Source organism: Shewanella sp. KT0246 (assembly GCF_019654955.1).
Taxonomy (GTDB): Bacteria; Pseudomonadota; Gammaproteobacteria; order Enterobacterales; family Shewanellaceae; genus Shewanella; species Shewanella goraebulensis.
In genome coordinates this window covers 1-57,671 of sequence record NZ_BPEV01000007.1, presented here as the reverse complement: position 1 = coordinate 57,671, position 57,671 = coordinate 1, and the positions used below count along the sequence as shown (strand labels likewise).

The window sequence follows — 57,671 nt, the reverse complement described above, 5'->3', positions numbered from 1 at the left end:
AGCAAAGTTGAGTTTAACGGTATCACAACTCGATCATCTCGGTGCTGGTATTGCACAACATAACGGGAAAGTCGTGTTTGTACCGGGTGCGCTACCTGGTGAAACCGTTACAGCTCAGTTAACCGAGCAAAAGAAAAAATATGCTAAAGCTAAGTTGATAAAAGTTGAGAAACCGACCCCCAAGCGTGTCGATGCACAGTGTCCGCATTATCAGCAGTGTGGCGGCTGCGATTTACAACATATGAGCATTGAAGCTCAGCGTGAACACAAGCAATCTGCATTAACTAATTTAATCAGCAAGCTGGCTATCAAAGTTGATTCATCTATGGTGACTGAAGCTGTTATTGGTGAAGCTTGGCATTACCGTCGCCGCGCGCGCTTAGCCACCTTATTTGATAAAAAATCTAAAACCTTACAACTAGGCTTTCGTGCTGCTAATAGCAGCGATATCGTGCAAATCAAGCAATGTGATGTGTTAGCTAAACCCTTATCGGTATTAATAGCGCCATTTACTGAGTTACTCAACCAACTGCAGGCTAAAACTACTTTAGGGCATTTAGAGCTTACTGAAGCAGATAATGGCTTGTTTGCTGTATTGCGACTTACTAAAGATTTAAAAGATGCTGATAAACAACTGTTAGTGAGCTTTGCTCAAACTCATCAGATTAATTTGTTAGTTCAAGACAATGAAAGTGCGATTCATTCACTATATTCTGAGGTTGTCTCTAGTCATCAAGCTGAGCTAGAGTTGCCTCAATACAGTTTAGCTGATGGTAAAGTTGATTGCCGATTTAGCCCTGGTAACTTTGTGCAGGTTAATGCAGATATCAATCAACGTATGGTTGCCCAGGCAATTGAATGGCTTGAGCCACAAGCGAACGAGCGTATTTTAGATTTATTTTGTGGAGTCGGTAACTTTAGTTTGCCACTCGCAACACAAGCCGCAGATGTTATTGGGGTTGAGGGAGTGCCTGAAATGGTGGCTCAGGCTAAGCAAAACGCCCAAGACAATAACTTAACTAACTTAAGTTTCTTTCACGCCGATCTCAGTGCTGATTTATCTGAAGCATCATGGCTTGGTCGCATCGATAAATTATTACTTGACCCTGCCAGAGCGGGCGCTTTTGAAAGTTTGCAATGGCTTTCTAAAATGAAACCCAAAAAAGTGGTTTACGTATCTTGTAACCCAGCGAGTTTAGCGCGAGACAGCCAAGTTTTGATTGAGCAAGGCTATAAATTGAAAAAAATTACCATGCTAGATATGTTTCCTCAAACTCACCATATTGAAGCAATGGCGTTATTTGAGACAAAATGAAGCAGGCTAAGATAGCTTGAGTGTTGCCAGGGGAACATTCGTTAGCAATCTGATGCTTTATTATTGAAAGCAGATGAATATAAATCTTATTTAAGCTAGAAATTGATGGAAAATTAAACCTTTTTCGTTTTTTTAAGTAAGAATTTGTAAAGTGATTAATATTAATTTGACATAGATTACTGAACATTCAAGATGATTCTTTTGTCATACTGCAGAGCGCGTCTGCAATAGACGGTTTATTGAAAATAAACAGGTTTGTTTTACTGGTAGTTAATAAGTACCAATAAGGAAGTTAATTATGGTCTCAGTCCGAGAAGCACATTTTAATTCAGCCGATTTTAATATCGACGAATGGGTGATGCGTTATTTAGATAATGCCGAAGAAGCCCAAATGTTGCTGGATCTTATTAAACAGTTAGATGCGCTGCCGACTCCATCCCCAGATATTCATCGCGAACTATTAGACCGTGCTCGTGAAATGGTTGAAATCCTTGCTCCACTGAATATGGACATTGAAACCCTGCAAGCATCCCTATTATTTATCATTCATGATGCAGGCATTCTTTCGATTGAAGACATCGAAGAAAAGTTTGGTAAAAGTTTAAGTCAGTTGGTGGCAAGTGTTGTCACGATGGAAGCCATTGGCGCTTTAAAAGTTAGTCAAGATTCACGCACCGCAGAACCGCAAATTGATAATATTCGTAAAATGTTATTGGCGATGGTGGAAGATGTCCGCGCTGTCGTGATCAAGCTTGCTGAGCGATTACGCCTACTACGTGAAATTAAAAACGTCGATGAAGAGACTCGCGTGTTAGTTGCGCGTGAAGTTGCCGATATTTATGCGCCATTAGCCAATAGATTAGGTATCGGTCAGCTTAAATGGGAATTAGAAGATATTTCATTCAGATACCTTCATCCAGTTGTCTATAAAGACATTGCTAAACAATTAGACGGCAAGCGTGTCGATAGAGAAGTGTTTGTCGAAAAGTTTGTAACCCAGCTGCAAGAACGTTTAGATGCCGATCAAATACGTGCAAAAGTCTATGGTCGCCCAAAACACATCTATAGCATCTGGCGCAAAATGAAGGGCAAAGATCTTAAGTTCGATGAACTGTTTGATGTCCGCGCAGTGCGTATTGTCACTGACCGCCTTCAAGATTGTTATGGTGCATTAGGTGTCGTCCATACCCTTTGGCATCATATTCCACGTGAATTTGATGACTATGTGGCAAATCCTAAACCTAACGGCTACCAATCAATCCATACCGTCGTTGTAGGGCCCGAAGGTAAAACTGTTGAGATCCAAATTCGTACCGAAGCGATGCATCAAGATGCAGAGCTAGGTGTGGCTGCGCACTGGAAGTACAAAGAAGGTACGGCTGGTGGAAAACAAAGTGGTTATGAAGAAAAGATTAACTGGCTACGTAAGATCTTACTTTGGCAAGAAGATGTGGCCGAAACAGGCAACCTAGTTGAAGAAGTGCGCAGTCAGGTTTTCGAAGACCGAGCATATGTATTTACCCCTAACGGCGAAGTGGTTGATTTGCCACTGGGTTCAACTGTACTGGACTTTGCTTACTACATTCACTCGCATGTGGGTCATAAATGTATTGGTGCAAAAGTGGATGGACGTATTGTGCCATTTACTTATCAAGTTGAAACCGGTGAGCGGATTGAGATTATTACCTCAAAGCATCCAAATCCAAAAAGAGACTGGTTGAACCCGAATTTAGGCTATATCAAGTCGTCTCGCTCACGCTCTAAAATTCAACATTGGTTTAAGCAACAAGACCGCGATAAAAACATGGTTGCCGGTAAAGAGTTACTGGAAGCTGAACTCACACGGATATCATTAAAAATTAAAGACGCGCAAGTGGCTGTTGAGCGATTTAACATGAACTCAATGGATGACATGTTAGCTGCTATTGGCGGCGGCGATCTTCGCCTTAACCAAGTGGTTAATTATATCGAAACCAGCCTGCGTAAAGAGCCGAGTTCAGAGCAAGAAATTGTTGAAGAGATCATAAAGCGTTCGCACACTAAACCAGCCCGTAAAGGGAAAGGTCAAGTTGAAGTTAATGGCGTGGGTAACTTACTGAGCCATATTGCCAGTTGTTGTAAACCTGTTCCGGGTGATGAAATTTTTGGTTACATTACTATGGGGCGAGGGGTTTCAGTACATCGCAGTGACTGTGCTCAAGTTAAAGAATTAATGCGTGCTCATCCTGAGCGTAATGTAGAAGTCGTGTGGGGTGAAAATTACTCTGGTGGATATCGCATTAAAGTACAAGTAAATGCTCATGATAGAAGCGGGTTATTAAGAGACGTCACCACAGTACTTGCGGCAGAAAAGTCGAATGTGATGGCAATGAGCTCAACATCAGATGAAAAGAACCAAACTGCGGCGGTTGATCTTGAATTAGAGCTTTATAACCTTGATGGCTTATCGCGTATCTTAGCGAAATTGGGCCAAATTGAAGGCGTCATTGAAGCAAGGCGCTTATAATACGCAAATACGTAAGTTAATGTGAATTAATAGAGGTGGTAAATCGTTAGGTTTACCACTTTTTTGTTTAGTCCTAATTATTTGGATATTTTCCATGTCTAAAGAGTCATCTCAAACTCATAATATTATTCAACCATTATTAACGATTATGGAGAAGTTACGCGATCCTGAAACCGGTTGTCCTTGGGATAAACAACAAACATTTGCGACGATTGTGCCATTTACGCTCGAAGAAGCTTATGAAGTAGCGGATGCAATAGAACAAGCTGATTTTGAATCGCTGCCTGATGAACTAGGTGATCTACTGTTTCAGGTGGTGTTTTATTGTCAGTTGGCGAGTGAGCAGGGCATGTTTGACTTTGCTGTTGTGGTTGAGAAAATTTGTGACAAGCTGACGCGGCGTCATCCCCATGTGTTTACCGTTAAGGGGAGTGGCACCAGTTCGCCACGTGCCAATGCGGAAAAAGTTAAACAATCCTGGGATGCAATTAAACAAACGGAGCGCGAGCAAAAACAGCAGTTTTCATTACTCGATGATATTCCTGTGGCTCTGCCTGCATTAAATCGTTCGATAAAAATTCAAAAAAGAGTCGCTAAGGTAGGGTTTGATTGGCCTGATTTAGCGCCAGTTGTGGCTAAAGTCCATGAAGAAATCGATGAAGTGATGGAAGAGGCACAACACCTTAAAACTCAGCCAGAGATTTATCATGAACGTGTGGTTGATGAAATGGGCGATTTGTTATTTGCAGTTGCTAATATGGCAAGACATTTGGGCGTTGAACCTGAGCAAGCCTTAAGACAAGCAAACCAAAAGTTTGAACGACGTTTCCGTGGTGTAGAGCACTTTGCTAAGCAAAGCGGAAAGTCGATTAATGAACACTCTTTAGATGAGTTAGACGCATATTGGGATCAAGTTAAACAACAGGAAAGGCTTTAAAAATTTAGGCTTAAATCAGCGTGAGTCAATGTATAAGTGACGGCAACCTGCCTTAGTACTCATTGCTTTGATGGCCTAAAAAACACATAGAATGAGGCTGTTGGCTTATTAAACATTATTATCGCAATTTAATGAGTTTATTGTTTGTTGTTATCGAGCAATTTTGGTAGAATGTCGCCCCGTCCTAGTGCTTTCTTACAAGCACGTATTTTTCAAACTCACATTCTCAGGTTCAGCATGACTACAAGGTATATCTTCGTAACTGGTGGCGTTGTTTCTTCACTAGGTAAAGGCATTGCAGCAGCATCTCTAGCAGCAATTTTAGAGGCGCGTGGCCTCAATGTAACCATTATGAAACTGGACCCATACATTAACGTCGATCCAGGTACCATGAGCCCAACTCAGCATGGTGAAGTATTCGTTACTGAAGATGGTGCTGAAACTGATTTAGATTTAGGTCATTACGAACGTTTTATTCGTACCAAAATGAACCGTCGTAATAACTTCACTACTGGTCGTATTTACGAGCAAGTGCTACGTAAAGAACGTCGTGGTGACTATTTAGGCGCAACTATTCAGGTCATTCCGCATATTACTAATGCGATTAAAGAAAAAGTACTTGAAGGTGGCGAAGGCCATGATGTTGCTATCGTAGAAATCGGTGGCACAGTAGGTGATATCGAATCACTGCCATTCTTAGAATCAATTCGTCAATTAAGTGCTGAGCTAGGACGTGACCGCACTTTATTCATGCATTTGACGTTAGTGCCATTCTTAGGCGCTGCAGGCGAAATTAAAACTAAACCAACACAGCACTCTGTAAAAGAGCTTCGCTCAATTGGTATCGCGCCAGACGTATTAGTTTGTCGTGGTGACCGCGCAATTCCTGCAAACGAAAAAGCGAAAATCTCGCTGTTCTGTAATGTAGAAGAAAAAGCGGTTATCTCGTTAAAAGACGTAGATAGTATTTACAAAATCCCAGCTTTACTTCGTTCACAAGGCCTTGATGAGTTAGTTATCAAGCGTTTTGGTATTGATTGTAAAGAAGCTGATTTATCTGAATGGGAAAATGTTATTTATCAAGAAGCTAACCCAACTGGTGAAATCACTATTGGTATGGTGGGTAAATACATTGAATTACCAGATGCATATAAGTCAGTAAATGAAGCATTAAAACATGCAGGCCTTAAAAACCGCGTGACAGTGAACATTCAATATGTTGATTCACAAACTGTTGAAGCAAAAGGCGCTGAAGTATTAACTGGCTTAGACGGCATTTTAGTTCCTGGCGGTTTCGGTGAACGTGGTGTTGAAGGTAAGATTTTTGCGGCTCAATACGCACGTGAAAACAACATCCCTTATTTCGGTATCTGTTTAGGTATGCAAGTGGCTCTTATTGAGTTTGCTCGTAACGTAGCTAAGCTTGCTGATGCACATTCAACTGAGTTCAATTCTAAGACTGATCATCCTGTGATTGGTTTGATCACTGAGTGGATCAATGAAGAAGGTAATGTTGAAACTCGCCATGAAGAATCTGATTTAGGTGGCACAATGCGTTTAGGTGCTCAGCTATGTCATTTAGCTGATGGTACTAAAGCTGCTGCTGCTTACAATTCTAATACTTGTGTTGAGCGTCATCGCCATCGTTTTGAAGTGAACAACAACTATGTTGAGCGCTTAGAGAAAGCAGGCTTAGTATTCAGTGGTCTATCATCTGACCGCAAATTAGTTGAAATGATTGAGCTGCCAAATCACCCTTGGTTTGTTGCTGGTCAATTCCACCCTGAGTTCACCTCAACACCGCGTGATGGTCACCCTCTTTTTGAAGGGTTTGTAGCCGCTGCTGCTGCTCATCAAAAAGGTGAAGCTAGCTAGATAACGAAAGCCATTGATGAGTTCATCAATGGCTTTTTTTTCATGGTGTATTCCAAGTTGTCACTTTGATAGTTGAAGCGTCAGGATAATAGGTCTATGCTATGCTTCTAGTTGACAATTAATTACCAAACTGAAAGTGAAATACCAATAATCAATCTTCAATTATAGAAATGTTGCTGATTACTGGTATTGATTTTCTATTTTAATTTTATATTACATTTATCGAGGAAGTTATGGCTAACATTATTAATGTCATTGGTCGCGAAATCATGGATTCACGCGGTAACCCAACAGTTGAAGCTGAAGTCCATCTTGCTGATGGTTCTTTCGGTATGGCTGCTGCTCCTTCAGGTGCTTCTACTGGTTCACGTGAAGCATTAGAATTACGTGACGGCGACAAAGCTCGTTACTTAGGTAAAGGTGTATTAAAAGCGGTTGAAGCTGTTAATGGTCCAATCGCGCAGGCGTTAAAAGGTAAAGATGCATTGGCTCAAGCTGAACTTGACCAAATCATGATTGACCTAGATGGCACTGAAAACAAAGCTAAGTTTGGCGCAAACGCAATCTTGGCAGTTTCTTTAGCAGCAGCAAAAGCGGCAGCGGCTTCAAAGAAAGTACCTTTATATACGCACATCGCTGACTTAAACGGTACTCCTGGTGTTTACTCTATGCCTCTACCAATGATGAACATCATCAATGGTGGTGAGCATGCTGACAACAGTGTTGATATCCAAGAGTTTATGATCCAACCAGTTGGCGCTGCTAACTTCCGTGAAGGCCTAAGAATGGGCGCTGAAGTTTTCCATAGCCTAGCAAAAGTACTTAAAGCTGACGGCCATTCAACTGCAGTAGGTGATGAAGGTGGTTTCGCACCAAACCTTCCATCAAATGCTTCTGCTTTAGCTGCGATTAAAGTGGCTGTGGCGAATGCAGGTTACGAGTTAGGTAAAGACATCACTTTAGCGATGGATTGTGCTGCTTCTGAATTCTTTGATAAAGAAGCCAACATCTACGATCTTAAAGGTGAAGGTAAGAAATTCACTTCTGAAGAGTTTAACTACTTCTTACAAGATCTTACTAAAGAATATCCAATCGTTTCTATCGAAGATGGTCTTGATGAATCAGATTGGGAAGGTTTTGCACATCAAACTAAATTGATGGGTGACAAAATTCAATTGGTTGGTGATGACTTATTCGTAACTAACACTAAGATTTTGAAGCGTGGTATCGATAATGGTATTGCTAACTCTATCTTAATCAAGTTCAACCAAATTGGTTCATTAACTGAAACTTTAGCTGCGATAAAAATGGCTAAAGATGCTGGTTTTACCGTTGTAATTTCTCACCGTAGTGGTGAAACTGAAGATGCAACCATTGCTGATCTAGCCGTTGGTACTGCAGCAGGCCAAATTAAAACGGGTTCTTTAAGCCGTTCTGATCGTGTTGCTAAGTACAACCAACTGCTTCGTATCGAAGAAGCATTAGGTGAAAAAGCACCTTACAACGGTCTTAAAGAAGTGAAAGGCCAAGCTTAATCTTTACTAAATCTTAAAAAGGCCACCACTCGGTGGCCTTTTTTGTTGTACTATAACGTAACAATTACTAATAAATATCGCTGATAACCGATTTATGAAACGACTTTTACTATTACTGATTATCTTAGTAGGCTTGTTGCAGTATCGACTTTGGTTAGGCGAGAACAATCTTTCCCAGTATATGAATCTGCAAAAGCAGATTGCCAGCCAACAAGAAAGTAATAACAAACTGATCGCCCGTAACCAAGTGCTAATTGCTGAAATCGTAGATTTAAAAAGTGGCACAGAAGCCATCGAAGAGCGTGCGCGTAATGAGTTGGGTATGGTCAAAGAAGGTGAAACTTTCTATCGTGTTGTTGGTAATAATCCCCGAAATAATTCTACATTTGGTCAGTAAACATTATGAAGTCTGCAAAGCAATCTGTTGTCGCTATTGTGCCAGCTGCTGGCATTGGTGCCAGAATGGGCGCGTCTATTCCTAAGCAATACTTAATGCTTGGCGAACAAACCATATTAGCGCATACCTTGGATAGTTTAATTTCACATCCTGACATCAGCAAAGTGATTGTGGCATTGCACCCTGAAGATGACTTTTTTGCAAAACTAACACAAGCCAATCATGAAAAAGTTTTGACAGTAATAGGCGGCAACGAGCGTGCTGACTCAGTTCTTGCTGCATTGAATAGCTTAGATGATGAAACCAATGATGTAACTACTGATATTACGAGTGAGCACTCGACTTGGTCACTGGTCCATGATGCAGCTAGACCTTGTTTAACTCAAACTGATATCGATAAGTTACTCGAGTCTCGTGCTGTGCATAGCCAAGGGGCAATTTTAGCTATGCCAGTGAGAGACACAATGAAGAGAAGTATTGTTGCTAATGCTGCGGACAAAGCTGTAAGTAAAGTTGAAATAGCTGAAACAGTTTGCCGTGATAATTTGTGGCATGCGTTAACTCCACAATTGTTCCCTAGTCAGCAACTAAAACAAAATTTATCTGCAGCCCTTGAACAAGGCGTTAATATCACCGATGAAGCGAGCGCAATGGAATGGGCAGGCGTGAATCCTGGGTTAGTATCAGGTAGGGCTGATAATATTAAAGTCACTCATCCAGATGATTTACAATTAGCTAAGCTATTTTTAGCCAACATTGAGTCGCTTTAATGGTATAACTCAGGTTAAAAAGTGTTAATCATCAAAATATATAGCAATAACAGTCATATAATAAATGGTAATCGAAAATAATGAATATACGAATTGGGCATGGATTTGACGTACATAAATTCGGTGGTGACAAGCCGTTAATATTAGGTGGTGTTACCGTACCTTATGAAACAGGTCTGATTGCTCACTCTGATGGTGATGTGGTCTTACATGCTATTTCAGATGCGATTCTAGGTTCTATGGCTTTAGGTGATATAGGTAAGCATTTTCCAGATACTGATTCAGAGTTTGCAGGCGCTGACAGTAGAGTACTTTTAAGGCATTGTTATAAATTAGCCAAGCAAAAGCAGTTTGTTATCGGTAATCTTGATGTCACAATTATTGCTCAGGCACCTAAAATGCTCCCGCATATTCAAGCGATAAGAGAATGCTTAGCGCAAGATTTAGAAACAGCCATTGATAACATTAATGTGAAAGCGACCACGACTGAAAAATTAGGTTTTACCGGACGTAAAGAAGGCATTGCGGTTGAATCTGTTGTTTTGATGTCCAAAGCATTATAAAACTATAAAAGTTAGTTAGCCGTTAGCCACAATAAACCTAATATTTTGAGAACATGACATGAGCTCGTTACATTACCTTTTTGATAAACCTACCTGCACCGCTGATTTACGCACTTTCAATAGCGACTTTATCGTGAAGGAAATGCTGCCTTTTAGTCCTACAGGGGAAGGTGAGCATCATATGATCCATGTTCGTAAAGAGGGCTTGAACACCAATCAAGTGGCTGAGATGCTGGCTAAGTTTGCAAAGGTACATCAAAAAGAAGTGACTTACGCAGGTCAAAAAGACAAAAATGCGGTCACCGAACAATGGTTCGGTGTGCGAATTCCTGGTAAAGAAACCCCTGATTGGCAATCCTTAACAACGCCAAATACAGAAGCATCTGCAGATACTTCAAGTAGAGGTAATGACACTAACCAAGCTCGTTTGACTATTTTATCGAGCCAGCGTCATAGTAAAAAATTACGTATTGGCGCGTTATTAGGTAATCGCTTTGAGCTGACATTACGAAATGTGTCAGATAAAGATGCTGTTGAAAAACGTATCCAACAGGTCATTGAAACAGGTGTACCAAATTACTTTGGTGAACAACGTTTTGGTCATCAAGGCAAGAATTTAATTTACGGCCAACAAATGTTGGCTGGTAAAAAAGTAAAAGATCGCAAAAAACGTAGCATGTATCTGTCAGCTGTTCGTTCAAATGTATTTAATCAGGTTGTCTCATACCGATTACACCATCATAGTGTCGCACCATTAACGGGCGATTGCGTAATGCTTGCAGGTAGTAAGAGCTTTTTTGTCACTGAAAAATGGGATCCTGCTACGCTAAAACGTTTGTCTGATAACGACATTCAATTATCTGCGCCGTTATGGGGTCGAGGCGCAATGCTTCCTCAAGCTGATGCAGCGTCTGTAGAGCAAGCAGCTTTAGCCGAATTAACTCAAGATCTTGCAGGACTTGAACAAGCTGGGCTAGAACAAGAGCGTCGTCCTTTATTGCTTAAGCCACAAGCGATGAAATATCGACTTGAACAAAATAACTTAATTATTGAATTCATTTTACCGGCAGGCAGTTATGCAACGTCAGTTCTTAGAGAGTTACTGGATTATCAAGACGTGCAAGAGGTGAAACGCCAACAAATGGTGGCCGAGCAAAATGCTGCAGCTCAACAACAAGCGCTTGCCAAAGCTTCAGCCTCACTTTCTAAACAAGAGTCTGAACAAGAACTTAAACAAGAACTTAAACAAGAGCCAACAGCGTGATTAATATACTCGTTAGCAATGATGATGGCGTAACCGCTGCTGGCATAAAAGCGCTAGCTGAAGAATTAAGCCAAATTGCGAAAGTAAAAGTTGTTGCTCCAGATCGTAATTGCTCAGCAGCAAGTAACTCTTTGACCTTGACTAACCCATTAAGAATTAATAACTTAGATAATGGTTATACTTCGGTCAATGGCACGCCATCTGATTGCGTTCATTTAGCCATAAGAGAATTATGTGAAACTGAGCCCAATATTGTAGTTTCTGGTATTAATGCTGGAGCGAACATGGGCGATGATACCTTGTATTCTGGCACTGTTGCGGCTGCGACTGAAGGGCGATTCTTAGGGTTACCTGCTATTGCGGTTTCTCTAGTGGGTAAAGAGTTAATACACTATAAAACTGCGGCAGTTTACGCTGTCAAAATTGTGCAAGGTTTGCTTGAACATCCAATCAATAGCGATCAAATTTTAAATGTAAATGTTCCGGATTTGCCTTTAGAGCAAATTAAAGGAATGAAGGTGACTCGCTTAGGTTCAAGGCATAAAGCCGAGGGTATGATTAAGTCTCAAGACCCTGCTGGGCGCGATATATATTGGCTTGGCCCGCCAGGAAAAGAACAAGATGCCGGTGCGGATACTGACTTTGGTACAGTTGAACAAGGTTATGTTTCAATCACGCCGCTAACGGTCGATTTAACAGCATATAACCAGCTTGCTGGTTTAGAGAACTGGGTAAAAAAACTATGAGTCAGATAGCCTCAACTGTTGCTATCAATTTAGCGAGAAAACTACAGGAAGCTGGCATTTGTAATAGTGCGGTTTTAGAAGCCGTTTCTAATACACCTAGAGAGTTATTCTTAGACGGTGCACTTGCTCATAAAGCGTATGAAAATACTGCATTGCCTATCGGGCAAGGACAAACGATATCTCAGCCTTATATTGTAGCGCGTATGACTGAACTATTATTGCAACATAATCCCGCTAAAGTGTTAGAAATTGGTACGGGTTCGGGTTATCAAGCTGCAATCTTAGCTCAGTTGGTACCACAACTATGCACAATTGAACGAATCAAAGCTTTGCAAATCCAAGCAAGGCAAAGATTGAAACGTTTAGATCTACACAATGTGTCATTTAAATATGGCGACGGATGGAAAGGTTGGCAAAATAAAGCCCCCTTTGATGCGATTATGGTCACCGCTGCTGCATCTTCAGTACCAGAGGCATTATTAAGCCAACTCTCCGAAGGTGGAGTATTAGTCATTCCCGTAGGCGAAGACTCACAACAACTGTTAAAAATAACTCGAAATAATAATGAATTTAAATCGCAAATCATTGAAGCAGTTAAATTTGTACCGTTGGTTAATGGCGAACTTGCTTAACTAGGATGATATTTCCTGTTTTAGCTGGAGAGAATGCTTGAAGTATCACAATTGGCTTTGCATTATTTTTTTGATAATTTTTTTATCAGGCTGTAGCTTTCAAGCTCATAGCCCTGCACCTGTACAAAGCATTTCATCATCTGCTGGTCCTAAATATAATAAAGGGTCAATAACCGCCGGAAGCTACAAAGTTAAGCGCGGTGATACCTTGTATTCAATTTCATGGGGAGCAGGCAAGGACTTCAGTGATATTGCTGCTTACAATAAGCTAAAAGCGCCATATACAATTTATCCTGGTCAGACCTTAAAATTATATAAACCTGCAGCCACTAAAACTGTTTCTAAACCGGTTGCTATAGCGAACACCAAACCCACGCCCGTAAAGAAAACACAGCCAAAACAGACTACAGTGCCAAAACAAGCTAGTACGTCAGCTAGCAAAAATAGTACAAAAAAAGAGCTTGATCACAAAGCTAAGCCTGCGTATTCTGTAAAAACTACCCCAGAAAAAACGGTTCAAGTAGCTAAAAATCCTGTTCAGGGCTTACCGAAGAAAGTAAGTAAGTGGAACTGGCCAAATAAAGGCAGAATAATAGGATATTTCTCTACAACTCAGCAGGGCAATCAAGGAATTAAGGTTGCAGGTTCTCGTGGCGATATTATTAAAGCCGCTGCTGATGGAAGAGTTGTTTATGCAGGTAATGCACTTCGTGGTTATGGTAATTTGGTTATTATCAAACATAACGATGACTATTTAAGTGCATATGCCCATGCAGATTCAATATTGGTCAAAGAAAAGCAATATGTAAATGCTGGACAGACAGTAGCGAAAATGGGTAGCACAGGGGCAAACCAAGTGATGTTACATTTTGAAATACGTCTACATGGTAAGTCTGTTAACCCATTAAATTACTTACCTAAACGCTAATTGTTTAGTTCACATTAAAACGGAGGATAGGCAAGTGCACTAGTTTAATTAAATTTACCAGGTTTGGGAGAGCACCATATGAGCCAAAAACAAAACGCTGCAGTCGCAGTAGAGCTTATGGATTTAGCTACACAACCACAAGAGGTTGCGCCGAAGGCAGGAAAAGCCAAAGAAGGGCAGCAATCCGATATTGATCAACAAGTTCAAGATGATCTGCAAAAGAATCTTGACGCCACTCAGCTATATCTAGGTGAGATCGGTTTTTCCCCTTTGCTTAGTGCAGAAGAAGAAGTCTTCTTTTCACGTAAAGCACTCAAAGGCTGCGAGAAGTCTCGTAACCGCATGATAGAAAGTAATTTACGCTTGGTTGTTAAAATTGCCAGAAGGTATAACAACCGAGGTTTAGCGTTACTTGATCTTATTGAAGAAGGCAATCTAGGGCTTATTCGCGCGGTCGAAAAATTTGACCCAGAGCGAGGATTCCGTTTTTCAACTTATGCGACTTGGTGGATTAGACAAACCATCGAGAGAGCTATCATGAATCAAACCCGTACTATTCGTTTACCTATTCATGTCGTTAAAGAGCTTAATGTGTACTTACGTACAGCAAGACAGCTAGCTCAAAAACTAGATCATGAGCCAACGGCTGAAGAAATCGCTGACACTCTTGATGTCTCTACCAGCGATGTAAGCCGCATGTTAAAGCTAAACGAAAAAATCACCTCAGTTGATACCCCTTTAGGTGGTGATAACGATAAAGCCTTACTTGATGTGATTGCTGATGATGATTCTGTTGGGCCAGATTATAAAGTACAAGATGAAGACTTATCTAATTCAATAGTAGGATGGCTAAATGAGTTAAATACCAAACAACGTGAAGTGCTAGCAAGACGTTTTGGTTTACTCGGTTATGAACCATCTACATTAGAAAATGTTGGTGCTGAAATTGGATTAACACGTGAACGTGTTCGCCAAATTCAAGTAGAAGCATTGAAACGATTGAAAGATGTTTTAGGTGCTCAAGGCTTGTCTGTTGAAGCATTATTTAGAAGTTAACACTTTTAAAATTTCAAAGTAAACAGGGCATTTATGCCCTTTTTTATTATTTATTGATTCTGTCATATGAGGTTTTTTATGAATAAAAAAATCGTTTTAATCTTATTACCACTAAGCTTATTTATTATTTCTGCTTGTCAAAGTACTCGCGATAGTATGATTGAGCAAGGTTATCCTTTGGCCTATGCTGATGGTTTTCAAGATGGTTGTGATAGTGGTAATAAAGCGGGTGGCAGTTTGTTTGATGAATTCAAAAAAGACGTTAAACGTTTTAATGAAGAAGCTGATTATGCTCAAGGTTGGAGTGATGGTTTCAGGCAGTGCGAAACAGAGCAAGAGTCAATTCAACGACAAGTCAGAATGAGTATTGAGCAGCAAAAACTACAACAACAAAAGAAAAGTAATGACTTAGCTGCGCAACATGCATTAGAGCGTGAAGTGATGAAAGATGTTGATACTGATGCATTAAAATCCCTTGAAAAGTAGGTCTTTTAACTCCGAGTTAATGACAGCAAAAAGCCGCTAAAGTTTATCGTAGCGGCTTTTTTGTTTCACTTGGAAAGTAACCTTATTTACAAACTGGCTAGTCTTTTAAGCTCGTAAAGCATGTCTAGTGCTTGTTTAGGGCTGTAATCATCTGGATTAATTTGGCTGAGCTTTTCGGTGGCTGCTGATGATTGTGGCTCTGGCATTGTCAGATTAAGGGCTTCTTGAATGGGGACTTGGTGAGTGTTTGCCAAGTCTCTGCTTTCAAGCATATGCAGTTTTTGTTTAGCGGCTTTAATCACATGAGCTGGAACACCTGCTAAAGATGCGACTTGTAAGCCGTAGCTTTTACTCGCAGCACCTTCTTGAACAGCATGCATAAAGGCAATCGTGTCATCATGTTCAACAGCATCTAAATGTACGTTGGCAGCACCTATCATCTGTTCAGGTAATTGGGTTAATTCGAAGTAGTGGGTTGCGAACAACGTTAATGCTGCCACTTTTTCGGCTAAGTATTCCGCTGCTGACCAAGCAAGAGATAATCCATCATAGGTTGATGTTCCGCGGCCAATTTCATCCATTAACACTAAACTTTTTGACGTCGCATTATGAAGAATATTGGCTGTCTCAGTCATTTCTACCATGAAGGTTGAGCGACCAGAGGCAAGATCGTCAGATGCGCCAATACGGGTAAATATGCGATCAATAGGACCAATAACCGCTTTTTGTGCAGGAACAAAGCTGCCAATATGAGCCATTAAGGTGATTAGTGCAACTTGTCTCATGTAAGTCGATTTACCACCCATATTCGGACCAGTAACAATCAACATACGTCGCTCTGGTGCTAACACAACCGGGTTAGCAATGAACGGTGCTTGGCTGACTAATTCGACAACAGGGTGACGACCTGCTTCAATATTAATTCCGATGTCATTGCTGATTTGAGGGCAATGATAACCTAAGGTTTCAGCTCGTTCTGCAAAGTTGCTCAGTACATCTAATTCTGAAGCCGCTTGAGCAAATTGCTGTAATTCGTGTAATTTAGGTAAGAGTAGATCGAATAACTCTTCCCAAAGTTGTTTTTCAATTGCCAGAGCCTTACCTTGGCTTGAAAGGACTTTTTCTTCGTACTCTTTAAGCTCTGGAGTGATATAGCGTTCAGTATTTTTTAGGGTTTGGCGACGTTGATAACTCAGTGGCACTTGATCTGATTGTAACCGACTTACTTCAATGTAATAACCGTGGACGCGGTTATAGCCGACTTTTAAGGTGTTTATCCCGGTTTGCTCTTTTTCACGGGCTTCCATTTGCACTAAATAATCATTAGCACCTTCACTAAGACCACGCCATTCATCGAGCTGTGCATTATAGCCAGTGCGAATAACGCCGCCGTCACGAATAAGCATAGGTGGGCTATCTACAATGGCCGCTTCTAATAGCTGTTGTTGTTCAGGGAATTCACCAAGTAACCCAGCTAATCGCTTTACTTCATCTTGATTGCAATGGCTTAAGGTTTGTTGAATCTCAGGTAATAATGCTAATGCTTGGCGTAGTCGTGCAAAATCTCGAGGACGTGCACTGCGTATCGCCAAACGAGCCATGATACGTTCAATGTCGCCAAGGGCTTTTAATTGCTGGTGTAAATCGGCGTATAAACCTGTTTCAATCAATTCTGCAACGGCTTGTTGGCGTTGGCTGATATGCTGTTGATCTCGAAGGGGTTGATGGATCCAGCGTTGCAGCATTCGACTGCCCATCGGTGTAGCCGTTTTATCTAATACCCATGCAAGTGTGTTATCCCGAGATCCTGACAAGTTAACTGTTAACTCAAGATTACGTCTTGTGGCAGCATCTAGAATAATAGTATCAGCTTGATTAAACATGGTGATGCTATTGATATGTGGTAAAGCCGTTTTTTGGGTGTCTTTGACGTATTGCATCAAACAGCCAGCAGCTTGCAGCGACAGCCTTGCGTTTGTTATGCCAAAACCGTGTAGGTCTTTAGTACCAAACTGCTCTAGCAATAACTGAATACTAGTATCGTAATCAAATTCCCATTCAGGTCTGCGTCTTATTCCTTTAAGGTTTTCGATTAAGTGACGATCAGCCAAGTCTTCGCTGTAAAGTAGTTCTGCTGGACTTGTGCGCTGTAATTCAGCTTCCAACGTTTCTGCATTTTCAAGTTCAACAACCACAAAGCGACCTGATGACACATCTAAGGTCGCATAGCCGTAGCCAGTTTTACCTTGATAAACAGCAGCAAGTAAATTGTCTTGTCTTTCTTGTAGCAGAGCTTCATCGGTTAAGGTCCCCGGCGTTACGATTCGTACAACTTTACGTTCTACTGGGCCTTTACTCGTTGCAGGATCGCCAACCTGCTCACAAATGGCGACAGACTGTCCTATTTGAACCAGTTTTGCGAGGTAACCTTCAACTGCATGATAGGGTAAGCCTGCCATCGGAATCGCATTACCACCACTTTTACCTCGTGCTGTAAGTGAAATCCCAAGTAATTCAGAAGCCAGCTTGGCATCTTCATAAAATAATTCATAAAAGTCCCCCATACGATAAAACAACAACATCTCAGGATGCTGTGCTTTTAGCGTTAAATATTGACGCATCATTGGGGTATGCTTTTCTAAACTTGGGTCTTCATTTACGGTCATTAAGTCGTTGCTCTTAATCTGGCTTTAACACGGAATTGTTTACGGCGCTCATCTTAACAATAATTAGTTTGATTCCCAATAAGCTATCTTCATACCGTCGTGTTTAAAGGGTTAACTAGTGGAATTTTAAACAAGTTAAATAGTTTATATCTCAGATGTTTACAGTATCCTCTACCTGTATATACAGTGGTTTTTTGTGAGTGAGTTTTGATGGTAAAAATTTATATCTACATCTAACCATTGATTTTTAAGGTTTTATTTTATTGTGGCTCAATTAATGTCAAAAAAGTATACAGTAACTATTGATACTGTATGATTATACAGTATACTGAGCTCATATTGTTAGACAGACAAATTTATTCGTTACCAAGTTCGCATGCTGAACTGAGTCACCTTAAAGGGATAAAGAGAATGAAAGCAGATCCAAATAAAGAGAAAGCGCTAAACGCCGTACTAGGTCAAATTGAAAAGCAATTTGGTAAAGGTTCAATCATGAAATTGGGCGCTGATCGCACAATGGATGTTGAAACTATTTCTACTGGTTCGCTTTCATTGGATGTTGCATTAGGTGCTGGTGGTTTACCTATGGGTCGTATCGTAGAAATTTACGGTCCAGAATCTTCAGGTAAAACAACCTTAACACTTGAAGTGATTGCTGCAGCGCAACGCCAAGGTAAAACTTGCGCCTTTATCGATGCCGAACATGCTCTTGATCCTATCTATGCTAAGAATTTAGGTGTAGATATTGATAACCTTTTATGTTCTCAGCCAGATACTGGAGAGCAAGCGCTTGAGATTTGTGATGCATTAACTCGCTCTGGCGCGGTTGACGTTATCATTGTCGATTCAGTTGCTGCATTGACTCCTAAAGCTGAAATTGAAGGTGAAATTGGTGATTCACATATGGGCCTAGCGGCACGTATGATGAGCCAAGCAATGCGTAAGCTGGCAGGTAACCTTAAGCAATCAAATACTTTGCTTATCTTTATTAACCAAATCCGTATGAAAATCGGTGTAATGTTTGGTAACCCAGAAACCACAACAGGTGGTAACGCACTTAAGTTTTATGCTTCTGTTCGTTTAGACATCCGTCGTACTGGTGCAATTAAAGATGGCGATGCTGTAGTGGGTAACGAAACCCGCGTTAAAGTGGTTAAGAACAAAATTGCTGCGCCATTTAGACAAGCTGAATTCCAAATCCTTTACGGAAAAGGTATTAACCGTACAGGTGAATTAGTTGATTTAGGTGTAGCACATAAGCTTGTTGAAAAAGCAGGTGCATGGTACAGCTACCAAGGCAATAAAATTGGTCAGGGCCGTGCGAATGCAGGTAAGTATTTAGTTGAGAACCCAGCAATTGCTGAAGAGATTGAAGCTAACTTACGTCAAATGCTACTAAGCAAAGAAAAAGATGCAGCTCCTGCTGAGTCTGATGAAAACATTGACTTAGAAACTGGTGAAGTGTTTTAAGTTTAGTTTAACTTAAGTTTTCTAAACTTTGGTTAAAGGCGAATTGCTAGCCACTTGATGCAAATATCTTAATCGCGATAGGCACATGCCCATCGCGATTTTTTATGGTCTTTATTAAGCAAAACTGGATATGAAGTGTCGTCTAAATTGAATACCAGTATTTGGAAACACTAATATGGGCCCAGCTAATATGAGTCAGCCTAGTATAAATCAGACTCATACGATCCAAGCCAGTACGAGCTACGCTAGTACTAATCAGCCTAGTACTAATCTGCCTAGTACATAGTATTGTTATTTTTAGACTCACTCGGAATTTGCTGAATTGAATCCCAATGTTCAACAATTTTTCCGAGCTCATCAAACCGGAAGAAGTCCATAGTGATATATTGATCATTTCCAGGCCAAGTTTGGTGGGTATGTAATGCAACCAAATCACCTTCAGCGATGGCTCTAACAAAACGAATGCTCTTACCCTGATACTCTGCCATTTCAGTGAAATAATCGATAAAAGCTTGTTTGCCATCACCAACAGCCGGATTATGCTGGATGTAGTTATCTCCTACATATAAATCTACGGCTTTTGTTGGTTCACCTAAATACGCCATCTCATAGAATGCGATCGCATTTTGTTTATTGCGATGAGTATCATGTGGAGCTCTATATGAAGTGTCATTTGCCATCATTATTATCCTATTAAAGTCGTCATTGATTCGTTGTAGCTTTAAAATCGTCTTTGACTAATAATCCCAAAATAAAGCTTATCCAACTGTTTTGTACTTACTGAAATAAAGCTATTTCTGCACTTGCCAAAGAGAATCAATGAAGTAGTCCTTGCTATCACTAAAATGTCTAATGACTTCAAATCCGGTTTTTTGACTGATGAAGTCAATGTCAGTTTTTAAAAACTTAAATGAAAACTCTAAGTGAATAGGCTCGAATGCTTCAAAGTGGAAATGGCGCTTTAACTCGCCGATATAAACACTTTGCGCTTCAGTGGCGATGACATAGCTTTCCATAGCACCGAGTAACGGGCTGTAAACGCCGAAATGCTGAAATTTACTTACATCAAAGTCACCGCCAAGTTCATTATTGATTCGTGTTAGTAAATTTAAATTAAAGTCACTTGTCAGTCCGCTAGAGTCGTTATATGCCTTAGTTAACACATCGACATCCTTCTTTAAGTCAAATCCCACTAGTAAGTAATCATTGTTATCCATGTTCATCCATAGACGTCGCAGAAAACCTTGGTTTTGGACTCGGTCAAAATTACCGATATTTGACCCTAGAAATAATACTAACTGTCGATTCTTAGATGTTTCCCTAACCTGACGCAAACCTTCGAAATATTCAGCGACTATGCCATGACACTCAACAAATGGGTGAGGACTAATGGTTTCTTTTAGCATTAACATCGCTTCTTCTGAGATATCGATGGGGTAGTAATTCACTCTACAATTATTATCGGTAAAACCATTGATGATCAGCTGAGTTTTATGTCCATCTCCTGCACCTAGCTCAATGATGTCTATTTCTGATTCATTGATAAGATCTGCAAGTTGGTGTTTAACGCTGTCTAATATTTCGTACTCTGTTTTTGTCGGATAATAGTCAGGATGCTGAGTGATTTTTTGAAATATCTTACTGCCAGTATCGTCATAAAAATATTTGGCCTGCAGTGATTTTGGAGATGCGCCCAGACCAGTGAGCACATCGATAGCAAATTGCTCTTTATTCATTGCCTCAACAGCTTTTTTACTATTATCAATTTTAGATATTTTCACTTTTCCCCCTAATTCCTTTAATCTTTAGCAAGCCTGATGCCTGAAAACATCCATTGTTGGTGTGGTTGATAAAAGTTTCGATATGTATGGCGGTAATGACTAGATGGTGTCGTTATGCAACCTCCTCGAAGTACGAATTGATTACACATAAATTTACCATTGTATTCTTCAAGTTTTCCTTCAAATGGTTTGTAGCCGGGATAAGCTGAATAATGGCTTTGAGTCCAACACCAAACTTGATGGGTTTGAGCATCGGCTTTATTGGGGTGATAGACATTAGCCTGTAGAGCTGTGAGGGTATTTTGGTGATGGCGCAAATAGTGCTCAAATTCTTGCTCTGTCGGTAAACGGCATTGTCGCCATTGCGCAAATGCTGTTGCTTCAAAATAGCTGACATGAACCACCGGAGCATTGAAATCTAATGGGGCTAGTCCGTGGAGGGTATATTCATACCATTGCCCATTAACCTGTCGCCAATATAGTGGTGATATTATGTTATTTTCGCACACCCAATCCCAGCCCATACTCAGCCAATATTTCGCTTGCTGATAACCCTTATCTTCAATGAATTGTAGATACTCTCTATTGGTGGCAAGGGTTTCTGATATTGAAAACTTAGTTAAATAGCTTTTATGCTGAGGACACTCATTATCAAAAGCATACCCATCTCCTTGATGACCAATTTCTGTTAATTGGCTATCAAAGCTTTGCCATGATGGGGTTACTTCTTTAGATGCTGGCAGTGGCTGCTGAATATATGGAGGCGTTGATGGGTTGCAATGGAGGATATATTTGATATCCATATAAAGTAATTCTTGATGTTGCTGCTCATGATGAATTCCAATTTCAATTAGCTTTGCTACTTCACTACTCTGTTGGCTATCTAACAATTCACTATCTAACAAATCTATATGAATAAGTAGCTTTGCTATTAATTGATCTGTTCGCTCTCTGTATTGATAAATTTCAGTCACGGTCGGCCTAGAAAGATGGCCACGGTTTTGCTGAGTCCAATGCAATCCTGCAGCTTTATAGTAGGAATTAAATATTAGGCTGAATTGTTCACCAAATCTTTCATAGCCTGTTAAAAAGGGAACTAGAATAAGCTCTTCAAAAAACCAAGTAGTGTGGCCTAAATGCCATTTGGGTGGGCTGACTTCAGCGCAAGGCTGTATACAAAAATCTTCTATTTCTAAACGACGACAAATTTGACTCGTTTCAGCTCTGGTTGCTTTATAGCGCTCAAGTAACAATAGGAGTTTTGATAAATTAGGCGACGAGCTTATCTCCATATACACTTCCTTTTCTTTTCAATTCCAGTTTGATTTCGCACTTAATAAAGATTATTACCTATACATCATCCAGCTTAGTCTTTATTTACCATTCAAAGACTAAATAGTTACAGTTTCTTGCTATATAGTTAAATGCATAAAAGTATTTTTGCCATTGCATTTTATTCTTGGCATTTAAATAATCAGCATAACATTGCCAAATAGTCATGAATTATGACTCACTAATGATGACTGTTTTATGAAAGACTATGCAGGAAAACTTTGGTTAAATTGCGCATTAGCACTAAGGGTAAACTTAATCAGAGCTTGAATTAAGTATTCATTGGAGTCGCTATGACAGAAAAGTCTTTATTCAATCAATTTATTCGCCAAGTATTTAGTGGTGATACTCAAGCTGGTAACCCTGCCGCAGTAGAAATTTGTAGCTCAAGAGTGGTTTTTGAAAATGAATCATTGATGCAGAAACGGGCTGCAGAAAACCGATTGCCAATCAGTGCGTTTATTTTTAAAGAGAGCATTCATACTGAGCTCGGTTATCATATTCGTTGGTTTTCACCTGAAACTGAAGTGATCCTATGTGGTCATGGCACCTTAGCTGCTGCAGATGTCATTATCAGTGAGCTCAATACTGACATTAACCTTTCACAATGCTCATTTCTAAACAAGCATATTACAGTTAAATCTAGCCCAAATAGTTCATATACTCTTGAGCTGGCTCCCGTTGAACTTATAGCATCAAGATTATCATCGGATTTAGCCGAAGTTATCGCTAATCATATTTGTTTAGATGCAATGACAAAGTATGAAGTCGTTGTTGATAATCTGACGCTGCTTGATAAAGCGAAACAAACCACTAGTTTTAATGGTTATTTGATTGTTCCATTAGCTAGCAAAGAAGCAGTGGTGAATTTTGATTTTGATGAGAAAAAGTTTAGTGAGTTAACTCAACAAGCCCTGATTGTCACTTATCAAGCAGCCAATAAAAATGAGATGTTTTTTCGATACTTTTCGCCGCAATATGGAGCCAAAGAGGATAGTGCTACCGGCTCCGCTGCGCCCGTAATTGCCGAATTCTGGCAATTTGAATATGGCGTTAAGTATACTTGCGTGCAACTGTCTCTATTTGGTGGGATTTATCAGGTTATCCGCAATACTAACAAAATAAGTGTCATCGCTAAGGTTTGTTAAAGCTAGGCGGATAAATGACAAGTTTTAGCGCTTCAACTCAGTAAAATGAATTGTCGATTGGCGTAATCGCTATTCAATGCAAGAAAATCACTAATCTAAGCCGCTAGATTCTCGCACCTTCAGTTTGTTTAAGTATATAATGTTGCCAATATTCGAGCTGATATACAGCTTCATGATAAATAGAATTTATCCATTTAGGGCGATTTCATGTTTCAGACCACCACAGAATTAAGAAGCGCATTTTTAGCGTATTTTGGTAACAACGGACACCAAGTTGTCGATAGTAGCTCTTTAGTGCCTCATAACGACCCAACGTTATTATTCACTAATGCTGGTATGAACCAGTTTAAAGAAGCTTTTCTTGGCTTAGAAAACCGTGGTTACACACGTGCGACAACGTCACAACGCTGTGTTCGTGCTGGTGGTAAACATAATGATTTAGACAATGTGGGTTATACCGCTCGTCACCATACGTTCTTCGAAATGTTAGGTAACTTCAGCTTCGGTGATTACTTTAAAGAAGAAGCGATTTCTTACGCATGGAACTTCCTAACTGAAACATTGAAATTACCTACAGAGAAGTTATGCGTCACTATCTATGATACAGATGATGAAGCATTTGAAATCTGGAATAAAAAGATTGGTGTTGCTGCTGAAAATATTATCCGTATTGGCGACAATAAAGGTGCACCATATGCATCAGATAATTTCTGGCAGATGGGTGATACAGGCCCTTGTGGTCCATGTTCTGAAATCTTCTACGATCACGGCGAACACATTTGGGGCGGCCGTCCAGGCACGCCTGAAGAAGATGGCGATCGCTTTATTGAGATTTGGAACATCGTATTCATGCAGTATAACCGTCAAGCTGACGGTGAAATGAAGCCGCTACCAAAACCATCTGTTGATACTGGTATGGGTATCGAGCGTATTGCTGCAATTATGCAAGGCGTTCATTCAAACTACGAAATTGATATTTTCCAAGCGTTAATTAAAAAAGCGGCAGAGATCATTGGCGTTGAAGATTTAGAGAATAAATCATTACGTGTAATTGCTGATCACATTCGTTCTTGTTCTTTCCTTATCGCTGATGGTGTTATGCCATCGAATGAAGGCCGTGGTTATGTTCTGCGTCGTATCATTCGCCGTGCAGTACGTCACGGAAACAAGCTTGGTGCCAATGACACTTTCTTCTATAAGTTACTTCCAACACTGATTGAAGTGATGGGTGATGCAGGTAAGGGTCTTGTTGAAGCGCAAGCGATAATTGAAAAATCTTTAAAAGCAGAAGAAGAGCAATTTGCTAGAACGCTAGAACGTGGTTTAGGCATTTTAGATACCGCATTAAATCAGTTAAGCACCAAGGTGCTTGATGGCGAAACTGCGTTCAAACTATACGACACTTATGGTTTCCCTGTGGATTTAACTGCAGATGTTTGCCGTGAGCGTGATATTACCGTTGATGAAACAGGTTTCGAAGCAGCAATGGCTGAACAAAGAAGCCGTGCACAAGCAGCTGGTAACTTTGGTACTGATTATAATAGTGGCCTGAAAATCGAAGGTGAGACTGAATTCTGTGGTTATACCGAATTAAATGGTCAAGGTGCTGTAACTGCAATTTACGTTGAAGGTGTTGCTGTAGAGTCACTTAGCGCAGGACAAGAAGCTGTTATCGTACTAGATAATACGCCGTTCTACGCAGAATCAGGCGGCCAAGTTGGTGATAAAGGTCAACTGACTATTGATGAGAATGTTTTCAAAGTTGCTGATACTCAAATATTTGGTCAAGCCTTCGGTCATGAAGGTAAGTTAACCTCAGGTACTTTAACTGTTGGCCAAACTGTTACGGCAGAAGTGGATAAGAAATTACGTCACCGCACGCAATTAAATCACTCAGTAACCCACTTATTACATTCTGCTCTTCGCAATGTATTAGGTACTCATGTAAATCAAAAAGGTTCTTTGGTTAACCCTGAACGTTTACGTTTTGACTTTGCTCATTTTGAAGCTGTTACCGCTGCAGAGCTTAAGCAAGTTGAAGATATGGTAAATACTCAAATTCGTCGTAATCATCAGTTAAAAACTGCGGTTATGGGAATTGATGAAGCCAAAGAGCAGGGCGCAATGGCCTTGTTTGGTGAAAAGTATGACAGTGAAGTACGTGTGGTCACAATGGGAGATTTCTCTATTGAGCTATGTGGTGGTACTCACGTAGGCCGTACTGGTGATATTGGTTTATTCAAAATCACTTCTGAAGGTGGTATTGCTGCAGGTATTCGTCGTATTGAAGCAGTTACAGGTGCTGCTGCGATGGCGTATGTCGCTGAACAACAAGCGCAACTTGATAAAGCGGCCTCACTATTAAAGTCAGATTCGGCTTCAGTGGTTGTTAAACTAAAAGCTCAGCTTGATAAAGTGAAACAACTTGAAAAAGAAATGTCGCAGTTAAAAGATAAGCTGGCTGCTGCTGCAAGTGCTGATATTGCTGGCGAAGCGATTGAGCTTAACGGCGTTAAAGTATTAGTTAAAAAGCTTGAGGGTGTTGATCCTAAATCATTACGTGGGTTGCAAGATGAGCTGAAGCAAAAGCTTAACTCGGCAATTATCGTATTAGGTATAGCAAACGAAGGCAAAGTGAACTTAATTGCCGGTGTGAGTAAAGATTTAGTCGGTAAAGTTAAAGCTGGTGAGCTAGTTGCTATGGTTGCACAGCAGGTTGGCGGTAAGGGCGGTGGACGTCCAGATATGGCACAAGCTGGTGGTACTCAGCCAGAGAAGCTCGATGATGCTTTAGCATTGGTTCAACCTTGGTTAAGTGAACGCTTAAGCTAATTAAACATAGATAAAAACTCTAAAGCGATATTGCCAAGCAAAGATTGATGAAATAACTAAGTTAAGCGTTATTAATGAAATGAGATTATTAAAGTGATTTGAGTTACGTTATTTCATCAACAATTAAAGTCTGTTGCTTTATGGCTTGAGGGATTGTTGAAGGTTTGGCATAGTATAAATATCGATGTTGATTAACGAGTTATGAGACATCGTTTTTTATTAAAATCTGGTTCAAAGCACTGTAAATTAATTGAGTATAGTTTTTTATGCTTTTTTGTTTATGAAAGCATCAACTTGTTTTGAAGGTTCTGTTTTAGCTTTGTCTAAAGAATGGTCTGCAAATGTTAACAGCTTGATACAAGTAGACCTGTAAATTGCCAAATATCGTCGATTTTCGATTTTTTACGCTAAAAAGCTTAAAATTTTTATTGATTTAGTGTCGTCACTAATGATTTGTATTAAGCTAACACTATTAAAACGCGCATATTACGGATAGAAGCTGGTGTATGCTGATTGGACTAAAGGAGCAATCGAATGCTGATTTTGACTCGTCGTGTAGGCGAAACATTAATGATAGGTGATGAAGTTACTGTTACTGTGCTGGGTGTTAAAGGTAACCAAGTGCGTATCGGTGTGAATGCACCTAAAGAAGTATCAGTTCACCGTGAAGAAATTTACCAACGTATTCAGTCTGAAAAATCTGGAAACACTGCACCTGAGGGTGGCAATTTCTGATAAATCAGAATTGTGAAGCGTTATACTATTAAAGCCAGTGCAAGCTGGTTTTTTTGTACCTAAAATTTAATGCTTTATTTTAAACCTGCTTATTACTTTCATAGTGCAGTTTAGTTATCTAAATTCTTCAAGGTATCTTCTTCTGGAGACTTCCAATTCTTCTCTTTTAGTCTCAACATTCTCAACTTTAGGGCTTCACTCATTAATAATGATGCTAATTACGGCTGTTTTCTAAACTCATTGTATTGCTAGTCTTATTTGTAGTTGTGTATAAATCAAATAATCACTAGAAATGGATATAAAGATTTTAAACGAACCTTTTTCCTGCGAGCGTTAAAACTAGATTTAATTGTTTTAATCATAAAACACAAAAATCGGCACGGTGAATTGACAATATTTGTGGCTTAAGTCGGCAATATGATTAAAAACAGTTCAAATGAATATATGTTTCTGAAAAAGGGTTTGACTTATTTTCTTCAAACAGTAATATACCGCCCAAGAAACGGAGAGGTGGCCGAGTGGCCGAAGGCGCTCCCCTGCTAAGGGAGTATGGGCTTTAAATCCCATCGAGGGTTCGAATCCCTCCCTCTCCGCCATTTCTTAAAAAATAGTAAGCGATGCGGATGTAGCTCAGCTGGATAGAGTACCTGGCTACGAACCAGGCGGTCGGAGGTTCGAATCCTCCCATCCGCACCATTGCTATTTTTGTGTTTGAGTTATTTAATGAGCGGATGTAGCTCAGCTGGATAGAGTACCTGGCTACGAACCAGGCGGTCGGAGGTTCGAATCCTCCCATCCGCACCATTAAATTATTCAAAAGCTTTACCATTTTATATATGCGGATGTAGCTCAGCTGGATAGAGTACCTGGCTACGAACCAGGCGGTCGGAGGTTCGAATCCTCCCATCCGCACCATATAAAATTCATACCAAATTATGCGGATGTAGCTCAGCTGGATAGAGTACCTGGCTACGAACCAGGCGGTCGGAGGTTCGAATCCTCCCATCCGCACCATAATTCGGAGAGGTGGCCGAGTGGCCGAAGGCGCTCCCCTGCTAAGGGAGTATGGGCTTTAACTCCCATCGAGGGTTCGAATCCCTCCCTCTCCGCCATTATTTGCATATATTGAATATGCAACTAAGCTCAATTAGCACTGAGTATGAAGTGATAGTAAAAAATTTGCGGATGTAGCTCAGCTGGATAGAGTACCTGGCTACGAACCAGGCGGTCGGAGGTTCGAATCCTCCCATCCGCACCATGTTTAAGAAAATACCCTGTAGATCACTACAGGGTATTTTTTTACCTGAAATTCACGCCTTCCAGATCTTTTTATAATTCCCCTCAATGCTTATCTGTTACAAACACGTCTTATATATAAGTCGTTCCGACTGAATACGCTTTAGATTTCCTCTCTACTAAATTAAAGCCATAAAGAGAAAGTTAGTACCATTAGTCATAGTGGCCAGAATACTTCACTAGTTTGCATCCCATTCAAGCGTTCTTTTTCATATTTAGTCATCTTCGAGCGATAAAAATGACATATTTATGCTTTTTAGCATGGCTGCACAGGTTTGGGGCGATTGGTTGTTCTTATTCTTGATATCTCTTTTTATAGCTAACTCGTCATAATCTTGTCATTTTTTGAATAAAACCTACAAATTTGAATAATCCTCAGTGTAGTCGCAATATTTTTATTGAATTATCATATAGTGTGGTTGAATATTGTTATTTTTGGTCTGACCAATTTACAAGGTGTTGGAAAAATTGTTATAGATTGGTTATATTTTTCGTCGGTGAAAATTTTAATATAACCAAACCTAATAGTTTAAACAGTTTTATATAATCTGAAATTGGTTAATATGGACTGAATAATTATTCTAAGTGGCGTTAACCCAATACTTGATGCTTAAAAATGGTGCATCGTTTATTGACCTAAAAGACTTCATCGGCTTTACGCAGTATAAATGGATCCTATGTGCAATCGCTGATTGAACATTAAGACAAGAGAGGATGTATGACTTCAATATCTGAGCAATTATTTAACGCCCTAGGCGTGATGATAATGGGGATGAGCTTAGTATTCATATTTTTAAGTATGCTAATTGTCGGCATTAAAATTGTCGCCAGATTATGCAAGTCAGAGAATCAACCTGCCGTTGCTCATGTGCCAGCACCTGTCGCAGCATCAGCAACACTTGATCCTAAGTTAATAGCGGCAATTACTTCTGCTATTCATCAGTATCGTGCAAAAGATTAAAGTTTAGGAGTTTTTATGAGCAAGCCTTTAGCGTTAACCGACGTAGTACTACGAGACGCCCATCAGTCTATTTTGGCAACCCGCCTTCGTTTAGACGATATGTTACCTATCGCTCCTTTACTGGATAAAGTTGGTTTTTGGTCTTTAGAGTCATGGGGTGGTGCAACGTTTGATTCTTGTATTCGTTATTTAGGTGAAGATCCTTGGGATCGTATTCGCGAACTTAAAAAAGTTATGCCAAATACACCACAGCAAATGTTATTGCGTGGTCAGAATTTATTAGGTTACCGCCACTACGCTGATGACGTAGTGACTCGCTTTGTTGAACGCGCCCACACAAACGGTGTTGACGTGTTCCGTGTGTTTGACGCCATGAACGATGTACGTAATCTCGAAACCGCTGTTAAAGCTGTTAAACAGGTTGGTGGTCATGCACAAGGCACGATTTCATTTACCACTAGCCCAGTTCACACGGTTGATACTTGGGTTTCAATGGCTAAAAATCTTGAAGACTTAGGTTGTGATTCGCTTTGTATTAAAGATATGGCTGGTTTACTTAAGCCAATGGAAGCCTACGACCTTATTAGCCGTTTAAAGTCGCAAACTGATTTAACTGTGTCTATGCATTGTCATGCGACAACTGGCTTGAGCACTGCAACTTACCAAAAAGCCATTGAGGCGGGTATTGATGTGCTTGATACGGCCATTTCATCTATGAGCCAAACCTATGGTCACTCAGCCACTGAGACATTGGTAGCGATGGCGGAAGATAATGGCCGCTCTACTGGTTATGACATGGCAACGCTCGAAGAGATAGCCGCTTACTTCAGAGAAGTACGTAAAAAGTATGCGCGCTTTGAAGGTGCACTAAAAGGTATTGATTCACGCATTCTCCGCGCTCAAGTTCCAGGTGGCATGTTAACCAACATGGAAAACCAACTGAAAGAGCAAAGCGCGGCAGACAAAATGGATGCTGTGCTTGAAGAAATTCCACGTGTTCGTGAAGATTTAGGCTTTTTACCCCTAGTGACCCCAACATCTCAAATTGTGGGTACCCAATCAGTTATCAATGTATTAATGGGCGAACGTTATAAAACTCTGGCCAAAGAAACTGAAGGCGTACTAAAAGGCGAATACGGCGCTACACCAGCTCCAGTTAATGCAGAGCTACAAGCTCGTGTATTAGATGGCGCAGAAGCTATTACATGCCGCCCAGCAGACCTTATTGAGCCAGAGTTAGATAAACTTCGTGCAGAGCTAACTGACATCGCTAAGAAAGACAACTTTGCCTTAGCTGCTGAATCTGATGACGATGTAATGACTTACGCATTGTTTAATCAAATTGGTCTACAGTTCTTATCAAATCGTGGTAATCCTGATGCATTTGAGCCTGTACCAAGTGCTGATGACATGGCCGTACCAGCTGCAAAAGCTGAGAAAGGTCCAGAGACTTACACCGTAAATGTACAAGGTCAAAACTTTGTAGTTGAAGTTAGTGAAGGCGGTGATATTAGTCAAATTGTTCCGACCGCAGCAGAATCTGCCGGTTCACAAGCTCCAGCGCCACTTGCGCCACACGCACCTGTAAGTAATGAAATCAAAACCACGATGAATGCGCCACTTTCAGGCAATATCTTCAAAGTCTTGGTTAAGGATGGCGATCAAGTTAATGAAGGTGATGTGATCATCATTTTAGAAGCGATGAAAATGGAAACCGAAGTTCGTGCTGCAACTACTGGTGTTATTCGTAATGTATCAGTTAAACAAGGTGATGCTGTGACAGTTGGCTCGCCACTGTTGGCATTAGCGTAGGAGATAGCATGGAAGGATTAATGGCCTTTTGGTCTGAGACGGGTATTGCTAACTTCGCACCTGATCAATTATTCATGATGGCGATAGGGGGGGGATTACTTTATCTCGCTATCGCTAAAGGATTTGAACCGTTACTTTTAGTGCCTATTGGTTTTGGTGCAATTCTGGCGAACATTCCTAATGCAGGTTTTACCGACGAAGGTGGCTTACTTTGGTATGCCTACTACGTGGGCATTGAAACTGGGATTTTCCCATTGTTGATTTTCATGGGCGTTGGCGCACTAACTGACTTTGGTGCACTGATTGCAAACCCTAAAACATTGTTACTGGGTGCTGCTGCGCAGTTTGGTATTTTTGCCACTTTACTTGGTGCTATTGCCCTTAACTTAGTACCTGGTTTTGAATTTAGCATGCAAGATGCTGCTGCTATTGCGATTATTGGTGGTGCTGACGGACCTACGGCAATATTCTTAGCCTCTAAACTTGCCCCTGATTTATTGGGTGCGATTGCGGTCGCTGCCTATTCATATATGGCATTAGTACCGCTGATCCAGCCTCCGATTATGCGTCTTCTTACAAACGAGTCAGAGCGTAGCATCAAGATGGAACAGCTGCGTGAAGTCAGTAAGAAAGAGAAAATCATCTTCCCGTTGATGGTTGTTGGTATGACTATTTTGTTTTTACCAGCAGCCACACCGCTGGTAGGGATGTTTTGTTTAGGCAACTTAATGCGTGAGTCTGGCGTAGTTGATAGATTATCAAGTACTGCACAAAATGAGTTGATCAATATTGTGACTATCTTCTTAGGTTTGGCTGTAGGTTCTAAACTACAGGCTGAAGAGTTCTTACGTATTGAGACTTTAGGTATTCTGGTATTAGGTGCTGTTGCGTTTAGTATTGGTACCGCTGCTGGTGTGACGATGGCAAAAATTATGTCTAAGGTATCAGGCGGCAAGATTAACCCATTGATTGGTGCTGCAGGAGTCTCAGCAGTGCCTATGGCTGCACGAGTTGTAAATAAGGTTGGTTTAGAGTCCAATCAGCAAAACTTCTTATTGATGCATGCTATGGGACCTAACGTTGCTGGTGTACTTGGTAGTGCGGTTGCTGCGGGGGTATTACTGGCAGTGTTAGGCTAGTTATATCGGCAGAGCTATTGTTAACATTGATTTAAGTTTTAAAGCCACTCATTGAGTGGCTTTTTTATTGGCCGATTTACCGCCCTGTAACTATTGGTCTTCTAACTCAATAGTGTTTTATTTCAACAGCGTTCGATTTCAAGGATTGGCGAATTACCACAACATCAAACACTTCAGCTTGAATCTGCTCTTAAACAAAGTTCTTAAACATAGTTCTTAAACAAAGCTCTTAAATTAAGTTTGGGGTAAAGCTCTTGAGACAATAATCCAACTTAGTTTTATTAAATACTTTGATTGCACCTCTTTAGGGTAGGCTGTTGTATTAAGACTACCCATTTAGGTGCGGTAGGATCGGGTTCGCACTAAATTGGTACTACTCTTTATAGGTACTACCTTGCTGTAAAATTATATTTCTATTTAAAACAAAGGCTTGTTAAGTTGGCACGGTTGCTGAATAGTAAAGTACAGCTATTAAATAAATTAATGTCTCTTGTTAGTCACGATTAATGTCGATTATTTAGCCGTATTTCGTGATTTATGAGAACAAAAACCAGATAACACATTTAAGCAAAGGCGCTTAATTATTCCTAAAGGAGTAATTGAGCGCCTTTTTTGTTTTGCCTATTTAAAACTTAACTTTTTAAATTTAACAAGGATATAAAGATGAATTGGAAAAAAGCACTTAAACATACCTTATTGACGGTATCGTTTGCCACGGTGATGCCTGTGATGGCAGAAGTCGGCTTTCCTGAAAAAGAAGAGTTAACTTTCGGTTTTATCAAGCTTACTGATATGGCGCCGATTGCGATTGCTTATGAAAATGGTTACTTCGAGGAAGAAGGTTTGTACGTCACCATCGAAGCTCAAGCAAATTGGAAAGTGTTATTAGATGGGGTCATTGATGGACGTTTAGATGGCGCACATATGTTAGCGGGTCAACCTATTGCAGCTACCATTGGTTATGGCACTAAAGCACATATCATCACGCCGTTTTCTATGGACTTAAATGGTAATGCGATTACTGTATCGAACGATATCTGGAAGAAAATGAAGCCAAATATTGCTAAAGATAGCGAAGGTAAACCAGTTCATCCGATTAAAGCTGATGCATTAAAGCCTGTCGTTGAGCAGTTCACTGAAGCAGGTAAGCCTTTTAAAATGGGCATGGTATTCCCAGTATCAACTCATAACTATGAACTACGTTATTGGTTAGCGGCTGGTGGTATTCACCCTGGCTATTATGCGCCACATAAAGGTGATACTTCAGGCCAGCTAGATGCTGAAGCTTTCTTATCTGTAACACCTCCACCGCAAATGCCTTCAACACTTGAAGCTGGCACTATTTACGGTTACTGCGTGGGTGAACCTTGGAACCAACAAGCAGTATTTAAAGGGATTGGAGTACCGGTTGTAACTGATTATGAAATTTGGAAAGATAATCCAGAGAAAGTGTTCGGCATTACAGCAGAGTTTGCTGAAAAATACCCTAACACCACAATACGTTTAACCCGTGCGCTAATTAAAGCCGCTAAATGGTTAGATGATAATGACAATGCTAACCGTCCTGCAGCCGTAAAAATCCTATCTCAATCTAACTATGTTGGCGCTGATTACGATGTAATCGCAAACAGCATGACAGGTACCTTTGAATACGAAAAAGGTGATAAACGAGCAGTACCTGATTTTAATGTTTTCTTCCGCTACAACGCGACATATCCATATTACTCAGATGCTATTTGGTACTTAACTCAAATGCGTCGTTGGGGGCAAATTTCTGATGACAAGCCTGATGCTTGGTACAAAGAAATTGCTGCAAAAGTGTATCGTCCTGATATTTACGCTAAAGCAGCGCAATCATTGATTGATGATAAAACCATCGATGCTAAACACTTCCCTGACTTCGCGACAGAGACTGGTTTCAAAAAGCCACAACAGCACTTCATTGACGACATCGTTTATGACGGCAGTGCACCAAATGATTATTTAAGCAAGTTCGCTATTGGTTTAAAGCAAGGCGACAAACTATAAGCGTTTATTCGTAAGCAGCATGATTAACCATGTTGTTTACGATTAATGTTAAGTCGTTAAGGAAAACATTATGACAACCATTACACGGTTAACAGATCGATTAATGATAGATAAAAGTAAGGTGACTTCTTTTTTATCTTTAATGAGTCAAGCCAGCAAAGCGTTATTGCTGCCTGTTATTGGTATCACTGTCTTTTTAGTGATTTGGTCAATTGCAGCAAACAGTATTAATACTTCGCTAGGTAAATTCCCCGGACCTGTTGCCGTGGCGGGGCAGTTTGGCGCTTTATATCAAGAGCACAATGCAGAAAGAGTAAAAGCGGAAGCTTTTTATGAACGCCAAGACAAGCGAAATGCAGCAAGGCTCGAAACTGATCCGAGCTATGTAGTAAAAATTAGAGCTTACACAGGTAAAGAAACCTTTGTAGACCAGATTTTTACCAGTTTAGTGACTGTGATGTCAGGATTTATTTTGGCTGCAGCTATTGCGATACCAATGGGAATTTGGATGGGGTTGAGTCCAACGTTAAATGCTGCACTGAATCCCATAGTGCAGATTTTTAAACCTGTATCACCATTAGCTTGGTTACCTTTGGTGACAATGGTTGTCAGTGCGCTTTATGTATCGCCGGATCCTTTGGTGTCTAAGTCATTCATTAATTCGCTGCTGACCGTCACCTTATGTAGTTTATGGCCAATGATGATTAACACATCACTGGGTGTTGCTAACATTGATTCCGATTTAGTTAATGTGAGCAGAGTTCTGCGTCTATCCCCTTTGACACATGTGCAAAAAATCGTCTTACCTGCATCAATTCCACTGATATTTACTGGCATGCGTTTATCGCTTGGTGTGGCTTGGATGGTATTGATTGCCGCAGAAATGCTCGCCCAAAACCCAGGTTTAGGTAAGTTTGTTTGGGATGAATTCCAAAACGGTAGTTCTGAATCATTAGCACGCATTATGGCTGCTGTGGTGGTTATTGGTTTGATTGGTTTTTTACTCGACCGAGGCGTATTAGCTCTACAACGCTGGTTCTCGTGGGATAAAAGCAAATAGCCTTTGAAAGTCGTGGTTCAAATAAAGTAGTCATTGAAAGAGGACAGTCAAATGAGCACCTTTTTAGATATAAGTAACATTGATATGGATTTTCCCACTCCAAGTGGGCCATTTAAAGCGCTTAAGGAAGTGAATCTTAAAATCAATAAAGGTGAGTTTGTCTCACTAATTGGTCACTCCGGTTGTGGTAAATCAACCGTATTGAATATTGTCGCGGGTTTATATCAAGCGACCAAAGGCGGGGTGATTTTAAATAGTACTGAAGTCACCGAGCCAGGCCCTGAACGAGCGGTGGTATTTCAAAACCATTCGTTGCTGCCATGGTTAACTGCTTATCAAAATGTGGAGTTAGCGGTTAAGCAGGTGTTTCAGAAAAAAATGAACAAAGCTGAAATGAAGCAATGGATTGAGCATAACCTTAAGTTAGTGCACATGGATCATGCGATGCATAAACGTCCTAGTGAAATTTCTGGCGGCATGAAGCAGCGTGTAGGTATTGCACGTGCATTAGCGATGCAGCCTGATGTGTTATTGATGGATGAACCATTTGGTGCTCTCGATGCGTTAACACGAGCCCATATGCAGGACTCCTTGATGGAGATCCAGAATGAGTTGAACAACACCGTCATTATGATCACCCATGATGTTGATGAAGCGGTGTTGTTGTCAGATAAAATTGTGATGATGACAAATGGCCCAGCAGCAACAGTCGGTGAGATTTTAGAGGTTAACTTGCCACGTCCAAGAGCACGGTTAGCATTGGCTGAGGACAAAGAATATAACCGTCTAAGAGCTGAGGTATTGAAGTTCTTGTATGAGAAACAACGTAAAGTTGAGAATATTAATATTAGCAAATCATCAATTAGCAGTAGTGAAACTGCCAAAGTAAGCTAAGATTTTTGTGATGGACTTGTTTTAAAAACAAAGGGAAATATGATGAAGAAGACTCAACTTGCAGCCTTTATTAAGGAAATGTGTTTTACAAACAAGTGGGCTAAACCAGCATTAAGTGTGCTGGTACCAGTATCGATAGCACTGGTAACAACCACAAACGTACATGCTGCTGAAGCGAATAGTATTGCTGAAGCGGTAACCGAAGGTAAAGTTAACTTAGACATGAACCTTCGTTACGAAATGGTAGAGCAAGACAATGCGCTTAAGGACGCAGATGCATTTACATTACGAACTCGACTGACTTACGCCACAGCTGATTACTATGGCTTTTCATCACTAGTTGAATTTGAAGATTCACGTGTTGTTGCAGGCGTTGATGATTACAACGATACCTTAGGTAAAAACCCTGATTACTCTGTAATTGCGGATCCTGAAACCACTGAGCTTGACCAATTATTCCTTAAATACAATTTTAAGGGCTTTAGTGTTAAGGGCGGTCGTCAAGTGATTACCTTTGATAACCAGCGCTTCGTTGGTCATGTGGGTTGGCGTCAAGACAGACAAACCTTTGATGGCGTCATGCTTGAGTATCAGTTCAATGATGTTTTCAAAATTGATTACGGCTACATCACTCAACGTAATCGTATCTTTGCTGAAGAAAAAGATGTCGATTCAAAAGATAACTTGATTAATGCTTCACTTAAAACAGGTTTCGGTACCTTAAGTGGTTACGGTTATTTACTTGAAGTAGATAATGACATTGAAAACGGCTTGGACACATATGGTCTTCGTTTTGCTGGTAGTACTGATATAGCCGATATTAAGGTTTTGTACTCCGCAGAATATGCAACTCAGGACTCAGATAACGCTGATCAGTCTTATTCCGCTGATTACATGAGCCTTGAGGGGGGAATAGGGCTGTCAGCAGTTACCTTTAAAGTGGGATATGAATTGCTGGGTTCAGATGATGGCGACTATGGTTTCTCGACCCCGCTGGCTACATTACATGGTTTTAATGGTTGGACGGATCAGTTTTTAACCACGCCGAGTCAAGGTTTAGCTGATTTGTATGCCTCTATTGGCGGTAAAGTGTTAGGTGGTAAGTGGGCTGTGGCATATCATGAATTTGATGCTGATGAATCGAGCGACAATGTCGATGATTTAGGTTCAGAGGTTAATGCTGTATTTAGTGTACCTGTGTATGACCACTACACATTAGGTGTTAAGTATGCGTCTTACTCTGCTGGCGATGTTGCTGCGGGTAAAGTGGATACGGATAAAGTGTGGTTATGGGCCAATGCTAAGTTTTAGTTCTAGCTAATAAAAATGGCAGATGATTTCATCTGCCATTTTTAGTTAAATCTTAACTGCGCTTTATCGGTTAAGCGGCTTGCTCGATCACTTTATCATTTGAATTGAATTGCGCTTCATCAAACTGACCTTCGCTTTTACCAATTACAACAGCAGTCATCATATCACCCGTCACATTGGTTGCTGTGCGGATCATGTCAATCACGCGGTCAATAGCGGCAATGAAAGCAATACCTTCTAGTGGTAAGCCTACAACGCCTAATGTCACAGTTAACATCACCATTGCACTACCAGGAACGCCTGCTGTACCAACAGATGCCACCGTTGCAGTCACTGCAATTAACATGTAATCAGTCATATCTAACGGGATACCGTAGATTTGGGCAATAAAGATAGCGGCAATCGCTGGGTAAATACCACCACAACCGTCCATATTCATGGTTGCGCCGAGTGGCAAAACAAATGCGCTATAACGTTTCGATACGCCCATTGATTCAGTACATTTGCTGCTCGCTGGTAATGTGCCAAAGCTTGAAGCGGTACTGAAAGCCACTAACTGAGCAGGCATCGCTTTACGGAAAAACTGCACAGGACTTAATTTCGCCACAAACTTTATTAATCCGCCATAAACAAAAATAATATGGATTAAGGCTGCAACGTAAATCGCTAAAATGAACTTACCTAGTGGCAATAACGTCGATAAACCATATTCACCTACAACCCATGCCATTAAACCAAAGACACCGATTGGAGTGAGCTTTAATACCATGCGCGTTAATTCGAACATCACTTCAGCGCCGGCGCTAATGGTGTTTTTTAACGGTGCTGCTTTTTCACCAACAGCGTTAATTGCAATACCCACTAAAGCTGCAAATACGATGATCTGTAATACTTTGCCTTCAGCTAATGACGCAAATGGGTTTTCTGGGATCATGTTAAGTAGTACTTGGGCAAAGCCTGGGATATCACGGTCACGGACTTCAGATGTGGCCAGTTCGATACTGCCGCCCATATCAAATGAGCTACCAATAGCAAGCCCAATAAATGATGCTGCTGTGCCTGTTAGCATAAATAGCCCCAAGGTTTTTAAGCTGAGTCGTTTGAGGTTAGCTTGGGTACCTAAAGAAGTGATACTGACAACGATGGCACAAAATACCAAAGGCGCAACCAGCATTTTAATGGCACTAATGAACAAGTCGCCAAGAGGCTTAAGCATTACGGCACTATCGCCAAGGGCGATACCCGCTAATATACCGAGCCCAAAACCTGCCAGCACTTTTTGCCAAAAAGGAATACGTTTCAAGGTTTGAAAAATCATTTCAATTCCAACTATTTATTATACTTGCTCTTTAAAGTAAGCAAGGGGATTATTATTTCAATAACCTAACACAATCACACATAAAGGCCATTGATAGTCATTGTTGATTTGTTTGTAAGAAAGTAGCAATACGCCGATAAGCAACATGATGTTCAGCTTATTTTAATATTGCTTAACTACAGTCTTTAGCTGAACAATTTTCGAATTGTATTGAGTGTTCCAAGATGGAACAAACCGTTTTTGATATAACTTATATCATTTACATAATATGTTAAATGCACTTTAAAATTCAACAACTTGCTAACTTTGTCGAGTTGCTTGTTTAAAGTGTTTAAAACTCTATAGATATCATTGGGTAAAGTGAATGACTGCGTTATGGTTAATGTTTAGTGGGGCTTTTTTAGCGGCAACTTTGTTACCTGGAGGTTCAGAAGTTTTACTTGTGGCCTTATTAACAGATGCCCCCGAAACTTGGTTGTCTTTGTTAGTGGTGGCCAGCGTAGGTAACTCGTTAGGGGCTGTTACGAGTTACTATTTAGGCTATTTGGGCCGCTTTGCTAAGACACCTGACGACTTTGCCTCTAAAAAATACCAACATGGATTAAAATTAATCGAAAAATATGGTTACTGGGCATTATTACTTTCTTGGCTGCCATTAATAGGTGATATTTTGTGTTTAATTGCAGGTTGGTTAAAACTACCCATAGTGCCATCAACCATTATGATTCTGATTGGTAAAACAATTCGATACTCTTTAATAGTAGCGGCCTTTATATGGGCGTGGTAAAAATGAAATCATGATATTGAAAGGTGTCGTCAATAATAAAAAACGCAATGTTTAATGAGGTTTTTTTCAGCGGTTGAATCAATGGGGAATTTAAAATTGAACCCCTATTCAGGCTGTGTTGTCAGACATCAATCTAACAAACCTCATTGAGCTTTTATTCAAGGAGAATAAAGTGAAAAAATGGATCTTGGCAGCGGCAGTTTCTATCGCTATTAGTGGTTGTGCCCATGAAGTGACAACGACATCAGCATTACCTGAAGGCATCACATTACTTGAAACCGTTCAAGTATCAGATGCGATAGGCATCCCTTATAAAAAATACCAACTTGAGAATGGCCTAACGGTCATTTTGCATCAAGATAGCTCCGATCCATTAGTGCATGTCGATGTCACCTACCATGTGGGATCAGCCCGTGAAGTTGCTGGCCGCAGTGGTTTTGCTCATTTATTCGAACACATGATGTTCCAAGGCTCACAAAATGTCGGCGACGAACAGCATTTCAAAGTCATCACCGAAGCGGGTGGCACGCTCAACGGCACCACTAATACCGATCGTACGAACTACTTTGAAACCGTACCCAGCAACCAGTTAGAAAAAATGTTGTGGTTAGAGTCAGATCGTATGGGCTTCTTACTTCCTGCTCTGACGAGTGAAAAATTCGAAGTCCAACGTGAAACGGTTAAAAATGAACGAGCACAACGAATTGATAATCAACCTTATGGCCGCTTAAATGAGCGTTTTAATCAGGCTATGTTCCCAGCAGGGCACCCATATTCTTGGCCTGTAATTGGTTGGCCTGAAGATTTAGAACGTGCAACCGTTGATGATGTTAGAAACTTCTTTAAGCGTTGGTATGGTCCTAATAATGCGACGTTGACCATAGGTGGCGACTTTGATGAAGTACAAACCCTTGCGATGGTGAATAAGTATTTTGGTGAGTTAGCGCGCGGGCCTGAAGTGAAAGCTGATCCTAAAACGCCAGTAGTTTTAGATAAATCTCGTTATATCTCTATGGAAGATAAAGTGCATTTACCGCTTATCTATATGGGATTTCCAACAGTGTATGCACGTCACGAAGATGAAGCAGCGTTGGACTTGTTGGCCAACATTTTAGGTGGTGGCAAAACCTCACTGTTTTATAAAAACTTAGTCAAAGATGGCTTTGCTGTACAAGCGTCTGTTGGGCATCCGTGCCAAGAGTTGTCGTGCCGGTTAACTTTATATGCGTTAGCAAACCCAGCTAGCGGGGCAAACCTTGCCGATCTTGAGCAAAAAATGAATGATTCAATTGCTGAGTTTGAGCTGCGTGGGGTGACTGATGATGATTTACAAAAAGTAAAAGTACAATTTGAATCTGATACTATTTACGGTATGCAAAGCGTTAAGGGTAAGGTGTCGACACTGGCTTACAACCAAACCTTCTTTGATGACCCGAACATGATTGCACGTGACCTTGAGCGTTATGCTAATGTCACCAAAGAAGATGTAATGCGTGTATTTAACACTTACATCAAAAACAAGCCTATGGTGGTGATGAGCGTTGTACCAGAAGGTGCCCAGCAATTAATTGCCAAGCCAGATAACTTCACCCCGACCATGTTACCTATTGCTGAAACGGCTGTAACAGGTACTGAGAATGTTCGTCAAATCACCTCAAGTTTTGATCGCAGTGTGATGCCTAAAGTCGGTGAAGCGCCAGTACTTAAAGTACCAGAATTGTGGACTGCAAAATTAGATAACGGCATTGAGGTCATGGGCACTGAAAGTGATGAAACGCCTACCGTTGCGTTATTAATTTATCTTGAAGGCGGTAACCGATTACCTGAAATGGATAAAGCTGGCTTAGCGTCAATTACTGCGTCAATGTTAAATGAATCAAGTGAAAAACGTTCCACTGAAGAATTAGCGGGAGCACTTGAAATGCTAGGCAGTAGTATCTCATTTGGTGCTTCAGCGACCCAAAGCTTTATTCAAGTATCTAGCTTAACGGAAAACCTAACCCCTACTTTAGCTATTTTACAAGAAAAGCTATTTACCCCAGGGTTTGTTGAGGCTGACTTTGAGCGTTTAAAGCAGCAAGAAATTCAGGGCTTACAGCATCAAGAGTCAGATCCTAACTATTTAGCCAGCCGCGGTTTTTCAAGCTTACTTTATGGTGATGACAGCCATTTAAGCGCTAATGCAGGCGGGACACTTGAAACTGTATCTGCGCTAACACTTGATGACGTTAAACAGTTTTATCAGCAGCAATATAAAGCAGGTAATGCGCAAATGGTCGTGGTGTCAGATTTGAACCAAAAAGAGATTATGCCGTCGTTATCTGTTTTTGAACAATGGCAAGGAAAAGCCAATGATTCAATGACGTTACCTGCACTGCCTGAACTTGCTGGTGGCACCATTTATATCATTGATAAACCTGATGCGGCTCAGTCTGTGATAAAAATTGGTAAACGTGCTCTGCCATATGATGCAACTGGTGAATATTTCAAATCGTTCTTAATGAATTACCCATTGGGCGGTGCGTTTAACAGTCGCATAAATCTGAACCTTCGTGAAGATAAAGGCTACACCTATGGCGCACGTACAGGGTTTAATGGTAATGATTTAACCGGGCGTTTTGAAGCATCTGCAAGTGTTAGAAGTGATGTTACTGCTGAGTCAGTTACTGAGTTTGTCAATGAAATAGAGCACTTTCAGAAAGAAGGCATGACGGAAAAAGAGTTGGCCTTTATGCGCAGTTCTATTTCTCAAGGTAAGGCGCTAGATTATGAAACGCCTTATCAAAAAGCTGGCTTTATGCGTATTATCCAACGCTACCAATTGGCCGATGATTTTACCGATCAGCAAGCTGAGATAGTGGAAAATATAACTGCGGCTGAGTTAAATAAGTTAGCGGCAGAACAGCTTAAATTATCTGAAATGATCATGGTAATTGTGGGTGATAAAAAAGCGATTTATCCAAAACTAGAAGCATTAGGCTATCCTATTAAAGAGATTAAATAAGCTTAGCTATTGCATTTGAAACTATCGACCCTATATAGGCTTTATAGGGTCTGATACAATAAAGACATATGAATAACGGTGACAATATCAATGTTACCGTTTTTTCTTTATTTGACGTATGTTAAATGACCTTTATTCAGAGATATTTGTTAAGTGATGAAACGTAAATTTGCTCATTAATTGTATTTATTTATGCAATCTGAGAAATAATGTCGTTTAATATCGGGTCTAGCAGTTTGAATGTCGCGAATGAGTGCGACGAATACGAGCAACAATAAGAGAACAGCAAATTGAATTCATTCAATGAAATAATCAATCTTCTTTCTAACGGCGAAGGCCGTGATTCTTTACTTGGTATGCAACGCGGCATTGAGCGTGAAGCATTACGTATCGATGATTCTGGTCAATTAGCAAAAGATGGTCATCCAGAAAAGCTAGGCTCTGCATTAACTCATTCTCGTATTACCACTGATTACAGTGAGTCATTGCTTGAGTTCATAACCCCTGTAAATACTAATATTGATACCTTATTAGAAGGCCTGACTAAAACTCACGCCTACAGTGTAAAAAACATGAACGGTCAGTCGCTATGGCCTGTCAGTATGCCGTGTTATGTCGGCGATGAAAAAGATATCCCAATTGCGCGTTATGGCAGCTCAAATAACGGCAAGATGAAAACCCTATATCGTAAAGGCTTAACCCATCGATACGGTCCACTAATGCAAATCATTGCAGGTGTGCACTTTAATTTTTCGGTTTCAGAACAATTATGGGATACCTTGTATGAGAACAGCGATAAAAGCTTATCTCGACAAGATTTTATTTCAGAATCTTACTTTGGCATGATCCGTAATTATCGACGCCTTGTATGGGTGTTGCCGTATTTCTTTGGCTCATCTCCTGCGTTATGTAGCTCGTTTGTGAAAGGCCAAGATGTCGGTTTTGACTTTAAGAAAACTGGTAAAGGTACCTTATACCTTCCATATGCAACATCACTTCGTATGAGTGATTTAGGTTATACCAACAAAGAGCAAGAACAACTTAATATCAGTTACAATTCATTACCTGAATACTTAACTGGTGTGGGGGAAGCTATTAGAATGCCTTCAGCAAGTTTTGCTGAAATTGGTGTAAAAGTTGACGGCGAATATCGTCAGCTTAATAGCAATGTGCTGCAAATTGAAAATGAGTTTTACTCGCCTATCCGTGCTAAACGAGTAGCTAAATCAGGTGAAAAACCATCTGAGGCGCTAGCAAGAGCTGGGGTTGAATATATCGAAGTGCGTGCATTAGATGTTAATCCATATAGCCCTATCGGCATTGATGCGAGTCAGGTTAAGTTCCTCGATTTATTTTTGCTGTACTGCTTACTCTTATCGTCTGAAAAAACGGATGATTTAGCTGAGGCTGAAATAGCAACTAATCTTAAAGCGGTTGTTGCCGAAGGTCGTAAGCCTGGTCTTGAGCTTAGCCGTAATGGGGAAAAAGTAGCATTAAGTGAATGGCTTAATGATATTTTCGAACCAATGAGCCGTATTGCAAAACTGCTTGATGGTGAGGGTAGCCAATATCAAGATGCACTGACGCAATGGCATGAAGCAATTAGTGATCCAAGTAAAACGTTATCGGGTCGCGTGCTTGAAGATGTAGTTAATCAAGGTATTGATCATGGTGTGTGGGTGAAGCAGTTATCTCAGCAATACCACCAATACCTAGCAAATTATCCTCTTTCAGAAACTGCGACGGCTAGTTATGAAGCCGAAGCCAAGCTATCACTACAGCAACAGCAAGATGTTGAAGCGCAAGTTACCGTTAGTTTTGACGAGTTTCTAGCGGATTATTTTGCTGATTTAGCTGAACCTGCTGCCGTAAACCAATGAACAAAGCTGCGTTTTTAACAGTAAAGATTGCACTAACTTTAACAACCGTTGTGCTGCTGCAAAGCTGCGCAACATCAAACGAAGATGAGTTTACCTGTGGCTCGGTAGCGAGTTATATTACGCCGCCGACAGCAGACAGCTTATATCGTGTTGTTGTCACCCACCTTGATGGCAAACCAGTGATTTCTCGCCCTTATTACAAATTAGCTGCTGGTAGTCATGAGTTTACTGTTGCAGAATTAATTGAGTCAGCTGATCTCAAGGTTAAACTAGCCGCAAGGCAAACTAAAACTATCACGGTGGAAGTTGAACGTGAACAGCGTTACCATTTAGCTGCAGAGTTTAAACAAGATAAAGTTTACAGCGGTCTAAATACTGACTACTGGCTGCCTGTTGTATGGAAACAAGAGTTTCATGAGTGCGCCTTTGCTAACCCAATGGAGTAACTTTTTGTAAGCTTTTCTTTTCTAACCTTCAAATGCATTATTCATCTGTTGATGTTTACCTCATATATTTATTACTCTTTTTACAAAATAGTGTCATTTTCCCCCTTAGATGAGTCGCCTTATTAATCAATAAGCGCAAAAGCTAATTTTATGCCAATCTCGATTGCATCTACATTCTATAGATGTGAAAATCGATCCAATATATTGAATATGCATTCAATTGATTTAATTTGTTTATAAGGGTTTTTATGAAGTGGTTTTTCCGTGCTTTTAGCACCGTTATTCTTCTGCAACTTGCAGGTTGTGCAACGCCACCACCCAAAGAACCTGATAACTTATGTTCTATATTCCAAGAGAACCGTTCTTGGTACAAAGCTGCGGTAAATACCCGTGATAAATGGGGGGTGCCAGTGCATGTCCCATTAGCTATGATGTATCAAGAAAGCTCCTTTAAACATAATGCTGCACCGCCAATGGAGTACTTTTTAGGATTTATTCCTACAGGGCGCGCAAGTGATGCTTATGGATATGCGCAAGCCAAAACCATGACATGGGACGACTACGTGCGTGAAACGGGGAACTCTTGGTCGAGCCGAAGTAACTTTGACGATGCGATGGACTTTATGGGCTGGTTCATTTATAAAACCCATAAAATTAATGGCGTTTCAAAATGGGATGCTAAAAATCAATATTTGAATTATCACGAAGGTTGGGGCGGGTATAAACGCGGCTCCTATAAAGCTAAAGCTTGGTTAGTTCCTGTGGCAAACCGCGTAGATGCGCGTTCTAAAACCTATGCAGCTCAGTACCGAACCTGTAAAGAGGATTTAGATTCATCATGGCTATGGCGCTTATTCTTCGGGTAAGTTAACCTTTTAAATCAGCCCCGTCATATCGGGGCTTTTTTATGTGATAATTTCAACTTAAACCCACAATAAATCTAAACTTTCCTCAGCTGCTTCCGATAACAAATGTAGCTATTGTGTTAATTATGCTTTTCGCTTGGTAATTGACCAAAGAATTTGTATGTCTCTCAAATAATAAGAACGATTATGTTCATATAATAAAATTATTCTCGGAACTCTATATGCAAAATTATAATGATAATAAATTGCAGACGAAGTTACTTTTACCGTTGCTTTCGTTAGTGCTGCTGGCTGTTGTTGTAACCCTATTTTTGCCAGAACCAATATCAAAGACTCAAATTGTATGTATGCTCATCAGCTTAGGTGTGGCTCAACTCATCGTCGGTGTGTATCTGTTTAAGCAACAGATACAGCAAAGATTGAATAAATTAGGCGATTATTTAAGTCTAGTGATAAGCACTGAAACTGCGCCAGATAAGCCATTAAAAGACAGCAATGATGATCAAATTGCGGCTATTACTAATAACCTCAGTGATTTTATTGAGGATTTAAAATCTGTTATCGATAATATTCGCACTGACGCAAATAATGTGCGAACTGGCTCTTATGAGCTCGCATCACAAATGGAGGCAGCAGAATCTTCAGTGAATAAAAGTACAGATGAGAATGAACACATTACGACATCTCTGTCTGAAATTGTGCACACTGCTGATGAGCTTTCTAACAATGCCGATGAGTTAAAGTCGACTTCTGTTCAGGTTAAAGAGCGACTAGAACAAGGGACTGTTGATGCCCAAAATAACCAAAGTTCAATGACGACTTTTGCTGATGGTATTGAGAGTATGGTGTCTGATTTAGACTTGCTGAATATCGACAGTCAGAAAATCGGTAATGTTCTTGAAGTGATTAAAAGTATTGCAGAGCAAACAAACTTGTTAGCGCTGAATGCGGCTATTGAAGCCGCTCGAGCTGGTGAACAAGGTCGAGGTTTTGCGGTAGTTGCTGATGAAGTACGTGCGCTTGCCCACCGCACTCAAGAGTCTACGGTAGAAATCCAATCAATCGTATTAGAATTACAAGCTAAAGCAGGTAATGCGGTGAGTGCGATTGGTGAAAGCCAGCGTGTTACCCAAGAAAGCTTGCAGCAATGTCAGCGAGTGAATCAAGCATTTACAGATATCGGCATCGCATTCCAACAGCTTGATAGTGTCGCAGGTAACATGACCTATAGTATTCAAGGTCAGCAAACATCAACTGGCAGTATCAATAATCGTGCAATAGAAATCTCACGCTTAAGCCATGAGGTTCAACTTAATCTAAAAGCGATTTCTGATAGAGCGCAGCAGCAAAAAGCCAGTTCTGAAAATCTTGAGCAAGTGCTGACAAGGGTATGTATCTAGGAGTGCTTCTTGTTGCTTAGGCGTTTGTGTGAAGGATTGTTGTATTTAACATGATCAAAAAAGGAGCCGATGGCTCCTTTTTTATAATTAATCAGTAATGATAATCAAGAGAGTTAGTCATTAAACTCTTCTAAAATCCACGCTAATGGTGCTTGATATTGCGTTGGCATCCATTGTTGCAGTTGACCAATACTGTCATTGACCATGTCTTTACTGTGAGCAGAAAGGTTTAAATGACCGACTTTACGACCGACGCGTACTTCTTTGTTGTACCAAAATAACTCTGCGTTAGTCAGGCTTAACCAGCGGTCATCTTTATCGACACCGATTAAATTTACCATCACACACTGGAAGTTAACTTGTGGCTTATGGATAGGTAATCCACAAAGTGCACGAAGGTGTAATTCAAACTGGTTAATGTGACAACCTGATTGAGTCCAATGACCAGAGTTATGTACCCGTGGTGCTAACTCGTTTACCAATAAGTCTTCACCGACTCTAAAGCACTCCATCGCCATCACACCAACATATTCAAGCTCATCCATTACACAAGTAAGCATGGCTTCAGCTTGGGCTTGTAGATGTTCTAGACGGGCTAATGGCGCAATAGAGGCCATTAAAATACCATCTTGATGTAAATTAAGCGTTAGCGGGTAAAAAACACATTCACCAGTTTTGGTTCTGACACCAACAATAGAGACTTCTTCATCAAAGTTAATCGCTTGTTCTGCAATTGCTTCATTTCGCCAATCAGCAGGGATTTCTGTTGCTTCAGCCTGCTTAAGCCAATGCTGGCCTTTACCATCGTAGCCACCAGTGCGGCGCTTTAGTAATACTCGATCACCGTATTGCTGATGTAAGGCGCCAGTTTGAGTATTGTCATCAACTAACTCCCAAGGAGAAGTTGGTACAGATAACTCATCTAATAAACTTTTTTGAGTAAAACGATCAGCTAGGCGACCAAACACAGGGCCATTAATAAAGTGCGGGTGCTCGCTGAGTTGTAAACTCAAGTTTGATTCTGGCCATTGCTCACGCTCAGCTGTAATCACATCGGTATCTTTGAGTGGTAAGCGCTCATCAGATGGGGTCATGATATCAACAGGACGAACATTAATTGCTAGAGGTTGACCTGCATGAGAAAGCATTGCCCCCAATTGGCCATCACCTAAAACCCAGACATTATGCTGTTTAGCGGATTGCTTAAGATCTTGCTGAGGCATTAAGCTTCCCTCGGATCTGGATTTTCAAGAATAGTATTAGTTTGATCTTCGCGGAACGCATCCAAACGACTTGCAAGTTCAGCATCTGTCACAGCCAAAATTTGGCTGGCTAATAAACCTGCGTTAAATGCGCCAGCGGTGCCAATGGCTAATGTTCCAACGGCAATACCTTTAGGCATTTGAACAATTGAAAGTAGACTATCCATACCTGAAAGGGCCTTACTTTGAACTGGAACACCTAGTACTGGTAAGCGGGTTTTTGATGCGATCATACCCGGTAAATGTGCTGCGCCACCAGCGCCACCGATAATGACTTTATAGCCTTTATTTGCTGCTGTGCTAGCAAAGTCCATTAGTTTGTCAGGAGTGCGATGTGCTGAGACAACTTCAACATGATACGGCACCTGAAGCTTGTCCATAATTTCTGCGGCGGCTTCCATGGTCGGCCAATCACTCTTAGATCCCATTACTACGGCAACAAGGGCTTGCATGATAACTCCTTAACACACTTATATTATTAGGTTATTTATACTTCTTCCCTGTGTAGGGTACAGGGTTTATATCAGGGAAATACCCCGCTATAAAAAAGGGGCTAGATAATATCATGTTGGCTTTATTTTGGCTGCTTTTCAGTGTTTTGTGCGGCTGAAACTCAGTTTCTGATTGCGAATGCTAAAAGTCTCCTCTAATGTTAGGTGCATAGGCTTTAAACTCGGAGGCAATCTATGTCATTCCAAAGGTTAAAGACTAAGGGACTAGTTTTTTACATTTCAATTATTTTTATTTTGTTAAATCAACCTGCTTATGCCGAAGTGCGTGCGGTTATGTTGACTGAGGTTGATGAAAATATTGTGTCTATTTCCGGTAATGAGGAGATGGAAGCAATTTCGCTATTAACGGAGTTTAGCGATAATCAGCTGACATTTGAGCAACAGCAAGTGAGTATGACCCGTGGTTGGTTAGAATTGTCTAAACAACAAAATAGTTGCATGTTCAATAAAATAAAAACACCTGCGCGACTCGATGTAGCGACCTTTTCCCGTTATCCCATCAGCATTTATCCACCATTACGTTTGATTGTATTGACTAAAAACCAGCATATTTTTGCTAATCAGTTGGATTTAGCCCAATTACCTGAAAATACCCAAGGAGAAATAGGTGTAGTGAAAGACAGGGCTTATGGTGAATATATCGACAACCAAATCGCGAAAAATCCCCATGAGTTTTATGTCCGAGGTGGTGTAAGTTCTTCAAGCAAACTCATTGAAATGTTAAATGCACAACGGGTTTTAGGAATTATTGAATATAGCGAAGTCGTTGATGCTTACTTGCGGGACAACGACAAGACTCTTGATTATGTTTCAATTCCCATTCGTCATGTTGAACAGGCTATTTATGGTTATATTGCTTGCTCAAAAGGAGCTAAAGGTGACAAAGTTATTGCTGAAATAGACCATGTGATGAGTCAACAAAGCTTTCAAGAAGCGTTTATTCGGATGCATGATGATTTCTTCGGTGAAGCAGAAAAATCCATTTTAATACCTGAGTTAGAAACACTGTTTAACTTGAGATAATACGTACAACTTCAATATGGGGTATAGAGTTAAGCTAACAGTGTATGGATTCATGCTTAACTGCAATGGGTGAGTTAAATTGCCCTAGGTGAAACATTTCGAAAATAAATAACCCTTTTGGGCTCTGTTTACGTTATTACTAATAAGGTTGATATCAATCAACGACTTGGTAATGAGGTTAAACATGACAAAGCAAACTAAAAATGGAATTCAACATCCACTTTATCTCGGGTTATTTACCCTAGTTATTGGGGCTTGCACATTTGTTAACGCTGCAGACATTGACTCCTTTGAACAAAGCCAACTTGAAACCCAAACAGTTCCTGCTACTGAAGGAGCAAAACGTGTGCAAGCCATTCCTCCTGAGCCATTGTCTTTTCCGAAAAAACCACTTTATCCACCGGTAAAACCTGGTTATTACCAAGGGGATCTTGTCATCAGTGGTCATGGCGGGAATATGGTGACTGGAGAAACGCCTGTCTCGCAATTCAGCTTTGTATCGAGTCAAGCCGATTATAATGCGTTGCAGCAAGCCGTGAGTCATGATGATTTACCACAACGTAATAGCATTAATAGCCATCAATTACTCAATCGCTTTGATTATCAGTTTTATAATACTGCAGCGGTTTCAACTAACTATGCCATTGCGACAGAACTTGCTCCATCACCTTACAATCAAGGTACTCAAATACTGTTAGTGAATGTTGAGCTTACAAAAGATGCAAGTGACAAAGCGGCACTTGGTTTTAATTGGTTGCGAGCTAAAGTTAAGTTTAACCCACGATTGGTGTCAGAGTACCGCTTAATTGGGTTTGAAAATGCTTATCAAACTTCGTCACGTAAAAGACAAGTCACTGTCGGTAATTCGCGTCAATATATTGCTTTATATGAGCTCAGATTTAATGAAAAAGCTGAATATGCAACAACTAAAAACGTTCAGCCAGCCAACAACTCAATACATGCCAGATACAGTGCCAAAGATCTTGCAGTTATTTCGTTATCTGATGGGCGTTCAAGCTCAGAACAGCAATTTATTTATCAATATCCGATTGATATAGGTCAGCAACAAAAGTTTTTTGAGCAATCGAGTGATGATTTTAAGTTCGCAGCCGCTGTTGCAGGTTTGGGACAACTGATTAATCAGAATAATTATGTCCATGACTTTAATTACAACAAATTAATTGAGATTGCCATCGAAGCAACCGAAGGGAGCCTTGACGCGATGCGTTCAGAATTTATTGCACTGGCTAAATCAGCGGCAGTTATTGCAGCAACTAAAGCAAATGATGCTTCAGGTCAAAGAACTGGAACACCAGTGCACAAGCAAGAGCCTTATCCAATGCCGCAGCCAATAAAAACCAAACCGATTGGCCAACTTCCTGAAGGTAAACAGCAATTAATCGTACCTGTTGTGCCAATTCCTCAACCTAAACCGGTAAATAAACATATTTAGTAGACAATAACACCTGCGCTGGGCACACTGGTTTAATGCAATTAAAACAGCACATAAACGAGTGTTTAACCCAAGGTAGCCTGAGTGACTGAGACAGAGTTAAGTAACAATGCGATGACAGCTTCAAGCATGTCAGATGAGCAATTAATGTTGAACTATCAACAAGGTGATACAAGTGCTTTTGAGTTGTTATACAGCAAACATAAAGGTCCCTTGTATCGCTATTTTGTGCGCCAATTAAGTAATCATCCGCTTGCTGAAGACTTATATCAAGATACATGGGGCAAAGTGATTAACGCTGCTGGCAATTATCAAGTGACAGCCAAATTCACCACTTGGTTATATCGCATCGCCCATAACCTACTCATAGACCATGTTAGAGCTGTAAAGCCTTTAGATAAAGTCGAAGAGTTGGGAGATGAGGGTATGGATAATTTTGATGCCAATATCACAAATGAACACGCACACGGTCGCCCAGATGAACAACTCGAAGATGTGCAAAAAGCCAAGTTACTTAAATCATGTATTGCCAATTTGCCTGCAGTGCAAAAAGAAGCTTTTCTACTCAATATTGAATTAGGACTTACAGCTGCTGCCATCAGTGATATTGCTGATGTGACATTAGAAGCCACAAAAAGCCGTATTCGTTATGCTTATCAAAGCATTAAGCAATGTGTTGCAACCAAATGGCAAGGGGTGACTCATGAGTGATAATGATAAGCCTCAGTCTGGGGCGCAAACAGATGCTGTCAACATGACCGACGAAGCATTTAATGCATTGCAACAAGACATTAAAGCTTTATATCAGCAGCAAGATCTTGAAAGACCATCAGCTGCGATAGATGCGGCGATTTTATTGCAAGCCAAAGCCGTTAAAGGTGCTGGCGGGGATAAAACCGAGCAATTACATACCAATGTTGTGCCCATAAGCTTTTGGAAAAAGCATCGCTTACCTTTATCAAGCGCAGCGTCTGTGATGCTAATCGTATCTGTTATGTTACTTAACCCTGATTTTAGCCAACATGCTAAAACTGAACTTGATGATAGTGTGCCAGTCATGGCAGACACTGCTGTACCTACCCCAACACCTGCAATGATGCGCAGTGGGCCGCTTTCTAATGAACAGCCAAGCACTCAGTCAAGTGCACAGCTAGATATTCAACCAAGTATTCAGAGTAGTAATCAATCTACTAATGAGCCAAGCAACACAGTTGACGTTATTAAGCAGGAGCAAACGCTCACTAACAGTACCCAACCTAAATCGGCTCAACAACTTGCTTCACAAGCACAAACTAAAGATCAAACTCAGGCAAAAGTACAAGCATTTGATATGCAAATACCTAACGATAATGCGATTAATAACGAGCGTGCTGGTATTGAAATGAACCAAGCCGAATTACAAGTTATTGAAGAGTTTGCATCGAAAGAACAACAGTCTTTGACAGCCCCAGTTATGCAAAATGACTCAGCAACTAAGGCGATAGGTAGGCTTAATGAATTGGTAAAAAACAAAGACTATGTAGAGGCAGAGCGCTATATGCTCACTATCGAGCAGCGTTTTCCTGATATTGTTAATCCAACGCACCCACAACATAAACAATATGCTGAGTTAAAGCAGCTATTAACCACTCAGTAATGCTTGTTTTTGTCTAATGATGTTAACGGCTTCTAAAATTAGAGAGCCCTTTTTATAGAGAAAGGGCTTTTAGGTATTCTAACGCTCATTTAGTTACAATTTCTTGTCATTAAATTGGCCTTTAAAGAGCAATTGATACTGCTAAGTTGCAATTAATTTGCTAATTTGAGTCCTTGAAAATAATAATATTTACAAGGACTTTTCTGGCTATGAAACTTCGTCACTCTGTTACTGCTTGTTTATTGGCATTAGGCTTGAGTAGTACATCAGCTTTTGCGCAGAATATCGATAATCAAGGTTATTACCGCGCGCCTGCATTACATGATCAAACTGTGGTATTTACTGCCGAAGGTGACCTATGGGCCAGCCAGTTAAATCAAACCAATGCCAAGCGTATTACCACACAAGCGGCGGAAGAGTTAGATGCTGCGATATCTAAAGATGGTCAATGGATAGCGTATACTGCTAATTACGAAGGCGCGACAGAAGTTTATGTTATGCCAATAGACGGTGGCGTTGCCAAACGGGTAAGTTTTGAAAATAGTCGAGTCCGTCTTCAAGGTTGGACGGCATCAGGTGAAGTCCTTTATTCAACCGACAATGCCCATGGCCCTGCAAACTACTGGGTGCTTAAAACCGTAAACCCAACCTCGTTAGTCATCACCAATTTACCCTTAGCTGATGCCATCGAAGGCACGATTGATGAGCAAGGTAGATATGTCTATTTTACCCAATTTGGTCTGCAAGCCAGTGGCGATAACGCCAAGGTTTATCGCGGTGGCGCTTTAGGTGAAATTTGGCGTTTTGAACTTGGTAGTAATAATGAAGCGCAAAAGTTAACGACATCTCACGAAGGTTCAGTAAGACAGCCCATGCTTTGGCAAGATAGGTTGTACTTTGTCAGTGACCAATCAGGTAATGATAATATTTGGTCGATGCAACTTAATGGGACTGACATCAAGCAACACACCCAGTTTGACGAGTGGCAAGTTCGCGATGCGACGTTAAATCAAGGCCGCGTTATTTTTCAGCATGGCGCAGATTTAAAAGTGTTTGATATTGCAGCGGCTGATTCGTCAACTCTCGATATTAATCTGACATCTGATTTCCCTCATCGACGTGAACACTGGGTTAACGACCCAATGGAATACGCAACGTCAGTAGAGTTTGCTGCTACAGGTGACAAGGCGGTCATTACAGCTCGAAGCCATGTGGCGATAGCAAGCCATGATGGTCGACGTTTAGTCCAGATCCAAAGTCCTGCAGAGTCGCGTATCCGAGATGGTATTTTAAGCATTGATGAAAAATGGGTATATGGCATCAGTGATGCTTCTGGCCATCAAGAAATATGGCAGTTTCCAGCCGATGGAACCGAAGGGGCTAAACAATTAACCAAAGATGGCACTAGTTTACGCACCAGCTTACATTTATCTCCTGATGGGCGTTATATCGCCCATGATGATTATGATGGCAATGTGTGGCTATTAGATTTAAAGAAAGGCAAAAACCAAAAGATTATCACTAATGGTGAAGGACTTGGCGAATACCCTAATATCGTCTGGTCTGCTAACAGTCAATTCATCGCAGTCACTAAAGCTGAGGTCGGTAAGCAGCGCCCGCAAATCGTGCTGTATTCTTTGTCAGAAGAGAAGTCAAAATCCCTCACCAGTGACAAGTATGAATCTTTCTCACCAAGCTTTAGCCCTGATGGCCAATGGCTGTATTTTTTATCAAATCGTCATTTTGATGCCACGCCAGGTTCTCCTTGGGGAGACAGAAATATGGGGCCGATATTCGATAAAAGGACTCAAGTTTTTGCTATTGCGCTTAAGGAAAAAGCGGTTTTTCCATTTGTGAAACCAACAGAGCTTAATGTAAGTCAATTGGCTGAACAATCTGATGACACAGATTTTGCCACTAAAAAAATTAGAATTGATTGGCAAGGGATTAATCAGAGACTTTGGCAAGTTCCAATTGCATCAGGTAATTATGATCAATTAACCGTGCTAAAAGATAAATTCTATTTACTGGATACTCAGGCCAATAAAACCAGTTTGAAATTGGTTAAGTTTGATCATTTATCTCCTGAGTTGAACGAGTTTGGCGCTGATATAGCTGCTTACAAGGTGTCAGCAGATGGCGAAAAACTACTCATTACTAAACAGTCAAATCCTAGCGAACTTCATATTGTTGCAGTTGGCGATAAACTGCCAGCGGAGCTTAAAAATACCAAAGTCGATACCGCACAATGGCAATTAGCGATTTCGCCAATGCAAGAGTGGCAACAGATATTTGAAGATGCCTGGTTAATGCATCGTGATTCATTTTACGACAAAAATATGCGGGGTAAGAACTGGGCTGAAATTAAGAAAAAGTACCAGCCTTTACTCGCAAGGCTGACTGATAGAAATGAACTGAATGACATATTCAAGCAAATGATGGGTGAGCTAGATGCGCTCCATTCGCAGGTTAGAGGAGGCGATATTGCTAAAAATGACACTGCTGCTGGGGCAAGTTTAGGCGCTAGGTTATCACAAACTTCAAAAGGGATTGTGATTAGTCATATTTATCAAAACGATCCAGAACTTCCAAGTCAAGCGTCGCCATTAGCGCGGATTGAAGTGGATGCAAAGGTAGGCGATATTATTCTAGCCATTAACGGCAAGCCGGTGACAAATATTGCAGAAGTGACTCAAGGTCTTAGAAATCAAGCTAAAAAGCAGGTGTTACTTGATATCAAACGTGGCAAAAACAGTCATAGCACGATTGTGGTTCCGCACGAAAACGCAACGGATGCCAAATTACGTTATTTAGACTGGGTGAATAATAATGCCAATAAAGTTGCTGAGGCCAGCAACGGAGAAATGGGTTACTTACACCTGTATGCAATGGGTTCTGGCGATATAGAAAGCTTTGCACGTGAGTTCTATACCAATTATGACAAAGCGGGTTTGATCATTGATGTTCGCCGTAACCGAGGTGGTAATATTGATAGCTGGATTATTGAAAAGCTACTGCGCCGCGCTTGGGCATTTTGGCAACCAACAACTGGCTCAGCCAATGCCAATATGCAGCAAACCTTTAGAGGTCACTTAGTGGTGTTAGCCGACCAAATGACATATTCAGATGGCGAAACCTTTTCTGCAGGCATAAAAGCACTTGGAATTGCGCCAGTTATTGGTAAGCAAACTGCGGGTGCAGGAGTGTGGTTAACAGGTCGAAACCGCCTCACCGATAAAGGGATGGCACGGGTGGCTGAATTTCCTCAGTATGCAATGGATGGCCGTTGGATTATCGAAGGTTTTGGCGTAACACCTGATATTGAGATTGATAACTTACCTCATGCCACGTTTAACGGTGTGGATGCTCAGCTTAATAAAGCGATTAGTTACCTTAAAGATGAAATGATTCAAACGCCTATTTTACCCTTAAAGGCACAACCGATCCCAACAAGTGGGGCTGCAGCGGATATTTTGCCGAACTAATTATAATCTCCGCTTGAGTTTTAAAGCCGCTATCGAGTAATCGCGTTAGCGGCTTTTTATCTAAACTTGATTATTTTGTGTACAAAAAGTAATCGACAGGTGTTTGTTTATTAGGTAGTTTAAATGCTAATTATGGCAGGTAAGCCAAATGAGTGAATAGTTTTTAAATCAGATCTAAGGATGGATGTGAGTGATATGAGTGACTTCAGTTATACAAAACAAGCAAAACTTGAGACATTAATTAATGCTGGAAAGTGGCGATTTGTCATAGTACATGGCGTTTTGGGGTGGGGGATTTCTACCGCCTTTTTTATCTATCTTATCGATCATTTTGTTATGAATACTCAACTTATAAACTCTTTTACTCAAGCATTAATGATCTATCCACCAGCAGGGTTTATTTTCGGCTTAGTGATGTGGGCTATGATTAAAAATGAGCACAATAAAATGTTTGCTGACTTGAGCCATCATAATCCTCAGCAGTAGGTTAATTATTTATTGCGTTCTAATTCAAGACGGTAAAATTAGAGACAAAAAAGCCACTCATTGAGTGGCTTTTTTAGTGTTATTTAATCGCTCAATAGCGTATCTGTTTAGAATTAAAGATTAATCTCTACTTCAGAGTTGATGCTATTTGCGATAAAACAATTTGCATGGGCTTTATCGTGTATTTTTTGAAGGACTTCTTGGCTAACTTCCACGCCATCGGCAAATATCACTTGTGGGTTTAAGCTCATTTTAGTGACGGCGAGTTTGCCGGATTCATTCTTGCCTAATTCGGCTACAGCATTGTCAGTATAACTGGTGACGGTTAGCCGCTTTAAATGTGCTATCGCTAAAAACGTTAACATATGACATGAAGATAGTGCTGCTAATAAACTCTCTTCTGGATTCACCTTTGCCTCGTTGCCTTTGAACTCTGGGGCAGAAGAAGCATTAATTACTTGGCCGGTACCAAACTCTATTTGATGATCTCGGTTAAACTCTGGCGCAGTATGCTCAAAATGATCTGCTTGCCACTTTACCGTTAACTTAAAACCCATCTAAAAATCCTTTATTAACAATATCAAATGTTTAGATAGGCTTGGTTTGAGTTTAACTCAAATAATTTCAAGCAATTATCT

The 57,671-nt window shown here is 40.6% G+C and carries 45 protein-coding genes and 7 tRNA genes (1 of these 52 running past the window's edge); 44 read left to right on the top strand and 8 right to left on the bottom strand.

Annotation, left to right across the window (positions count from 1 at the left end):
* From rlmD to K5Q58_RS04945, 14 genes are all read left to right on the top strand, one after another.
* Positions 1-1,315: the 3' portion of a 23S rRNA (uracil(1939)-C(5))-methyltransferase RlmD gene (rlmD, locus tag K5Q58_RS05010; RefSeq protein ID WP_220752818.1), read on the top strand. The gene continues 47 nt to the left of window position 1, outside the view; 1,315 of the gene's 1,362 nt are visible here — the last part of the coding sequence; the start codon falls outside the window, past its left edge; it ends in the stop codon at positions 1,313-1,315.
* A gap of 298 nt (positions 1,316-1,613) precedes the next feature.
* A complete protein-coding gene (relA, locus tag K5Q58_RS05005) occupies positions 1,614-3,821 on the top strand; it encodes a GTP diphosphokinase (RefSeq protein WP_220752812.1) in 2,208 nt (735 codons plus the stop codon).
* 94 nt (positions 3,822-3,915) lie between these two features.
* Positions 3,916-4,758, top strand: a complete 843-nt coding sequence (mazG, locus tag K5Q58_RS05000) for a nucleoside triphosphate pyrophosphohydrolase (RefSeq protein ID WP_220752810.1) — start codon at positions 3,916-3,918, stop codon at positions 4,756-4,758.
* A gap of 237 nt (positions 4,759-4,995) precedes the next feature.
* Positions 4,996-6,633, top strand: coding sequence for a CTP synthase (locus K5Q58_RS04995; protein WP_220752806.1), 1,638 nt, complete (start codon positions 4,996-4,998; stop codon positions 6,631-6,633).
* Between the two features lie 233 nt (positions 6,634-6,866).
* Entirely contained in the window at positions 6,867-8,168 is a 1,302-nt protein-coding gene (eno, locus tag K5Q58_RS04990; protein ID WP_220752805.1) for a phosphopyruvate hydratase, read from the top strand.
* A gap of 94 nt (positions 8,169-8,262) precedes the next feature.
* A complete protein-coding gene (gene ftsB / locus K5Q58_RS04985) occupies positions 8,263-8,565 on the top strand; it encodes a cell division protein FtsB (protein WP_220752804.1) in 303 nt (100 codons plus the stop codon).
* Between the two features lie 5 nt (positions 8,566-8,570).
* Entirely contained in the window at positions 8,571-9,335 is a 765-nt protein-coding gene (gene ispD, locus K5Q58_RS04980; RefSeq protein ID WP_220752798.1) for a 2-C-methyl-D-erythritol 4-phosphate cytidylyltransferase, read from the top strand.
* An 80-nt stretch (positions 9,336-9,415) separates the two neighbouring features.
* Entirely contained in the window at positions 9,416-9,898 is a 483-nt protein-coding gene (gene ispF, locus K5Q58_RS04975; RefSeq protein WP_220752797.1) for a 2-C-methyl-D-erythritol 2,4-cyclodiphosphate synthase, read from the top strand.
* 58 nt (positions 9,899-9,956) lie between these two features.
* Positions 9,957-11,162, top strand: a complete 1,206-nt coding sequence (truD, locus tag K5Q58_RS04970; RefSeq protein ID WP_220752794.1) for a tRNA pseudouridine(13) synthase TruD — start codon at positions 9,957-9,959, stop codon at positions 11,160-11,162.
* A complete protein-coding gene (gene surE, locus K5Q58_RS04965; protein WP_220752793.1) occupies positions 11,159-11,908 on the top strand; it encodes a 5'/3'-nucleotidase SurE in 750 nt (249 codons plus the stop codon). The genes truD and surE overlap by 4 nt, the downstream gene beginning before the upstream one ends.
* Positions 11,905-12,540 (top strand): protein-L-isoaspartate(D-aspartate) O-methyltransferase, encoded by a 636-nt coding sequence (locus tag K5Q58_RS04960; protein ID WP_220752792.1) that lies wholly within the window; start codon positions 11,905-11,907, stop codon positions 12,538-12,540. Before surE ends, K5Q58_RS04960 begins: the two co-directional genes overlap by 4 nt.
* A gap of 37 nt (positions 12,541-12,577) precedes the next feature.
* On the top strand, positions 12,578-13,468 hold the full coding sequence (locus tag K5Q58_RS04955; protein ID WP_220752791.1) for a peptidoglycan DD-metalloendopeptidase family protein: 891 nt from the start codon (positions 12,578-12,580) through the stop codon (positions 13,466-13,468).
* Between the two features lie 78 nt (positions 13,469-13,546).
* Complete coding sequence (gene rpoS / locus K5Q58_RS04950) at positions 13,547-14,524, top strand: RNA polymerase sigma factor RpoS (RefSeq protein ID WP_220752789.1); 978 nt, start codon at positions 13,547-13,549, stop codon at positions 14,522-14,524.
* 78 nt (positions 14,525-14,602) lie between these two features.
* Complete coding sequence (locus K5Q58_RS04945; RefSeq protein ID WP_220752788.1) at positions 14,603-15,010, top strand: hypothetical protein; 408 nt, start codon at positions 14,603-14,605, stop codon at positions 15,008-15,010.
* Between the two features lie 86 nt (positions 15,011-15,096).
* Here K5Q58_RS04945 and mutS read toward each other — a convergent pair whose 3' ends face one another.
* Positions 15,097-17,676: a DNA mismatch repair protein MutS gene (gene mutS, locus K5Q58_RS04940; RefSeq protein ID WP_220752787.1), complete on the bottom strand. Its 2,580-nt coding sequence runs from the start codon at positions 17,674-17,676 to the stop codon at positions 15,097-15,099.
* Between the two features lie 411 nt (positions 17,677-18,087).
* Between mutS and recA the strand changes: the two genes are divergently transcribed.
* Positions 18,088-19,146, top strand: a complete 1,059-nt coding sequence (recA, locus tag K5Q58_RS04935) for a recombinase RecA (protein ID WP_220752782.1) — start codon at positions 18,088-18,090, stop codon at positions 19,144-19,146.
* A gap of 275 nt (positions 19,147-19,421) precedes the next feature.
* Here recA and K5Q58_RS04930 read toward each other — a convergent pair whose 3' ends face one another.
* The 3 genes from K5Q58_RS04930 to egtB form a co-directional block, all read right to left on the bottom strand.
* Positions 19,422-19,826, bottom strand: a complete 405-nt coding sequence (locus K5Q58_RS04930; RefSeq protein WP_220752777.1) for a nuclear transport factor 2 family protein — start codon at positions 19,824-19,826, stop codon at positions 19,422-19,424.
* A 111-nt stretch (positions 19,827-19,937) separates the two neighbouring features.
* Positions 19,938-20,927: an L-histidine N(alpha)-methyltransferase gene (locus K5Q58_RS04925; RefSeq protein ID WP_259651239.1), complete on the bottom strand. Its 990-nt coding sequence runs from the start codon at positions 20,925-20,927 to the stop codon at positions 19,938-19,940.
* Between the two features lie 17 nt (positions 20,928-20,944).
* Positions 20,945-22,219, bottom strand: coding sequence for an ergothioneine biosynthesis protein EgtB (gene egtB, locus K5Q58_RS04920; RefSeq protein ID WP_220752776.1), 1,275 nt, complete (start codon positions 22,217-22,219; stop codon positions 20,945-20,947).
* 333 nt (positions 22,220-22,552) lie between these two features.
* On the opposite strand from egtB, the gene K5Q58_RS04915 reads away from it, so the two are divergent.
* The 17 genes from K5Q58_RS04915 to K5Q58_RS04835 all read left to right on the top strand — a co-directional run bounded on the left by K5Q58_RS04915 (position 22,553) and on the right by K5Q58_RS04835 (position 37,475).
* Positions 22,553-23,407: a PhzF family phenazine biosynthesis protein gene (locus K5Q58_RS04915; RefSeq protein WP_220752771.1), complete on the top strand. Its 855-nt coding sequence runs from the start codon at positions 22,553-22,555 to the stop codon at positions 23,405-23,407.
* 207 nt (positions 23,408-23,614) lie between these two features.
* Positions 23,615-26,239, top strand: a complete 2,625-nt coding sequence (gene alaS / locus K5Q58_RS04910; RefSeq protein ID WP_220752766.1) for an alanine--tRNA ligase — start codon at positions 23,615-23,617, stop codon at positions 26,237-26,239.
* Between the two features lie 534 nt (positions 26,240-26,773).
* Positions 26,774-26,974 carry a carbon storage regulator CsrA gene (gene csrA / locus K5Q58_RS04905; protein ID WP_220752765.1) on the top strand — a complete coding sequence of 67 codons (201 nt, stop codon included), beginning with the start codon at positions 26,774-26,776 and terminating at the stop codon, positions 26,972-26,974.
* Between the two features lie 504 nt (positions 26,975-27,478).
* A tRNA-Ser gene (locus tag K5Q58_RS04900) sits at positions 27,479-27,570 on the top strand.
* A 23-nt stretch (positions 27,571-27,593) separates the two neighbouring features.
* Positions 27,594-27,670 (top strand) — tRNA-Arg (locus tag K5Q58_RS04895).
* 31 nt (positions 27,671-27,701) lie between these two features.
* Positions 27,702-27,778, top strand: a tRNA-Arg gene (locus K5Q58_RS04890).
* A 34-nt stretch (positions 27,779-27,812) separates the two neighbouring features.
* Positions 27,813-27,889, top strand: a tRNA-Arg gene (locus tag K5Q58_RS04885).
* 22 nt (positions 27,890-27,911) lie between these two features.
* Positions 27,912-27,988 (top strand) — tRNA-Arg (locus K5Q58_RS04880).
* 6 nt (positions 27,989-27,994) lie between these two features.
* A tRNA-Ser gene (locus K5Q58_RS04875) sits at positions 27,995-28,086 on the top strand.
* Positions 28,087-28,155: 69 nt separating this feature from the next.
* Positions 28,156-28,232 (top strand) — tRNA-Arg (locus K5Q58_RS04870).
* Positions 28,233-28,988: 756 nt separating this feature from the next.
* Entirely contained in the window at positions 28,989-29,231 is a 243-nt protein-coding gene (locus tag K5Q58_RS04865; RefSeq protein ID WP_220752763.1) for an OadG family protein, read from the top strand.
* 15 nt (positions 29,232-29,246) lie between these two features.
* Positions 29,247-31,043, top strand: a complete 1,797-nt coding sequence (gene oadA, locus K5Q58_RS04860) for a sodium-extruding oxaloacetate decarboxylase subunit alpha (protein ID WP_220752758.1) — start codon at positions 29,247-29,249, stop codon at positions 31,041-31,043.
* An 8-nt stretch (positions 31,044-31,051) separates the two neighbouring features.
* On the top strand, positions 31,052-32,182 hold the full coding sequence (locus K5Q58_RS04855; RefSeq protein WP_220752757.1) for a sodium ion-translocating decarboxylase subunit beta: 1,131 nt from the start codon (positions 31,052-31,054) through the stop codon (positions 32,180-32,182).
* A 720-nt stretch (positions 32,183-32,902) separates the two neighbouring features.
* A complete protein-coding gene (locus K5Q58_RS04850) occupies positions 32,903-34,210 on the top strand; it encodes a CmpA/NrtA family ABC transporter substrate-binding protein (protein ID WP_259651243.1) in 1,308 nt (435 codons plus the stop codon).
* A 103-nt stretch (positions 34,211-34,313) separates the two neighbouring features.
* Positions 34,314-35,270, top strand: coding sequence for an ABC transporter permease (locus K5Q58_RS04845; protein WP_374758479.1), 957 nt, complete (start codon positions 34,314-34,316; stop codon positions 35,268-35,270).
* A gap of 51 nt (positions 35,271-35,321) precedes the next feature.
* A complete protein-coding gene (locus K5Q58_RS04840) occupies positions 35,322-36,164 on the top strand; it encodes an ABC transporter ATP-binding protein (protein WP_220752751.1) in 843 nt (280 codons plus the stop codon).
* 42 nt (positions 36,165-36,206) lie between these two features.
* Positions 36,207-37,475, top strand: coding sequence for an alginate export family protein (locus K5Q58_RS04835; protein WP_220752750.1), 1,269 nt, complete (start codon positions 36,207-36,209; stop codon positions 37,473-37,475).
* Positions 37,476-37,545: 70 nt separating this feature from the next.
* Here K5Q58_RS04835 and K5Q58_RS04830 read toward each other — a convergent pair whose 3' ends face one another.
* Positions 37,546-38,793 (bottom strand): dicarboxylate/amino acid:cation symporter, encoded by a 1,248-nt coding sequence (locus tag K5Q58_RS04830; RefSeq protein ID WP_220752749.1) that lies wholly within the window; start codon positions 38,791-38,793, stop codon positions 37,546-37,548.
* A 364-nt stretch (positions 38,794-39,157) separates the two neighbouring features.
* Between K5Q58_RS04830 and K5Q58_RS04825 the strand changes: the two genes are divergently transcribed.
* The 6 genes from K5Q58_RS04825 to K5Q58_RS04800 all read left to right on the top strand — a co-directional run bounded on the left by K5Q58_RS04825 (position 39,158) and on the right by K5Q58_RS04800 (position 47,176).
* A complete protein-coding gene (locus K5Q58_RS04825) occupies positions 39,158-39,580 on the top strand; it encodes a YqaA family protein (protein WP_220752748.1) in 423 nt (140 codons plus the stop codon).
* A gap of 172 nt (positions 39,581-39,752) precedes the next feature.
* Entirely contained in the window at positions 39,753-42,584 is a 2,832-nt protein-coding gene (locus K5Q58_RS04820; protein ID WP_220752747.1) for a pitrilysin family protein, read from the top strand.
* 290 nt (positions 42,585-42,874) lie between these two features.
* Complete coding sequence (gshA, locus tag K5Q58_RS04815) at positions 42,875-44,464, top strand: glutamate--cysteine ligase (RefSeq protein ID WP_259651238.1); 1,590 nt, start codon at positions 42,875-42,877, stop codon at positions 44,462-44,464.
* The gene (locus K5Q58_RS04810; protein ID WP_220752745.1) at positions 44,461-44,910 is read left to right on the top strand and encodes a hypothetical protein; all 450 of its coding nucleotides are present in this window, start codon (positions 44,461-44,463) and stop codon (positions 44,908-44,910) included. Before gshA ends, K5Q58_RS04810 begins: the two co-directional genes overlap by 4 nt.
* Before the next feature lie 248 nt (positions 44,911-45,158).
* On the top strand, positions 45,159-45,776 hold the full coding sequence (locus tag K5Q58_RS04805) for a hypothetical protein (protein WP_220752744.1): 618 nt from the start codon (positions 45,159-45,161) through the stop codon (positions 45,774-45,776).
* Positions 45,777-45,997: 221 nt separating this feature from the next.
* Positions 45,998-47,176, top strand: a complete 1,179-nt coding sequence (locus K5Q58_RS04800) for a methyl-accepting chemotaxis protein (protein ID WP_220752743.1) — start codon at positions 45,998-46,000, stop codon at positions 47,174-47,176.
* 113 nt (positions 47,177-47,289) lie between these two features.
* Here the strand turns inward: K5Q58_RS04800 and purK are convergent, their stop codons facing one another.
* On the bottom strand, positions 47,290-48,399 hold the full coding sequence (purK, locus tag K5Q58_RS04795) for a 5-(carboxyamino)imidazole ribonucleotide synthase (RefSeq protein ID WP_220752742.1): 1,110 nt from the start codon (positions 48,397-48,399) through the stop codon (positions 47,290-47,292).
* The gene (gene purE / locus K5Q58_RS04790) at positions 48,399-48,890 is read right to left on the bottom strand and encodes a 5-(carboxyamino)imidazole ribonucleotide mutase (RefSeq protein ID WP_220752741.1); all 492 of its coding nucleotides are present in this window, start codon (positions 48,888-48,890) and stop codon (positions 48,399-48,401) included. Before purE ends, purK begins: the two co-directional genes overlap by 1 nt.
* A 234-nt stretch (positions 48,891-49,124) precedes the next feature.
* Between purE and K5Q58_RS04785 the strand changes: the two genes are divergently transcribed.
* From K5Q58_RS04785 to K5Q58_RS04760, 6 genes are all read left to right on the top strand, one after another.
* Complete coding sequence (locus K5Q58_RS04785) at positions 49,125-49,973, top strand: hypothetical protein (protein WP_220752739.1); 849 nt, start codon at positions 49,125-49,127, stop codon at positions 49,971-49,973.
* 184 nt (positions 49,974-50,157) lie between these two features.
* Positions 50,158-51,426, top strand: a complete 1,269-nt coding sequence (locus tag K5Q58_RS04780; protein WP_220752737.1) for a von Willebrand factor type A domain-containing protein — start codon at positions 50,158-50,160, stop codon at positions 51,424-51,426.
* Between the two features lie 114 nt (positions 51,427-51,540).
* Positions 51,541-52,137, top strand: coding sequence for a sigma-70 family RNA polymerase sigma factor (locus K5Q58_RS04775; RefSeq protein WP_220752925.1), 597 nt, complete (start codon positions 51,541-51,543; stop codon positions 52,135-52,137).
* The gene (locus K5Q58_RS04770) at positions 52,130-53,062 is read left to right on the top strand and encodes a hypothetical protein (RefSeq protein WP_220752736.1); all 933 of its coding nucleotides are present in this window, start codon (positions 52,130-52,132) and stop codon (positions 53,060-53,062) included. The genes K5Q58_RS04775 and K5Q58_RS04770 overlap by 8 nt, the downstream gene beginning before the upstream one ends.
* 209 nt (positions 53,063-53,271) lie before the next feature.
* Complete coding sequence (locus K5Q58_RS04765; protein WP_220752735.1) at positions 53,272-56,547, top strand: S41 family peptidase; 3,276 nt, start codon at positions 53,272-53,274, stop codon at positions 56,545-56,547.
* Positions 56,548-56,733: 186 nt separating this feature from the next.
* Positions 56,734-57,033, top strand: coding sequence for a hypothetical protein (locus K5Q58_RS04760; protein ID WP_220752734.1), 300 nt, complete (start codon positions 56,734-56,736; stop codon positions 57,031-57,033).
* 113 nt (positions 57,034-57,146) lie between these two features.
* Here K5Q58_RS04760 and K5Q58_RS04755 read toward each other — a convergent pair whose 3' ends face one another.
* Complete coding sequence (locus tag K5Q58_RS04755; protein WP_220752733.1) at positions 57,147-57,590, bottom strand: OsmC family protein; 444 nt, start codon at positions 57,588-57,590, stop codon at positions 57,147-57,149.
* Between the last annotated feature and the right edge of the window lie 81 nt (positions 57,591-57,671).

What these genes read in the sequence shown, in the direction of transcription:
- relA (WP_220752812.1), top strand. Translation starts at nt 1,614, where the DNA reads ATGGTCTCAGTCCGAGAAGCACATTTTAATTCAGCCGATTTTAATATC.
- mazG (WP_220752810.1), top strand. Translation starts at nt 3,916, where the DNA reads ATGTCTAAAGAGTCATCTCAAACTCATAATATTATTCAACCATTATTA.
- K5Q58_RS04995 (WP_220752806.1), top strand. Translation starts at nt 4,996, where the DNA reads ATGACTACAAGGTATATCTTCGTAACTGGTGGCGTTGTTTCTTCACTA.
- eno (WP_220752805.1), top strand. Translation starts at nt 6,867, where the DNA reads ATGGCTAACATTATTAATGTCATTGGTCGCGAAATCATGGATTCACGC.
- ftsB (WP_220752804.1), top strand. Translation starts at nt 8,263, where the DNA reads ATGAAACGACTTTTACTATTACTGATTATCTTAGTAGGCTTGTTGCAG.
- ispD (WP_220752798.1), top strand. Translation starts at nt 8,571, where the DNA reads ATGAAGTCTGCAAAGCAATCTGTTGTCGCTATTGTGCCAGCTGCTGGC.
- ispF (WP_220752797.1), top strand. Translation starts at nt 9,416, where the DNA reads ATGAATATACGAATTGGGCATGGATTTGACGTACATAAATTCGGTGGT.
- truD (WP_220752794.1), top strand. Translation starts at nt 9,957, where the DNA reads ATGAGCTCGTTACATTACCTTTTTGATAAACCTACCTGCACCGCTGAT.
- K5Q58_RS04960 (WP_220752792.1), top strand. Translation starts at nt 11,905, where the DNA reads ATGAGTCAGATAGCCTCAACTGTTGCTATCAATTTAGCGAGAAAACTA.
- rpoS (WP_220752789.1), top strand. Translation starts at nt 13,547, where the DNA reads ATGAGCCAAAAACAAAACGCTGCAGTCGCAGTAGAGCTTATGGATTTA.
- K5Q58_RS04945 (WP_220752788.1), top strand. Translation starts at nt 14,603, where the DNA reads ATGAATAAAAAAATCGTTTTAATCTTATTACCACTAAGCTTATTTATT.
- mutS (WP_220752787.1), bottom strand. Translation starts at nt 17,676, where the DNA reads ATGACCGTAAATGAAGACCCAAGTTTAGAAAAGCATACCCCAATGATG.
- recA (WP_220752782.1), top strand. Translation starts at nt 18,088, where the DNA reads ATGAAAGCAGATCCAAATAAAGAGAAAGCGCTAAACGCCGTACTAGGT.
- K5Q58_RS04930 (WP_220752777.1), bottom strand. Translation starts at nt 19,826, where the DNA reads ATGGCAAATGACACTTCATATAGAGCTCCACATGATACTCATCGCAAT.
- egtB (WP_220752776.1), bottom strand. Translation starts at nt 22,219, where the DNA reads ATGGAGATAAGCTCGTCGCCTAATTTATCAAAACTCCTATTGTTACTT.
- K5Q58_RS04915 (WP_220752771.1), top strand. Translation starts at nt 22,553, where the DNA reads ATGACAGAAAAGTCTTTATTCAATCAATTTATTCGCCAAGTATTTAGT.
- alaS (WP_220752766.1), top strand. Translation starts at nt 23,615, where the DNA reads ATGTTTCAGACCACCACAGAATTAAGAAGCGCATTTTTAGCGTATTTT.
- csrA (WP_220752765.1), top strand. Translation starts at nt 26,774, where the DNA reads ATGCTGATTTTGACTCGTCGTGTAGGCGAAACATTAATGATAGGTGAT.
- K5Q58_RS04865 (WP_220752763.1), top strand. Translation starts at nt 28,989, where the DNA reads ATGACTTCAATATCTGAGCAATTATTTAACGCCCTAGGCGTGATGATA.
- oadA (WP_220752758.1), top strand. Translation starts at nt 29,247, where the DNA reads ATGAGCAAGCCTTTAGCGTTAACCGACGTAGTACTACGAGACGCCCAT.
- K5Q58_RS04855 (WP_220752757.1), top strand. Translation starts at nt 31,052, where the DNA reads ATGGAAGGATTAATGGCCTTTTGGTCTGAGACGGGTATTGCTAACTTC.
- K5Q58_RS04850 (WP_259651243.1), top strand. Translation starts at nt 32,903, where the DNA reads ATGCCTGTGATGGCAGAAGTCGGCTTTCCTGAAAAAGAAGAGTTAACT.
- K5Q58_RS04845 (WP_374758479.1), top strand. Translation starts at nt 34,314, where the DNA reads ATGATAGATAAAAGTAAGGTGACTTCTTTTTTATCTTTAATGAGTCAA.
- K5Q58_RS04840 (WP_220752751.1), top strand. Translation starts at nt 35,322, where the DNA reads ATGAGCACCTTTTTAGATATAAGTAACATTGATATGGATTTTCCCACT.
- K5Q58_RS04835 (WP_220752750.1), top strand. Translation starts at nt 36,207, where the DNA reads ATGAAGAAGACTCAACTTGCAGCCTTTATTAAGGAAATGTGTTTTACA.
- K5Q58_RS04830 (WP_220752749.1), bottom strand. Translation starts at nt 38,793, where the DNA reads ATGATTTTTCAAACCTTGAAACGTATTCCTTTTTGGCAAAAAGTGCTG.
- K5Q58_RS04825 (WP_220752748.1), top strand. Translation starts at nt 39,158, where the DNA reads ATGACTGCGTTATGGTTAATGTTTAGTGGGGCTTTTTTAGCGGCAACT.
- K5Q58_RS04810 (WP_220752745.1), top strand. Translation starts at nt 44,461, where the DNA reads ATGAACAAAGCTGCGTTTTTAACAGTAAAGATTGCACTAACTTTAACA.
- K5Q58_RS04805 (WP_220752744.1), top strand. Translation starts at nt 45,159, where the DNA reads ATGAAGTGGTTTTTCCGTGCTTTTAGCACCGTTATTCTTCTGCAACTT.
- K5Q58_RS04800 (WP_220752743.1), top strand. Translation starts at nt 45,998, where the DNA reads ATGCAAAATTATAATGATAATAAATTGCAGACGAAGTTACTTTTACCG.
- purK (WP_220752742.1), bottom strand. Translation starts at nt 48,399, where the DNA reads ATGCCTCAGCAAGATCTTAAGCAATCCGCTAAACAGCATAATGTCTGG.
- purE (WP_220752741.1), bottom strand. Translation starts at nt 48,890, where the DNA reads ATGCAAGCCCTTGTTGCCGTAGTAATGGGATCTAAGAGTGATTGGCCG.
- K5Q58_RS04785 (WP_220752739.1), top strand. Translation starts at nt 49,125, where the DNA reads ATGTCATTCCAAAGGTTAAAGACTAAGGGACTAGTTTTTTACATTTCA.
- K5Q58_RS04780 (WP_220752737.1), top strand. Translation starts at nt 50,158, where the DNA reads ATGACAAAGCAAACTAAAAATGGAATTCAACATCCACTTTATCTCGGG.
- K5Q58_RS04775 (WP_220752925.1), top strand. Translation starts at nt 51,541, where the DNA reads ATGACAGCTTCAAGCATGTCAGATGAGCAATTAATGTTGAACTATCAA.
- K5Q58_RS04770 (WP_220752736.1), top strand. Translation starts at nt 52,130, where the DNA reads ATGAGTGATAATGATAAGCCTCAGTCTGGGGCGCAAACAGATGCTGTC.
- K5Q58_RS04765 (WP_220752735.1), top strand. Translation starts at nt 53,272, where the DNA reads ATGAAACTTCGTCACTCTGTTACTGCTTGTTTATTGGCATTAGGCTTG.
- K5Q58_RS04755 (WP_220752733.1), bottom strand. Translation starts at nt 57,590, where the DNA reads ATGGGTTTTAAGTTAACGGTAAAGTGGCAAGCAGATCATTTTGAGCAT.